Annotated in this window: 54 protein-coding genes (2 of these 54 cut by a window edge); 27 read left to right on the top strand and 27 right to left on the bottom strand. The window is 68.8% G+C overall.

Annotation, left to right across the window (positions count from 1 at the left end):
- Positions 1-54, top strand: partial view of a pyridoxamine 5'-phosphate oxidase family protein gene (locus tag AJAP_RS04540; RefSeq protein ID WP_038508399.1) — the 3' portion only. 396 nt of this gene lie to the left of the window's left edge; only the last 54 of its 450 coding nucleotides appear in the window; its start codon lies beyond the left edge, outside the window; it ends in the stop codon at positions 52-54.
- A gap of 38 nt (positions 55-92) precedes the next feature.
- Positions 93-839, top strand: a complete 747-nt coding sequence (locus AJAP_RS04535; protein WP_038508396.1) for a potassium channel family protein — start codon at positions 93-95, stop codon at positions 837-839.
- Here the strand turns inward: AJAP_RS04535 and AJAP_RS04530 are convergent.
- The 3 genes from AJAP_RS04530 to AJAP_RS04520 all read right to left on the bottom strand — a co-directional run bounded on the left by AJAP_RS04530 (position 796) and on the right by AJAP_RS04520 (position 4739).
- Positions 796-2688 (bottom strand): acyl-CoA dehydrogenase family protein, encoded by a 1893-nt coding sequence (locus AJAP_RS04530; RefSeq protein ID WP_038508394.1) that lies wholly within the window; start codon positions 2686-2688, stop codon positions 796-798. The genes AJAP_RS04535 and AJAP_RS04530 overlap by 44 nt on opposite strands.
- Before the next feature lie 65 nt (positions 2689-2753).
- Positions 2754-4109 (bottom strand): glycoside hydrolase family 28 protein, encoded by a 1356-nt coding sequence (locus tag AJAP_RS04525; protein WP_038508393.1) that lies wholly within the window; start codon positions 4107-4109, stop codon positions 2754-2756.
- A gap of 69 nt (positions 4110-4178) precedes the next feature.
- Complete coding sequence (locus AJAP_RS04520) at positions 4179-4739, bottom strand: hypothetical protein (RefSeq protein ID WP_038508390.1); 561 nt, start codon at positions 4737-4739, stop codon at positions 4179-4181.
- Positions 4740-4895: 156 nt separating this feature from the next.
- Here AJAP_RS04520 and AJAP_RS04515 point away from each other — a divergent pair, with 156 nt between their 5' ends.
- Positions 4896-5372, top strand: coding sequence for a hypothetical protein (locus AJAP_RS04515; protein WP_038508388.1), 477 nt, complete (start codon positions 4896-4898; stop codon positions 5370-5372).
- Here the strand turns inward: AJAP_RS04515 and AJAP_RS04510 are convergent.
- Entirely contained in the window at positions 5353-7371 is a 2019-nt protein-coding gene (locus AJAP_RS04510) for a thioredoxin domain-containing protein (protein ID WP_038508386.1), read from the bottom strand. The two genes, AJAP_RS04515 and AJAP_RS04510, sit on opposite strands and share 20 nt — an antisense overlap.
- Positions 7372-7435: 64 nt before the next feature.
- On the opposite strand from AJAP_RS04510, the gene AJAP_RS04505 reads away from it, so the two are divergent.
- Together AJAP_RS04505 and AJAP_RS04500 are read left to right on the top strand one after the other, a co-directional pair.
- Complete coding sequence (locus AJAP_RS04505; RefSeq protein WP_038508383.1) at positions 7436-8803, top strand: 3' terminal RNA ribose 2'-O-methyltransferase Hen1; 1368 nt, start codon at positions 7436-7438, stop codon at positions 8801-8803.
- Positions 8800-11292 (top strand): polynucleotide kinase-phosphatase, encoded by a 2493-nt coding sequence (locus AJAP_RS04500; protein WP_038508380.1) that lies wholly within the window; start codon positions 8800-8802, stop codon positions 11290-11292. Before AJAP_RS04505 ends, AJAP_RS04500 begins: the two co-directional genes overlap by 4 nt.
- 72 nt (positions 11293-11364) lie before the next feature.
- Here AJAP_RS04500 and AJAP_RS04495 read toward each other — a convergent pair whose 3' ends face one another.
- On the bottom strand, positions 11365-11700 hold the full coding sequence (locus AJAP_RS04495; RefSeq protein WP_038508378.1) for a hypothetical protein: 336 nt from the start codon (positions 11698-11700) through the stop codon (positions 11365-11367).
- Positions 11700-12593, bottom strand: coding sequence for a mycothiol conjugate amidase Mca (gene mca, locus AJAP_RS04490; protein ID WP_038508375.1), 894 nt, complete (start codon positions 12591-12593; stop codon positions 11700-11702). Before mca ends, AJAP_RS04495 begins: the two co-directional genes overlap by 1 nt.
- A 146-nt stretch (positions 12594-12739) precedes the next feature.
- Here mca and AJAP_RS04485 point away from each other — a divergent pair, with 146 nt between their 5' ends.
- The 3 genes from AJAP_RS04485 (at position 12740) to AJAP_RS04475 (ending at position 14779) form a co-directional block, all read left to right on the top strand.
- The gene (locus tag AJAP_RS04485) at positions 12740-13195 is read left to right on the top strand and encodes a DUF4307 domain-containing protein (RefSeq protein WP_038508373.1); all 456 of its coding nucleotides are present in this window, start codon (positions 12740-12742) and stop codon (positions 13193-13195) included.
- Positions 13196-13394: 199 nt separating this feature from the next.
- Positions 13395-13895, top strand: coding sequence for a transcription elongation factor GreA (gene greA, locus AJAP_RS04480; protein ID WP_016337198.1), 501 nt, complete (start codon positions 13395-13397; stop codon positions 13893-13895).
- 80 nt (positions 13896-13975) lie between these two features.
- Entirely contained in the window at positions 13976-14779 is an 804-nt protein-coding gene (locus AJAP_RS04475) for an MBL fold metallo-hydrolase (protein WP_038508370.1), read from the top strand.
- A gap of 260 nt (positions 14780-15039) precedes the next feature.
- Here the strand turns inward: AJAP_RS04475 and AJAP_RS04470 are convergent, their stop codons facing one another.
- Positions 15040-15513, bottom strand: coding sequence for an Lrp/AsnC family transcriptional regulator (locus AJAP_RS04470; protein ID WP_038508367.1), 474 nt, complete (start codon positions 15511-15513; stop codon positions 15040-15042).
- A 122-nt stretch (positions 15514-15635) separates the two neighbouring features.
- On the opposite strand from AJAP_RS04470, the gene hppD reads away from it, so the two are divergent.
- The 8 genes from hppD (at position 15636) to AJAP_RS04430 (ending at position 24275) form a co-directional block, all read left to right on the top strand.
- Positions 15636-16835, top strand: a complete 1200-nt coding sequence (gene hppD / locus AJAP_RS04465; protein WP_038522379.1) for a 4-hydroxyphenylpyruvate dioxygenase — start codon at positions 15636-15638, stop codon at positions 16833-16835.
- Positions 16836-17034: 199 nt separating this feature from the next.
- Complete coding sequence (locus AJAP_RS04460; RefSeq protein WP_038508365.1) at positions 17035-17580, top strand: YbaB/EbfC family nucleoid-associated protein; 546 nt, start codon at positions 17035-17037, stop codon at positions 17578-17580.
- 32 nt (positions 17581-17612) lie between these two features.
- A complete protein-coding gene (locus AJAP_RS04455; protein WP_038508363.1) occupies positions 17613-17927 on the top strand; it encodes a type VII secretion target in 315 nt (104 codons plus the stop codon).
- Positions 17927-22114, top strand: coding sequence for a hypothetical protein (locus tag AJAP_RS44025; RefSeq protein ID WP_158509782.1), 4188 nt, complete (start codon positions 17927-17929; stop codon positions 22112-22114). The genes AJAP_RS04455 and AJAP_RS44025 overlap by 1 nt, the downstream gene beginning before the upstream one ends.
- Positions 22107-22547 (top strand): hypothetical protein, encoded by a 441-nt coding sequence (locus AJAP_RS04445; protein ID WP_038508360.1) that lies wholly within the window; start codon positions 22107-22109, stop codon positions 22545-22547. Before AJAP_RS44025 ends, AJAP_RS04445 begins: the two co-directional genes overlap by 8 nt.
- Positions 22544-22993: a hypothetical protein gene (locus AJAP_RS04440; RefSeq protein ID WP_051972339.1), complete on the top strand. Its 450-nt coding sequence runs from the start codon at positions 22544-22546 to the stop codon at positions 22991-22993. Before AJAP_RS04445 ends, AJAP_RS04440 begins: the two co-directional genes overlap by 4 nt.
- A gap of 17 nt (positions 22994-23010) precedes the next feature.
- Entirely contained in the window at positions 23011-23883 is an 873-nt protein-coding gene (locus AJAP_RS04435) for a hypothetical protein (protein WP_038508357.1), read from the top strand.
- Positions 23884-23996: 113 nt separating this feature from the next.
- Positions 23997-24275 (top strand): hypothetical protein, encoded by a 279-nt coding sequence (locus tag AJAP_RS04430; protein WP_037340809.1) that lies wholly within the window; start codon positions 23997-23999, stop codon positions 24273-24275.
- A gap of 131 nt (positions 24276-24406) precedes the next feature.
- On the opposite strand, the gene AJAP_RS04425 is transcribed toward AJAP_RS04430, so the two are convergent.
- The 6 genes from AJAP_RS04425 to AJAP_RS04400 all read right to left on the bottom strand — a co-directional run bounded on the left by AJAP_RS04425 (position 24407) and on the right by AJAP_RS04400 (position 30490).
- The gene (locus AJAP_RS04425) at positions 24407-25564 is read right to left on the bottom strand and encodes a cystathionine gamma-synthase (protein ID WP_038508355.1); all 1158 of its coding nucleotides are present in this window, start codon (positions 25562-25564) and stop codon (positions 24407-24409) included.
- A gap of 51 nt (positions 25565-25615) precedes the next feature.
- Positions 25616-26209: a hypothetical protein gene (locus tag AJAP_RS04420; protein WP_038508353.1), complete on the bottom strand. Its 594-nt coding sequence runs from the start codon at positions 26207-26209 to the stop codon at positions 25616-25618.
- Positions 26210-26244: 35 nt separating this feature from the next.
- Complete coding sequence (locus tag AJAP_RS04415; protein ID WP_038508352.1) at positions 26245-26715, bottom strand: hypothetical protein; 471 nt, start codon at positions 26713-26715, stop codon at positions 26245-26247.
- Positions 26716-26751: 36 nt separating this feature from the next.
- The gene (locus tag AJAP_RS04410; RefSeq protein WP_228694859.1) at positions 26752-27351 is read right to left on the bottom strand and encodes a hypothetical protein; all 600 of its coding nucleotides are present in this window, start codon (positions 27349-27351) and stop codon (positions 26752-26754) included.
- Positions 27352-27464: 113 nt separating this feature from the next.
- Entirely contained in the window at positions 27465-28886 is a 1422-nt protein-coding gene (locus tag AJAP_RS04405) for a hypothetical protein (protein WP_038508349.1), read from the bottom strand.
- Between the two features lie 233 nt (positions 28887-29119).
- A complete protein-coding gene (locus AJAP_RS04400; protein ID WP_038508348.1) occupies positions 29120-30490 on the bottom strand; it encodes a cystathionine beta-synthase in 1371 nt (456 codons plus the stop codon).
- Positions 30491-30683: 193 nt separating this feature from the next.
- Between AJAP_RS04400 and AJAP_RS04395 the strand changes: the two genes are divergently transcribed.
- Positions 30684-31904 (top strand): acetyl-CoA C-acetyltransferase, encoded by a 1221-nt coding sequence (locus AJAP_RS04395; RefSeq protein WP_038508346.1) that lies wholly within the window; start codon positions 30684-30686, stop codon positions 31902-31904.
- 100 nt (positions 31905-32004) lie between these two features.
- Here the strand turns inward: AJAP_RS04395 and AJAP_RS04390 are convergent, their stop codons facing one another.
- From AJAP_RS04390 to AJAP_RS04370, 5 genes are all read right to left on the bottom strand, one after another.
- On the bottom strand, positions 32005-33540 hold the full coding sequence (locus tag AJAP_RS04390; protein WP_038508344.1) for a DHA2 family efflux MFS transporter permease subunit: 1536 nt from the start codon (positions 33538-33540) through the stop codon (positions 32005-32007).
- Positions 33541-33765: 225 nt separating this feature from the next.
- Positions 33766-35034 carry a YeeE/YedE family protein gene (locus tag AJAP_RS04385; RefSeq protein WP_038508342.1) on the bottom strand — a complete coding sequence of 423 codons (1269 nt, stop codon included), beginning with the start codon at positions 35032-35034 and terminating at the stop codon, positions 33766-33768.
- Positions 35035-35245: 211 nt separating this feature from the next.
- On the bottom strand, positions 35246-35827 hold the full coding sequence (locus tag AJAP_RS04380) for an LppU/SCO3897 family protein (protein ID WP_228694858.1): 582 nt from the start codon (positions 35825-35827) through the stop codon (positions 35246-35248).
- 111 nt (positions 35828-35938) lie between these two features.
- A complete protein-coding gene (locus tag AJAP_RS04375; protein WP_038508338.1) occupies positions 35939-36451 on the bottom strand; it encodes an LppU/SCO3897 family protein in 513 nt (170 codons plus the stop codon).
- 73 nt (positions 36452-36524) lie between these two features.
- Positions 36525-37361, bottom strand: coding sequence for a Bax inhibitor-1/YccA family protein (locus tag AJAP_RS04370; protein ID WP_038508335.1), 837 nt, complete (start codon positions 37359-37361; stop codon positions 36525-36527).
- Positions 37362-37676: 315 nt separating this feature from the next.
- On the opposite strand from AJAP_RS04370, the gene AJAP_RS04365 reads away from it, so the two are divergent.
- The 4 genes from AJAP_RS04365 to AJAP_RS04350 all read left to right on the top strand — a co-directional run bounded on the left by AJAP_RS04365 (position 37677) and on the right by AJAP_RS04350 (position 43173).
- Positions 37677-39146: a SpaA isopeptide-forming pilin-related protein gene (locus AJAP_RS04365; RefSeq protein ID WP_038508334.1), complete on the top strand. Its 1470-nt coding sequence runs from the start codon at positions 37677-37679 to the stop codon at positions 39144-39146.
- 12 nt (positions 39147-39158) lie between these two features.
- On the top strand, positions 39159-39842 hold the full coding sequence (locus AJAP_RS04360; protein ID WP_038508331.1) for a class F sortase: 684 nt from the start codon (positions 39159-39161) through the stop codon (positions 39840-39842).
- A 99-nt stretch (positions 39843-39941) separates the two neighbouring features.
- The gene (locus AJAP_RS04355; protein WP_037340779.1) at positions 39942-41933 is read left to right on the top strand and encodes an SDR family oxidoreductase; all 1992 of its coding nucleotides are present in this window, start codon (positions 39942-39944) and stop codon (positions 41931-41933) included.
- Between the two features lie 118 nt (positions 41934-42051).
- Complete coding sequence (locus tag AJAP_RS04350) at positions 42052-43173, top strand: coiled-coil domain-containing protein (protein ID WP_038508329.1); 1122 nt, start codon at positions 42052-42054, stop codon at positions 43171-43173.
- Between the two features lie 84 nt (positions 43174-43257).
- Here AJAP_RS04350 and AJAP_RS04345 read toward each other — a convergent pair whose 3' ends face one another.
- Together AJAP_RS04345 and AJAP_RS04340 are read right to left on the bottom strand one after the other, a co-directional pair.
- Positions 43258-44583: an amidase gene (locus AJAP_RS04345; RefSeq protein ID WP_038508328.1), complete on the bottom strand. Its 1326-nt coding sequence runs from the start codon at positions 44581-44583 to the stop codon at positions 43258-43260.
- Positions 44584-44611: 28 nt separating this feature from the next.
- Entirely contained in the window at positions 44612-45706 is a 1095-nt protein-coding gene (locus AJAP_RS04340) for an alkene reductase (RefSeq protein WP_038508326.1), read from the bottom strand.
- Here AJAP_RS04340 and AJAP_RS04335 point away from each other — a divergent pair.
- Positions 45705-46187, top strand: coding sequence for a MerR family transcriptional regulator (locus tag AJAP_RS04335; RefSeq protein WP_051972338.1), 483 nt, complete (start codon positions 45705-45707; stop codon positions 46185-46187). The two genes, AJAP_RS04340 and AJAP_RS04335, sit on opposite strands and share 2 nt — an antisense overlap.
- Before the next feature lie 6 nt (positions 46188-46193).
- Here AJAP_RS04335 and AJAP_RS04330 read toward each other — a convergent pair whose 3' ends face one another.
- From AJAP_RS04330 to AJAP_RS04320, 3 genes are read right to left on the bottom strand one after another with little or no spacing between them, the layout of a single operon-like run.
- Positions 46194-46769, bottom strand: a complete 576-nt coding sequence (locus tag AJAP_RS04330; RefSeq protein WP_038508323.1) for a TIGR03086 family metal-binding protein — start codon at positions 46767-46769, stop codon at positions 46194-46196.
- Complete coding sequence (locus tag AJAP_RS04325; protein ID WP_038508320.1) at positions 46766-47257, bottom strand: SRPBCC family protein; 492 nt, start codon at positions 47255-47257, stop codon at positions 46766-46768. The genes AJAP_RS04330 and AJAP_RS04325 overlap by 4 nt, the downstream gene beginning before the upstream one ends.
- Positions 47258-47286: 29 nt before the next feature.
- Positions 47287-47637 carry an ArsR/SmtB family transcription factor gene (locus AJAP_RS04320; protein ID WP_038508318.1) on the bottom strand — a complete coding sequence of 117 codons (351 nt, stop codon included), beginning with the start codon at positions 47635-47637 and terminating at the stop codon, positions 47287-47289.
- A 277-nt stretch (positions 47638-47914) separates the two neighbouring features.
- Here AJAP_RS04320 and AJAP_RS04315 point away from each other — a divergent pair, with 277 nt between their 5' ends.
- The 4 genes from AJAP_RS04315 (at position 47915) to AJAP_RS04300 (ending at position 52300) form a co-directional block, all read left to right on the top strand.
- Positions 47915-49156, top strand: a complete 1242-nt coding sequence (locus AJAP_RS04315) for a glycoside hydrolase family 3 N-terminal domain-containing protein (RefSeq protein WP_038508317.1) — start codon at positions 47915-47917, stop codon at positions 49154-49156.
- 149 nt (positions 49157-49305) lie between these two features.
- A complete protein-coding gene (locus AJAP_RS04310) occupies positions 49306-50244 on the top strand; it encodes an alpha/beta hydrolase family esterase (protein WP_038508315.1) in 939 nt (312 codons plus the stop codon).
- Between the two features lie 108 nt (positions 50245-50352).
- Positions 50353-51057, top strand: coding sequence for a TetR/AcrR family transcriptional regulator (locus tag AJAP_RS04305; RefSeq protein WP_038508313.1), 705 nt, complete (start codon positions 50353-50355; stop codon positions 51055-51057).
- A 37-nt stretch (positions 51058-51094) separates the two neighbouring features.
- A complete protein-coding gene (locus AJAP_RS04300) occupies positions 51095-52300 on the top strand; it encodes a cytochrome P450 (RefSeq protein WP_038508312.1) in 1206 nt (401 codons plus the stop codon).
- On the opposite strand, the gene AJAP_RS04295 is transcribed toward AJAP_RS04300, so the two are convergent.
- Both AJAP_RS04295 and AJAP_RS04290 read right to left on the bottom strand, forming a co-directional pair.
- Complete coding sequence (locus tag AJAP_RS04295) at positions 52297-52938, bottom strand: histidine phosphatase family protein (protein WP_038508311.1); 642 nt, start codon at positions 52936-52938, stop codon at positions 52297-52299. The genes AJAP_RS04300 and AJAP_RS04295 overlap by 4 nt on opposite strands.
- Positions 52939-53035: 97 nt before the next feature.
- On the bottom strand, positions 53036-53833 hold the full coding sequence (locus AJAP_RS04290) for a TIGR03084 family metal-binding protein (RefSeq protein ID WP_038508310.1): 798 nt from the start codon (positions 53831-53833) through the stop codon (positions 53036-53038).
- A 128-nt stretch (positions 53834-53961) separates the two neighbouring features.
- Between AJAP_RS04290 and AJAP_RS04285 the strand changes: the two genes are divergently transcribed.
- Positions 53962-54408, top strand: a complete 447-nt coding sequence (locus tag AJAP_RS04285; RefSeq protein WP_037340753.1) for a heavy metal-responsive transcriptional regulator — start codon at positions 53962-53964, stop codon at positions 54406-54408.
- 109 nt (positions 54409-54517) lie between these two features.
- Here AJAP_RS04285 and AJAP_RS04280 read toward each other — a convergent pair whose 3' ends face one another.
- Both AJAP_RS04280 and AJAP_RS04275 read right to left on the bottom strand, forming a co-directional pair.
- A complete protein-coding gene (locus tag AJAP_RS04280) occupies positions 54518-55645 on the bottom strand; it encodes an acyl-CoA dehydrogenase family protein (RefSeq protein WP_038508308.1) in 1128 nt (375 codons plus the stop codon).
- Positions 55646-55722: 77 nt separating this feature from the next.
- Positions 55723-56079 carry the 3' portion of a DUF4190 domain-containing protein gene (locus AJAP_RS04275; protein ID WP_038522369.1) on the bottom strand. 195 nt of this gene lie beyond the right edge of the window, so the window shows 357 of its 552 coding nt (coding positions 196-552); its start codon lies off the right edge, out of view; its stop codon occupies positions 55723-55725.

The following is a 56079-nucleotide window of genomic DNA, read 5'->3' as shown; positions in this document are numbered from 1 at the left end:
TACATCACCCTCAAAACCGACAAACTCTATGGAACGGCCCTCGACATCGCTTAACGTACGCACCTGGGAAAGGCCAGGTGAGGAGACGTTCGATGTGGGAAAAGCGGATGGAGTGGCCGCTCAACGCCGCCGCCGTACTGTTCCTGGCCGCGTACGCCTGGCCGATCCTCCAGCCCTCGCTCGGGCACACCGGGCGGGTCTGGTGCGAGGTCGTCACCTGGCTCGCGTGGGCGGTCTTCGCCCTCGACTACGCCGTCCGCCTCAAGCACGCCGAGGACAAACGGGTCTTCCTGAAGAACAACGTCTTCGACCTGCTGATCATCGTGCTCCCGCTGATCCGGCAGCTGCGGCTGCTCCGGCTGGTCACGGTGCTCAACGTCCTCAACCGCAACGCCGGCCTGTCGCTGCGCGGGCGCGTCGTGGTCTACACCGTGGGCGCGACGGCGCTCATCGTGTTCTGTTCGGCGCTCGCCGTGCTCGACGCCGAGCGCGCCGTGCCGGACGCGCCGATCACCGACTTCCCGGACGCGGTGTGGTGGTCGATCACGACGATCACCACGGTCGGCTACGGCGACCGCTACCCCGTCAGCGGCACCGGCCGGATCGTCGCGGTCGGGCTCATGGTGGCGGGGATCGCCCTGCTCGGTGTGGTCACCGCGACGCTCGCGTCGTGGCTGATCCGCCGGGTGACCGAAGCCGACGAGAACGCGCAGGCCGTGACCCGCGAGCATCTCGACGAGCTGACCCGCGAGGTCAAGGCGTTGCGGGCCGAGCTCGCCGAGCAGCGCGCCGAGGTCAGTCCCGCAGCATCGGAGCCGCTAGGTACGGCTCGGGGATAGCGAAGGCGTCCACGAGGGTCCGCGCGTGCGGGCGCAGGTCGGCGCACAGCGCGTTCACCGCGGCGGTGACGGCCTTCGAGCGCCCGGACGTCAGGCGTCCGTGTTCGAGGAACCAGCCGCGATCCGCCTCGATGTTCGCGAGCGCGTAGAGGTCGCAGACCCGCTCCAGCAGCTCGCGGGCCTCCGCGTCGGCACAGCGTTCGATGGCGTCGACGAACGCTTCCAGCACCACCCGATCGACGTGCGCTCGTCCGGCGCGCAGCACGTGGTCCTGCGCGTCGTTAAAGACGCCGAAGGGGTCCGAACCCGCCTTACGCAGACGCTGCGCGACGCCGCCGAGGACGTGCTCTTCGCGGTCTTCGAACAGCTTCAGGTGCCATTCGCGGGAGTAGAGGACGTCGCCGTCGTCGGCTTCGGTGAGCCGCTCAACGACCTTGCGCGCGGACGTCCGTTCGATCACGGCCTCGACGAGCTGCTCCGCCACGAACCGCGCGGTCGCGAGCGGGCTGAGGTCCTGGAAGTGGTCCTTGTAGCTGGTCAGCAAACCCTTCGCGACCAGCTGCAGCAGCACGGTGTTGTCACCCTCGAAGGTGGTGAAGACGTCCGTGTCGGCCTTCAGCCCGGCGAGCAGGTTCTCCGAGAGATAGCCGGAGCCGCCACATGCCTCCCGGGCCGCCTGGATGGTCGCCGTCGCGTGCCAGGTCGAGACCGCCTTGATGCCGGCGGCGCGCGATTCCAGCTCTCGCTGCTCCTCCTCCGGCGCGTCCTCGGCGATGTCGTGCAGCTTCGAGACGAGCCCTTCCTGCGCGAAGTGCAGGGCGTACGACGTCGCCAGCGCGGGCAGCAGTTTCCGCTGGTGGGCGCGGTAGTCGAGGATCACGACCTCCTCGCCGTCGGGCCGCGCGAACTGCCGCCGCTGCTCGCCGTAGCGGATGGCCAGCGCCAGCGCGCGTTTCGTCGCGCTGCCGGCGCTGCCCGCGACGCTGACGCGGCCGCGGCCGCGGATGAGCGTGCCGAGCATCGTGAAGAACCGGCGGCCGTCGCTTTCGATCGGGCTCGTGTACGTCCCGTCCTCGGCGACGTCACCGAAGCGGTCGAGCAGCGCCTCGCGCGGAATCCGCACTTGGTCGAACGTGAGCCGTCCGTTGTCGACGCCGTTGAGGCCCGCCTTGCGGCCGCAGTCCTCGATCTCGACGCCGCGCGCCTTCTCGCCGCGGATCGGCACCAGGAACGCGTGCACCCCGCGTGACTCGCCACCGGTGATCAGCTGCGCGAACACCACGGCGAGTTCGCCGTCGCGGGCGGCGTTGCCGATGTACTCCTTCATCGCGCCGCGGTCCGGCGTGTGCACGACGAACTCGCGCGTCGCCGGGTCGTAGGTCGCGGTGGTGCGCAGATGCTGGACGTCCGAGCCGTGCCCGTGCTCGGTCATCGCGAAACAGCCCAGCAAGTCCAGATCCTTGATGTCGCGCAGATACCGCTCGTGGTGGCGTTCGGTGCCGAGCAGCTGCACGGCGCCGCCGAACAGACCCCATTGGACACCGGCCTTCACCATCAGCGAGAGATCGCCGAAGCCCAGCATCTCGAACGACGTCAACGCGCCGCCGACATCTCCGCCACCGCCGTACGCCGGGTCGAAGCCGAGCCCCGGCCGGTCGGTGCGGGCGAGCAGCCGCAGCCATTCGAGCACCTGGACGCGATGCGTTTCGGTGTCGACGTCGACAGGGTCTTCGAAGACCTCCGCGGCCATCTGCGCGCGCACCGCGCGGCGGAGCTCGGCCCACCGTCCATCGAGGACGGTGGTCAGCACGTCCGGGTCGATCTTCGCGGGAAGTCCTGGTGTGTCCACGATTCCTCCGATGCGGTGCGGTCTGCGTTCAGCCTGCCGCACCGCATCGGGAAGCGCAGGACGAATCAGACCGGTTCCCCGTTGATCGTCGTGTTCTCGAACCGCAGGTCGTCGACGTGTTTCAGGGTGTTCTCCGTGTTCGCGACGCCGTCGAAGCGGCAATCGCCCACCCGCAGCCCCCGAACGTGTGAGTTGGGCAACCCTCGGACATTGAACGCCGCCAGCCCGCATTTCGTGCTGCTGGAACGACTGAGGGTGAACGGTCCGAACCGGGGGACGTACGCGCCCGTCTGTCCGTTGTAGTCCGGCAGCACGTACACGACCGAGCGGACGAACGTGCCGGAGACGCTGTCAAGGTTGACGTTCTCGGTGAATCCGCCGCGCAACGTGTTCGACTTGACGTACAGCCCGTACTTCGTCTCGCCGGTGACGGTGAGCTTGTGCGCGTAGACGTTCCGGATGCCGCCGGTCTGTTCGCTGCCGCAGGTGATCGCGCCCCAGTTGCCGTCCATCACGCAGTTCGCGACGACGATGTTCTGGCACGGCACGCCGATCCTGCGGCCGTCGGCGTCCCGGCCCGATTTGAGCGCGATGTTGTCGTCGTGCGCGCCGAGGTGGGAGTTCACGATCACGACGTGGTCGCAGGACTCCGGATCGCAGGCGTCGGTGTTGGAATGCGCGGTGCTCGCGTCCGTGCGGACGCCGTCGATCGTGACGTTCCGGCAGAGCGTGGGATGCAGCTGCCAGAACATCGGGTTCTTCAGCGTGATCCCTTCGATGAGCACGGTGTCGCACGAATACGGTTCGACGAACGTGGAGCGCATGGCGTGCCCGGAGCCGGGGACGATCCGCCGCTCGGGCGGAATTCCCTTGGCCACCAACGATTCCAGGTACTCGCGATCCTTGCCCTTGTTCCAGGACGCCGTGCCCGCCGCGTCGAGGGTGCCCTTCCCGGTCAGCGCGATGTTGGATTCCCGGTACGCGTAGATCATCGGCGACCGGTTCACGCACTCGATGCCCTCGTAGCGGGTGAGCACGTTCGGGAACTTCGAGGCGTCGGAACCGAAAGCGAGCACGGCGCCCGCCGCGAGATGCAGGTCGACGTTGCTCTTGAGGTACACCGCACCGGTGACGAAGGTGCCCTTCGGCACGACGACGCGTCCGCCGCCGCGCGCGTTGGCCGTCTCGATCGCCTTCCTGATCGCTGCGGTGTTGTCGGTCTTCCCGTCACCCTTGGCGCCGAAGCCGAGCACCGAGAACGTCCGGTCCGGGAAGACCGGCCGTTTCGTCCGCGCGACGATGTCTTCGGCCGCGGGCCAGGGAAGGGCCGGGGCCGCCGAGGCCGTGGGCGCGAGCAGTGGGCTCGCGGCCACCACGAGACCGCCCTTGATCAGCCAACGCCGGGAGAATCTGCCGTCCATGACGCCTTCTTTCGCAAGAGGACTTCGGTGAAGACGGCGGAATCCCGACTCTACGGGCGGACCCCGGCCTCAGGAAAGATCCGGTCCCTGTGAGCGGAGATCGTCGACCTTGGTCATCGCCTCCCGAAGCTCGGCGAGCCAGGCGTCCGCGTGCTCCCCGACCAGCCGGACGGCCCAGGCGAGCGCCTCCGACCGCGACCGGGCGACGCCCGCGTCGACGAGGGTGTCGAGCACCAGGCGTTCCGGCTGCCGCAGCCTGGTCATGACCGGCGCCGAATGCGTGGTGAACAGATGCCGTGTGCCGCCGAGGCTCGCGCCCCACGCGACCTTGCGCTGATAGCGGTGCTCCGCCTGGCGCGCGATCTCGATCCGCTCGTCGCGGGTCTCCTCGCGGAACCGGCTGATCCGGCCGTCCTCGGCCGCCGCGCGGGCCGCGTCGTCGGCGTACTCGCCGGTGAGCGGCTGGAGTTCGCCGACGATGACGATCTCTTCGCGATCCACCGTGACTTCGGGGTCGCCGGTGAACCAGCCTTCGGGGAGTCTGCCGCCGAACCACGCGGCCGCGTCGTCCGCCGCCGGGATGTCCGCCTGCTGCCAGCCGCCCCGGCCTTTCCAGCTTCCGCGTCCCATCTGACCCGCCTCCTCGATTACATGATTACAACGCTACCGACGCTACGCCCGCAGCGACAGAAACTCACGCGTGTTCTCCCCCGGCGAAAACCCGGGGCAACCTGATGACCTGCGCGGACGTGTTCCCACCAGCAGCCGACGAGGAAGGGGAACCTCATGCTGAAGAAGGTCATGATCGGCGCGCTCGTGCTCGGAGCCGCGCAGCTGGCGGTGGTCGCGCCGGCCGCCGCGACCACCGATCCCAGCTGGTATCTCGGCCCGACCCCGCTCGGGCCGGGCGAGCAGATCTACGCCGAAACCAGGGCGGGCGCGGGCGGGTGTGTCCCGAAAGGCCCGGTGACGTCTCCGGGGCTCGCCGAGCCGATCGGCTGGACCATCGGCGGGAACTTCGGGAAATACGGCGGGTACGGGCGCGTGGTGAAGAAGCCCGGCAAATACGTCGCGACGCTCAACTGCACCGACGGACGCAAGTCGACCCGGACGTTCACGGTGACGGGAGTCCCGCCGTCCAGCACCACGAAGCCGCCGAAACCCACTCCGAAACCGAAGCCGAAGCCACAGGTCACCGTGAAACCGGCAGGCGCACCGCAGACGGGCGGCGGTGCCTTCGCCCCTATGTCGTGGGACTGGTGAGCTGAGACCGCAGTTCCTCGGCGGTGGTGACGGGCCGCTCGCACACGTACCCGCGGCACACGTACGCGGCGGCGGTGCCGTCGACCAGCGGCCGATCGGCCAGCAGCGGCACCCCTTCGGCATCCGGGGTCCCGCTCACGACGACGGCTCCGTCCGGCAACGACGCGACGGCCGCGGCCAGCAGATCCGCGCGTGAAGCGGCATCCGGGCCGACGACGGCGACCTGCACCGGTCCGGCGGCGGCCGCTTCGGCCACGGTGAGCCAGTGCCCGGCGAACCGCGGCGCGTGGGCGGCGAGCCGTCCCGCCCGGGCGAGCGCCTGCTCGGCCGCCTCGCGATAGCGGCCCACCCGGTCGTGCCCGGCCAGCACGGACGCGGTCAGCAAGGCGTTCGCCAAGGCCGAGGCTCCCGACGGGCTCGCGTTGTCGGTCGGGTCGGAAGGCCGCTGCACCAGGACTTCCGCGTCGTCGGCGGTGTCGTAATAGGCACCCGTCGAGTCGGGGACGCCGAAATGGGTCAACGCGAGGTCCAGCAAGGTGATGGCGTCGGCGAGCCACCGCGGCTCGCCCGTCGACTGGTGGAGTTCGAGCAGTCCTTCGGCGAGGCACGCGTAGTCCTCCAGCACCCCCGCCGTCGTGCCGACGACGCCGTCGCGGGAGGTCCGGCGCAGGCGTCCGGCCACGAAATGGGTGTCCATCAGGAATGCCGCCGCGCGAGCCGCCGCTTCGATCCACTGTGGACGATCGAGCCGCGAGCCCGCTTTGGCGAGCGCGCCGATCGCCAGCCCGTTCCAGGCGGCGATCACCTTGTCGTCGCGGGCGGGCTGGGGGCGCTCGTTCCGCGCGGCCAGCAACGCGCGGCGGACTCGCTCATAACGCGTTTCGTCCTCTGGATGCGGTTCGCGCAGCCGCAGCGTCGAGGCGCCATGCTCGAAATTGCCCCGCTCGGTCACCTGGAACAGCTCGGCCGCCCAAGCACCGTCCTCCTCGCCGAGCACTTCGGCGAGCTGCGCGGGCGTCCAGACGTAGGTGAGCCCTTCGACGCCATCGGTGTCCGCGTCGAGCGACGCGGCGAAACCGCCCTCGGTCGTCCCGAGGTCGCGCAGCAAGAACTCCGCCGTCTCTTCGACCGCCCGCCGTGCGTACTCGTGCCCGGTCACGCCGTGGAACTGCGCGTAGAACCGCAGGAGCAAACCGTTGTCGTACAGCATCTTCTCGAAATGCGGCACTTCCCAGCCCGCGTCGACCGAGTACCGCGCGAACCCACCCGCGAGCTGGTCGTTCAGGCCGCCCAGCGCCATCGCCTCGGCGGTGTGCTCGACCATGGCGAGGTCGGCACCGGTGCGCTCGTGGTGACGGAGCAGGAAGTTCAACGCCATGGTCGGCGGGAACTTCGGCGCTCCCCCGAATCCGCCGTTCCCGGTGTCGAACTCCTTGCGCAGCGTGGCGACCGCGGCGTCCAGCGCCGCACCGTCCACAACGGACTCGGGCAGCGGCCCGCTCTTCTCCGTGAGGTGGGCGATGATCTGCCGGGCGCCGGAACGCAGCTCGTCCGGCCGCTCGCCCCAGGCCTCGGCGACCGCGACGAGCAGCTGCGAGAACGACGGCATCCCGGGCCGCGGCGACGGCGGATAGTAGGTGCCGCAATGGAACGGCTCCCCTTCCGGCGTCAGGAAGCACGTCATCGGCCAGCCGCCCTGACCGGTCATCGCCTGCGTGGCCGCCATGTACACCGAGTCGATGTCCGGGCGCTCCTCGCGGTCCACCTTGATGTTGACGAAGTTCGCGTTCATCAGCGTCGCGGTGGCTTCGTCCTCGAAGGACTCGTGCGCCATGACATGGCACCAGTGGCAGGCCGCGTAGCCGACCGAAAGCAGGATCGGCACGTTCCGCCGTTTCGCCTCGGCCAGCGCCTCCTCGCCCCATGGCCACCAGTCCACCGGGTTGTCGGCGTGCTGCAGCAGGTACGGACTGGTCGCGGCCTTCAGGCGGTTCGACATGTCACCAGGGTCGCATGCGGGAAAAGCGGGGGCGCGGAGCGGCGGTCTGCGCGACACTCGTCCGGTGCTCCTGACCATGACCACCACCCGGAACCCGGCCACCGACCTCGGCTTTCTCCTGCACAAGCATCCGGAGAAGGCGCAATCGCTCACGCTCTCGGCCGGGACGGCGCACGTCTTCTACCCGGAGGCGGCCGACGAGCGCTGCACCGTTTCCCTGCTGGTCGAGATCGACCCGGTCGACCTCGTGCGCGGCGGCGGCACGTCGCTGACCCAGTACGTCAACGACCGCCCGTACGCGGGCGGCTCGTATCTGGCGGTGGCGCTGCGGGCCGCCTTCACCACGGCGCTGGCCGGCCGGTGCGCGAACCGGCCGGAGCTGGTCGACGAGCGTTTCCCGCTGGAGATCCGGGTCCCGTCGCTGACCGCGCGCGGCGGCGCAGAGGTCGTCCACAAGCTCTTCGAACCGCTCGGCTGGCAGGTCGAGGCGAAGGTCGTCCCGCTCGATCCCGAATTCCCGCAGTGGGGCGATTCCCGCTACGTCGATCTCCGGCTGACCGGCACGCAGCGTGTCGTCGACGCGTTGCGGCACCTGTACGTGCTGCTGCCCGCGCTCGACGGCGACAAGCATTACTGGATCGGCCAGGACGAAGCGGACAAGCTGCTGCGCGTCGGTGAAGGCTGGCTCGCCGGGCATCCGGAACGCGACCTGATCACCAACCGGTACCTCGAACGACGTCGCCCGATCGTCTCGTACGCGCTCGACCGGCTCGCCGAGGCGGACGACGTGCCGGCCGAAGCCGAGGCCAGGGTCACCGAGCAGCCGGACCGGCCCGAACCGCTGGCCGTCCAGCGTCAGGGCAGTGTGCTCGCGGCGCTCCGGGCGGCGGGCGCACGGCGTGTGCTCGACCTCGGCTGCGGTGGTGGCGCGTTGCTGCGCGTGTTGCAGAAGGAGCCGTCGTTCACCGAGATCGTCGGTGTCGACGTTTCCGCGAGCGCACTCGACATCGCCGAAAAGCGACTGAAGGACAAGTCGCGAATCACCCTGAAGCAGTCCGCGCTGACCTACGCGGATCCGTCGCTGGCCGGCTACGACGCGGCCGTGCTGATGGAGGTGATCGAGCACGTCGACGAGGAGCGCCTGCCCGCGCTGGAGCACGCCGTGTTCGGGGTCGCCGCGCCGCGCACGGTGCTCGTCACGACGCCGAACGCCGAGTACAACCGGCACTTCGAATTCCTCGAAGAAGGCCGGTTCCGGCACGCCGACCACCGTTTCGAGTGGACACGCGAGCAGTTCCGTACGTGGGCCGAAGGAGTCGCGGCACGGCGCGGCTACGACGTCCGCCACCTGCCGGTGGGACAGGAGTCCCAGGAATCAGGACCGCCGACCCAAATGGCGGTCTTCACGTCTCGAAAGGAGGCCGTGGCATGAAACTGACCATTCCCGACATGTCCCTCGTCGTGCTCGTCGGCGCCTCCGGCTCCGGCAAGTCGACCTTCGCGCGGACGCATTTCGCGCCGACGCAGGTGCTGTCCAGCGACTACTTCCGCGGCCTGGTGGCCGACGACGAGAACGACCAGAGCGCCTCGGGCGCCGCTTTCGACGTGCTCCACTACGTCGCGGCGAAGCGGCTCGAAGCGGGACGGATCACCGTCATCGACGCGACGAACGTCCAGCGCGCATCGCGGGCGAGCCTGCTGAAGCTGGCGAAGGAGTACGACGTCCTGCCGACGGCGATCGTGCTGGATCTGCCCGTGAAGGTCTGCCAGGAACGCAACGAGGCCCGGCCGGACCGCGATTTCGGCGAGCACGTCGTCCGGCGTCAGCGCGGTGAACTGCACCGCTCGCTGAAGTCGTTGGAGCGCGAGGGTTTCCGTCGTGTGCACGTGTTGCGGAGCGAGGCCGAGATCGCCGAAGCGGAGATCGTCGTCGAGCCGCTGCGCAACGACCGTCGCGACCTCACCGGACCGTTCGACGTCATCGGCGACGTCCACGGCTGCCGCGAGGAACTGGACGAACTGCTCGTCGAACTGGGCTACGTCGACGGCGTGCACCCGGAGGGACGGACCGCGGTGTTCGTCGGCGACCTCGTCGACCGCGGCCCCGACACCCCGGGCGTACTGCGCCGCGTGATGGCGATGGCCGAGGCGGGCAGTGCGCTGGTCGTCTGCGGGAACCACGAACAGAAACTGGTCCGCGCGCTCAACGGGCGCAAGGTCAAGACCACGCACGGCCTCGCGGAGTCGCTGGAGCAGCTTTCCGCGCAGGACGAGGACTTTCGCGCGAAGGCGCACGCCTTCTGCGAAGGGCTCATCGCGCACTATGTCCTCGACGGCGGCAAGCTCGTCGTGGCGCACGCAGGCCTGCCCGAGAAGTTCCACGGACGCGCGTCCGGCCGGGTGCGGAGCACCGCGCTCTACGGCGACACGACCGGCGAGACCGACGAGTACGGCCTGCCGGTCCGGTTGCCCTGGGCGCGCGACTACCGCGGCAAGGCGATGGTCCTCTATGGACACACGCCGACGTTGGAGCCGGAGTGGATCAACGGGACCATGTGTCTCGACACGGGCTGCGTGTTCGGCGGCAAGCTGACCGCTTTACGTTATCCGGAGCGGGAAGTCGTCTCGGTGAAGGCGAAGAAGGTCTGGTACGAGCCCGCCCGGCCGCTCGAACCGGCGCGGCCGTTGGGTGGACGCGAACCCGCGGTGCTGGAACTGGGCGACGTCACCGGGAAGCGGATCGTCGAGACCCGGCACCACGGCCGGGTCGGGGTCTCCGCCGAGCAATCGGCGGCGGCACTCGAGGTGATGAGCCGTTTCGCCGTCGACCCGCGCTGGCTGCCGTACCTTCCGCCGACCATGGCGCCGTGTTCGACGTCCGCCACGGACGGCTACCTGGAACATCCCGAGGAGGCTTTCGCCGAGTTCCGCGCGGCGGGTGTCGATCACGTCCTGTGCGAGGAGAAGCACATGGGTTCGCGGGCCGTCGTGCTCGTGTGCCGTGACGACGACGTGGCTCCCGCGCGGTTCGGGATCCCGGGACCCGGCGCGGTCTACACCCGCACCGGCCGTCCGTTCTTCAGTCCGGACCAGAACGCGCGGCTGCTCGCCGATGTGCGGGAAGCGGCGTCGGAACTGTTCGAGGAGCTGGACACCGGCTGGCTGCTGCTCGACACGGAGTTGCTGCCGTGGAGCGCGAAGGCCGGTTCGCTGATCTCGGGCCAGTACGCGGCCGTCGGGGCGGCGGCGCAGTCCGTGCTGCCCGCCGCCGTCGCTTCACTGGACGCGGCCGCGGCTCGCGGGATCGACGTGTCGGAACTGTTGGCGCGCACCAGGACTCGCGAGTCCACTGTGGACGCGTACCGGCAGGCGTACCGGCGTTACTGCTGGCCGACCGACGGCCTCGACGGTGTCCGGCTGGCGCCGTTCCAGATCCTGGCGTCGGAGGGACACGCGTACCACGACCGGCCGCACGAGTGGCACCTTGCGCTGCTGGACCGGCTCACCGGCGACCGGTTCACCCGCACGCGGACGCTGGCCGTCGACACCACCGACCCGGCGTCGGTGACACGCGGCGTCGCATGGTGGCTGGAGCTGACCGGCGCGGGCGGCGAGGGCATGGTCGTCAAACCGGCGGCGAACCTGACGCGCGGCGCGCGCGGGTTGGTTCAGCCGGGGGTGAAGGTGCGCGGACGCGAGTACCTGCGGATCATCTACGGGCCGGACTACACGCTGCCGGAGAACCTCTCGCGCCTTCGCAAGCGGGGTCTCAACCGGAAGCGGGCGCTGGCGTCGCGCGAGTACGCGCTGGGGCTCGAGGCGCTGGAGCGGCTGGCGCGCGGGGAACCGCTGTGGCGGGTGCACGAGTGCGTGTTCGCCGTGCTGGCGCTGGAGTCGGATCCGGTCGACCCGCGCCTCTGACGCGCTTCGGAAATGCTATGAAAGGTCCTTTCCTTGCGAAATTTGCAAGGAAAGGACCTTTCATGGCAGCGCTCAGTCGGACTTGGCGGTCGGCTTCTCGGCCTTCGCGACCGGCTCGCTCTCGGCCTTCGGGGCTTCGGGAGCCTCCTCGGCCGAAGCGGGAACCTCCTCCGCGGGAGCGGCGGGCTCGTCGAAGCTCTCCGGCAGCCGCTTCAGGTGCTTGGTCATCGACCGCACCAGCAGCGCGACGGCGATCAGGAACAGGATCAGGATCAGGAAACCCACCGGCGACGACTTGCCGAAGTCCTCACCTTGGCCGCCGTTGTCGCCGTTGCCGGGCTGCTGCGCCAGGAACTGCGACGACACCGTCACCGGAACGACGGCGAACGCCGGCACCACGAAACTCATTAGCCCTCCTTCAAGCCGGCGAACAGATCGTCCTCCGGCAGGGTGCTGTCCACCAGTGAGCGGACCAGCTCGTACTCCTCGGTCGGCCAGACCTCGCGCTGCAGGTCGCGCGGGACGGCGAACCAGCGGCTGTTCGGGTCGATCTGGGTGGCGTGCGCCTTGAGCGCCTCGTCACGCTGCTCGAAGTACTCGCCGCATTCGACGCGCGTGGTCACCCGCTCCATGACGTCGGCCTTGTCCGGGTCCCACGACTTGAGCCACTCCTCGTACGGCGACTCCAGGCCGCGCGCGAGCAGGCCCTCGTGGAACACGGTCATCCTGGCGCGCGAGAACCCGTGCACGTAGTACAGCTTCATCGGCTGCCACGGCTCACCGGCGTCCGGGTACCGCTCCGCCTCGCCCGCGGCGTCGAAGGCCGCGACCGAGATCTCGTGCGTGCGGATGTGGTCGGGGTGCGGATAGCCGCCGTTCTCGTCGTAGGTGACGATCACGTGCGGGCGGAACTCGCGGATGACCTTCACGAGCGCACCGGTGGACTCTTCGAGCGGGATGACCGCGAACGAGCCCTCGGGGACCGGGGGAAGCGGGTCGCCTTCAGGCAGACCCGAGTCGATGAACCCGAGCCAGGTGTGGCTCACGCCGAGGATCTTGGCCGCGCGGGCCATCTCCTCCCGGCGGATCTCGGTCATGTTGGTCAGTACTTCGGGACGGTCCATGGCCGGGTTCAGCACACTGCCCGCTTCGCCACCGGTGCAGGTCACGACCATGACCTCGTGCCCCTCGGCGGCGTACTTGGCCATGGTGGCGGCACCCTTGCTCGACTCGTCGTCGGGGTGCGCGTGCACCGCCATCAGGCGGAGGCGTGACTTCGGCGGTTCATCGGCAGACACCATGCTCCGAACGTCCCCTTCTCGTTCCCTATTCCCCTCCAGACCCTGCCTGACGGCTCGCCCGGCCGGGCGCGGATACTCGAGGGGAACCACTCGCATACGACCCCATTGTCCCTGCGAGCACGACGACACCAACCGGGAGGCCCGGGTTGAGCACGGGACAGGACGCTCCCACCGCGGAAAGCACCCGGATGGACGTGCCGGGAGACCGGTACGGCAAGACCCGCTCCGCGAAGCCCGCCCGCTGGCGGCGCCTGGTGTTCGCCCTGGTCGCGCTGCTGGTCAGCGGCGGGATCGCCTATGTCGCGTACACGAACTTCGGCAGCGCGCCCATCGAGGGCGAACGCGTCTCGTTTGACGAGAAGCCGGGCGACGCGATGGAGATCACCATCAACGTGACCAGGGACGATGTGAACCGTCCCGGTGTGTGCGTCGTCCGGGTCCGTGACAAGGCGGGCGCGGAAAGCGGCCGTAAAGAGGTCCTCGTTCAGCCTGGTTCGAAGAACAGCCGGGTGACGACCACCATCAAGAGCATCGGAAAGCCGGTCACGGCTGATATCTTCGGATGCTCATACGACGTACCACGGTACCTGTCAAGGCCATAGCGGCCAACGGGGTGAAACAGGCGCCCAACGCCGAGGCGCGACCGAATTCCACCGGCGGCGATACCTCGCGCCGTGTTACTCTGATCTACCGGCACGGCCCAAGACGGGCCGTGTTTTTCCTTTATCTCAGCCAGGCCGGCGCGCCATGCCGGTCCGGTGGCCGGCTTGTACACCCAAGCCTGGCAGGCCCTACTAGGAGATGGTGACCGTGAGCGACACAAAGGTGACCTGGCTGACCCAGGATGCCTACGACAGGCTCAAGCAGGAACTCGACCACTACATCGAGCTCCGCCCGGTCATCGCTGCGAAGATCAACGACAGCCGGGAAGAGGGCGACCTCAAGGAGAACGGCGGCTACCACGCCGCCCGTGAGGAGCAGGGCCAGCACGAGGCCCGCATCCGCCACCTCCAGGAGCTCCTCCGCTCGGCCAAGGTGGGCGAGCCGCCCGCCAACGACGGCAGCGCCGGACCGGGCAAGGTCCTCACCGTGCGTTACGACGGCGACGACGAGGACGAGAACTTCCTCTTGGCGACCCGTGAAGAGGGCACCGAGGGCGACCTGGACGTCTACTCGCCGGAGTCCCCGCTCGGCAAGGCGCTGCTCGGCGCCAAAGAGGGCGAGACCCGCGAGTACGAGCTGCCCAACGGCAGCATCCAGAAGGTGACGCTCGTCAAGGCCGTGCCGTACACCGGCAAGTAGCCTCCCGCGCGCCCGGCTCCCATGGCCGGGCGCGCATATGAGCCGTTAGCGTGACCTCCGGAGAATTCTGGAGGGAAACGATGAGCGAACTACCCATCTGCGTCGCCTGCGGCATGCAGTACGCGGAACCCCGGTCGGACTGCCCGATCTGCGAGGACGAACGTCAGTACATCCCGCAGGCCGGACAGCGCTGGACCGATCTGGACACCGTCCGCGCGAGCGGGACGTACCAGGCACGCATCGAGGAGCAGGGCCCCGGCCTCATCGGGGTCGGGTCCACTCCCAACTTCGCCATCGGCGAGCGCGCACTGCTGGTCAAGGCCGAATCCGGCAACTTCCTGTGGGACTGCGCGGGCTTCATCGACGACGACCTCGTCGCCAAGGTCCGTGACCTCGGCGGCCTCACCGGCATCGCGATCAGCCACCCGCACTACTACACCACCATGGTCGAATGGGCCCACGCCTTCGACGTGCCGGTCTACCTGCACGAGGGCGACCAGCAGTGGATCGGCAGGCCGGATCCGGCGATCAAGCTGTGGAGCGGGACGACCCTCGACGTCGCCCCCGACCTGCGGCTCATCAACCTCGGCGTGCATTTCGCCGGCGGGACCGTGCTGCACTGGCCGGGCGGGGAGAACGGCCGCGGCGCGGTGCTCTCGGGCGACATCCTGCAGGTCATCCCGGACCGCCGCTTCGTCGGCATGATGTACAGCTACCCGAATCTGATCCCGGAGCGCCCCGAGGTCGTCCGCCGCGCGGCCGAACTGCTCGAACCGTACGCGTTCGAGGCGATCTACGGCGCCTGGTGGGACGCGATCATCCGCACCGACGGGCACGAGGCGGTCCAGCGGTCGGCGAAGCGGTACCTGAGCCAGGTGGGCTAGCTCCTCGCCGGCTTCGTGGTCCATGTGGCGACGCCGCGAAAGCCACTTTCGCAACGTTGAAAGTTGCGAAAGTGGCTTTCGCAACGCGCCCCGGCGGATCGCCCCGCCCAGCCGACGACGCTGTGCCCTTTGGGCTGACCAGCGCCCCAGCCGTCGACGGGGCACGTCGCGAAAGCCACTTTCGGGACATCAGATGTCCCGAAAGTGGCTTTCGCAACACAGCGCCGACCGTTCAGGAACGCGCCGGGATCCGTCACCGCCTAGCTCCTCGCCAGCCGTTCCAGCAGCGGCCGTACGCGCGGCGGAACCGGCGTCGACAACGCGATCGACGTCGACGTCCGCCGCACGTACGGCGCGCCGACCACCTCGTCCACCACCCGCTGCAGGTCGTCGTTGTTGCGCGCGACCATCCGCACGAAAAGGTCGCCCTGCCCGGTCGTCGCGTGGACCTCGCAGACTTCGTCGATGGCGGACAGCGCCTCCGCGACCTCGGCCCGGCGGCCCTGCGCGATCTCCAGGACGGCGAACGCGGTGAGGCCGTATCCCATCGCCGCGAGGTCTAGTTCGGGCGGGAACCCGCCGAGGATCCCGCGTTCGGTCAACCGGTCCAGCCGCGCCTGCACGGTGCCCCGCGCGACGCCGAGACGGCGGGCGCATTCGAGCACGCCGAGCCGGGGCGAGTCGGTGAGCAACAGCAGCAGCCGCGCGTCCAGTGCGTCGAGCGCTTCCGACATCGAGCCTTCCTCCTGAACAGGTTGTCCACTTTGACTGCGCGCACCCTGCTTCGACTGGTCATAGTGCGCAGTGAAATCTTTGACCGTTGCACATTTTGTCACGTGCTCCGATGCTTCAGGGCATGACGCACACAGTGGAACCCCAGGGTGCTCTTGACGACGTGAGCTACGACCAGCTGCGTCAGCTCGTCGGCCTCGTCGACCACGACTCTTCGACCGACCCCTTCCCGGTGAAGTCGATGGACGCGGTGGTGTTCATCGCGGGCAACGCCACGCAGACCGCGTGGTTCTACCAGGTCGCGTTCGGCATGCAGCTCGTCGCGTACTCCGGCCCGGAGACCGGCCACTTCGACCGTAAGTCGTTCGTGCTGAAGTCCGGCTCGGCCCGCTTCGTGATCACCGGCGGTGTCCAGCGCGACTCTTCGCTGCTCGACCACCACCGCCGCCACGGCGACGGCGTGATCGACCTCGCGCTCGAGGTCGCCGACGTCGACCGGTGCATCGAACACGCCCGCTCGCAGGGCGCCACCATCCTCGAAGAACCGCACGACGTCTCAGACGAGCACGGCACCGTGCGCGTCGCCGCGATCGCGACCTACGGCGAGACCCGCCACACGCTGGTCGACCGGTCGAAGTACACCGGCGTCTACCTGCCGGGCTACGAGCCGCGCGAGAGCAGCGTCGTCCGTCCGGAAGGCGCGCCGAAGCGGCTGTTCCAGGCCGTCGACCACTGCGTCGGCAACGTCGAGCTCGGCAAGATGGACTACTGGGTCGACTGGTACCACCGCGTCATGGGCTTCGTGAACATGGCGGAGTTCGTCGGCGACGACATCGCGACCGAGTACTCGGCGCTGATGAGCAAGGTGGTCTCCAACGGCAACCACCGCGTCAAGTTCCCGCTCAACGAGCCGGCGATCGCGAAGAAGCGGTCGCAGATCGACGAGTACCTCGAGTTCTACGGCGGCGCCGGCTGCCAGCACATCGCGCTGGCCACCAACGACATCGTCGCGACGGTGACCGCGATGCGCGCCGCGGGCGTCGAGTTCCTCGACACCCCGGACTCCTACTACGACGACCCGGAGCTGCGCGCGCGGATCGGCGAGGTGCGGGTGCCGATCGAGAAGCTCAAGGAGCACCGCATCCTGGTCGACCGCGACGAGGACGGCTACCTGCTGCAGATCTTCACCAAGCCGATCGGCGACCGCCCGACGGTGTTCTACGAGCTCATCGAGCGGCACGGTTCGCTCGGCTTCGGCAAGGGCAACTTCAAGGCCCTGTTCGAGGCCATCGAGCGTGAGCAGGAGCGTCGAGGCAACCTCTGACCCCGGCAGTTCGCAGGGCGTGAAAGGGCTCTTCATCGCACTTTGTGCGGTGGAGGGCCCTTTCGCTACGTGACGGGGCCGACTTTGTCGGCGGTGGGTGGTACACCGGACGGGAACTAAACTTCGAGCGCACCCGGAACCGGAGACCTCTCCGGACCGTCAGTGTGAAGACGTCAGCACGCAGCTTGGAAGGGTCCCGATGCCGGACAACGTCGACGCCAGCGAACGCATGGTGGACAACTGGACGAAGCAGATCCAGGAGACCGCCGCGCGCTATCAGGCGATGGCCGCCCGCATGCAGGGTCAGACCGTGACCGAGCGGTCGAAGGACAACACCATCGAGGTCACCATCGACTCGAAGGGCCTCCTCACGAACCTCGTCATCTCCGAAGCCGCGAGCGGCAAACGGATGGCGGAGGTCTCGTCGCAGGTCATGCGCCTCGTCCAGCTCGCGCAGTCGCGGATCCCGGAACTGCTGCAGGCGGCGATGGCCGAGACCGTCGGCACAAGCGACGAGACGGCGAACAGGGTGATCGCGGAAGCGCAGAGCACCTTCCCGGAGGCTCCGCCCGAGGAGAACCTCGCACCGCCGGAACCCGAGCGGCACCACCGCTTCGGCCCGGAGGACGACGAGCCCTCGCAGGCGAACCCGCCCCAGAACCCACCTCAGCCGAAGCCGATCCCGCGCCGCCGCCGCACGCAGGACGACGATGACGACGACTTCGGCGGCAGCATCCTTTCGTAGACGTCCATCCGGCCTGGTAGAGGGGAGAAACCATGGCAGGCAAGGGTTTTGAGCTCGGCGCCGACCTCGACGCACACGCCAAGCAGATCGACGGCATCGCCGACGGCCTGCGCACGGCGGTCGACGCCGCGCAGCAGGTGAGCATGCCGACCGACGCGTACGGCATCATCTGCCAGCCGTTCCGGATGATGCTCGACCCGGTCGAGGAGTTCGGCATCAACGCGCTGACCAAGGCCGTCGAGGCCGCGACGACGGTGGCGAACAACGTGCGGTCCGCGTCCAACGCCTACCAGACGCAGGACGAGAACTTCGCCGCCGAGTTCAAGAACGCGCAGGTGCCTGACTGATGCCCGAGGGAAACCCGCTCGTCGCGAACGCGCCGACGGATGGCGACGGCCCGGGTCCGCTGACGGCCGGGAACAGCGAATACGGCTACGGGGCGGGCATCGGCGTCGCCGAGTCGGCCATGGACGCCTTCAACGGCATCTCGAACGGCGACTGGATCGGCGGCGGGCTCGGCGTGCTGAGCCTCGCGGGCGAGCTCGCCAGCGCGGCGATCGACCCGTTCGGCTACCTGATGTCGTCGGTGGCCTCGTTCCTGATGGAACACATGCAGCCGCTGAAGGACATGCTGGACGCCGTCGCCGGCGATCCGCCGGTCATCCAGTCGTACTCCGAAACCTGGGGCAACGTCGCCAAGAAGCTGGAAGACACCCAGGTCGAGTTCTCGAACGCGGTCAAGAACGGCACGACCGGCTGGACGGGCGAGGCGGCCGACCAGTACCGCAAGCAGGCCGCGGAACAGGCCGAGGCGATCAGCGGCGCGGCGACGGTCGCGGGCGCGATCAGCACCGTCGTGATGATCTTCGGCGAGATCGTCACGTTCGTCCGTGAGTTCATCCGCCAGCTGATCGCGGACGCGGTCGGCAAGCTCATCGCGTGGGTCATGGAGACGGTGTTCTCCCTCGGCTTCGGCACGCCCGTGGTGGTCGCGCAGGCCGTCACCGCGATCGCCAAGTGGGCCGCGAAGATCGCCGACAAGCTCAAGGAACTGTGCGACGCGATGCGGCGGGTCTCGCCGCTGCTCGGCAAGCTGGCCGACGTCTTCGAGAAGATCATCAAGATCTTCGGCAAGATCGCGGGCAAGGTCACCGGCCTGGACGTGATCAACACCAAGAACATCAAGCCGGGCGGGTTCATCCAGCGCGGCGGCAGCGGCGGCGGATCCGGTGGGTCCGGCGGCGGATCCGGCTCGGGGTCCGGGGACGGTCCGGACGGCGACGGTTCGGGCAGCGGCTCTGGTGACGGCAGCGGCTCCGGCGACGGATCCGGAAGCGGCGACGGTTCCGGCAGCGGTAGCGGCGACGGTTCGGGCAGCGGCTCCAACGGAGACAACTCCGGCGGCAACTCGGGCGACACCGACAGCGGCCCGAACGACGGCTCCGGAGGCAACTCCGGCGACACCAACAGCGGCACTGGCGGCAACTCCGGCGACACCAACAGTGGTCCGAACGACGGCGGGTCCAGCGGAGACACCCCGTCCAACACCACCCGCGGTGGTGACGGTGGCGGCTCGTCCACCCGCTCCGACAGCGGCTCCCCGAACCGCGCCGGCGACGGACCGTCCACTTCGGACGGAAACTCCGCCGGTGGCGATGGTTCCTCCAGTGCCGCCCGTTCCGACGCGCCGACGCCGCATACCCGGTCCGACGGTGGTTCCCCCGGCGATTCCGCCACCCCGAACCGCGCGTCCGACGGCGGCTCGCCGAGCCCGAACCGCGCGGACACCGGAGGTTCGCCCAGCCACACACCCGACGGCGGCTCTCCCGCCCCGCACACGCGGACGGACACCGGCGGCTCCCCGAGCCACACGCCGGACAGCGGCTCCTCCACCCCGCACACCCGTGCCGACAGCGGTTCCCCCGCTCCGCACACGCGGGCCGACAGCGGCGGTTCCCCCAGCCACACCCCGGACGGGGGCTCGCCCGCACCGCACACCCGCACCGACAGCGGCGGCTCCCCCAGCCACACCGGTGACGGCGGCTCGCCCCGGACGCACGGCGGCGACGGCGGCGGTTCACCCACCCCTCGTTCCGACCCGTCGCCCGGCCACCACGGCGGCAACGACGGCGGCAGCCCCACCAGGCCGACCGACAGCGGCACGACGACCAGCGGTACCGCACCCACGGCGCCGCGTCTCGGCGACGCAGGACCGTCGCACATGCCTTCGCAGCGTGGCGGTTCCGGCGGCGACGGTTCGCCCGGTGTCCCGCCGCAGGGCCAGCCGATGGCGGGCGGCATGCCGCCTCAAGGCGCTCCGGGCGGCACCTCCGGCGGCACTCCGGGTTCGCCCGGCGGCAGGCCCCAAAGCGGCGGCTGGACGGGTACGCCCGGTTCGCCGCGCACCCCGGACCCGCACGCCCCGCGCACACCCGACACCCACACCGGCCCCAGCCGCGGTCCCGGCCAGACCGGCCCCGGCGGACGGCCGAACCAGCCGCATCAGCCGCAGCCGGTCGCCCGTGGCAACGACTTCGGCCCCGGCGCCCAGCCGCACACCGGCACCCCCGGTTCGCCGGGTACGCACGGCCCGGGCAACCGGCCGGGCGGCACGGGGCCCGGCAACACCGGCCCGGGCGGCCGCGGTCCCGGGGGCCACTCCGGGCCGCCGCACTCGCCGGACGGCCACGGCCCCGACGGGCACGGCCCGCGCCAGGACCCGGACGGTCACCCGCACGACCGCGGCCCCGACGCCGAGCCGGATCGCCCGCTGACGCCGGACGAGGTCAACCAGCGGCATTCCGAAGGCACGCCCGCGGGCAGCTCGTACCACCGTGGCGACTCGGACATGGGCGACCTGCCGCACCGCGTCCAGCCGGATCCGGACGGCCGCTACACCGTCGACGTGCACGTCACGCCGGACGGCCACGCCCGTATCGGCAACCGCACCTACACCCCGGAAGAGTTCGCGGACATCCTGCGACGCAACGGGGATTACGACGGCCGCCCGATCCGCCTGATCGGCTGCGACGCCGGCTCGAACGACTTCGCGCGCCGTCTGTCGCGGGAGCTCGACACCGAGGTGATGGCGCCGAGCAAGCCGGCGTGGACCGACTCGAACGGGCGCGTCTTCTCGTCCGATTACGAGATCGGCCCCGACGGCCGCCCTCGGCCCAAGATCCCGCCGAACGGCGAATGGGACGTCCACAGCCCCGACGGCACCGCCCGCCGGGCGAGCGACGACGGCTTCACCCCGGACACCTCGCACGCGGACAAGCACGACGTGGACGCCGACAGCGCCCGCGACCGCGGCAGGGACTTCCCTTCACAGCACGAGATCGAGGGCGGCTGGAAGGAGCCGGACTACACCCCGCCTCGCCGGGACGTCACGTTGCAGCCGGGCGAGCGGTTCTACGATCCCAGCAACCCGAGGCCGCTGGATCCGAACACGAAGTACGAGGTCACCGATGGCTCCGGCCGACGGTCGACCATCTACACCGATGACTCCGTGCCGCCCAAGATCACGCATGTCGACGCCGACGTCCCGAACACCCGGATCGGGTCCGATCCGTCCAACTCACTGGCGAACCCGGACACGGACCACCTCCTCCCCGACGTCGACTACCGGGTGCACACCGGCGAGGGCCGGTTCGAGTTCAGTACCGATGGCAACGGCAACCCGCGGCTGGACCTGGACGACTTCGATCCCCCCGCCAACGCCAGGCCGGAAACCGTGCCGAACTGGGATCCCAGTGCGAATGGTGACGGCCCGTTCAGCAACAAGCCCCGGTCGGAACTCACTCCCAACACCGCGTACAAGGTGTACTCGACGGACGCCAACGGCAACAAGGTCCTGCACGGGACCTTCTACACCAACAACGAAGTGCCGCCGCGCTTCACCCATATCGAGACCCGGCCGGACGATCCCAAGAACCGCTGGATCAACCCCGAAACCGGTGACAAGCAGACGATGCACGACGCGCAGGCGCACAGGCCCGACGGCCTTCCGCTCAAGGGCGTCAAGTACAAGATCGGCGACTTCAATTACCACGCCGATCAGTACGGCAACAGCCCGGTCTCGTTCGAGCCCGACTACTCCACTAAGGCGGGACCGCGCGGGAACACGAGCGTCATGACCCGGATCGGCGCGATCGGCGTCACGGACACCGGCCTGCCCGCACGAGGCGGCCACACCGGGGACCACGCCTCCGGCGCGGGTGGCGGCCGTATCGCCGGCGCCCCCCAAGCGCATACACAGAACAACCACACCGCCGGGAGCGACGAGAACAACTGGGCGTACTCGGAAACCGACCGCCGGACAGCCGAAAGCCGCGGTGGCGACCACGGCAGGGTGCGGACCTGGCTCGAGAAACCGTCCGTCGGGGAGACCCCGGACCGGTGGCACACCATGTCCGAGAGAATCGCACCGGACGGAACCCGCACTTACAACTTCAGGAGCTTCGTGAATGTCCCCAACCCCGCCCCCGTCGCCCCCCACACCCCCCTCCGGCCAGAGCCCCCGGCAAATGTCTGACCAGGAGCGGGCCGATCAGCTGGTCCAGCAGATCGGTGCGGCCGTGCTGCAGGAGGCGCCGCCGGGGTGGCGGCGGATCGACCTCAAGGCCACCATGGCCACGATGGTCGAGGAGCTGGCGATCACCGTGATCATGGAGGACGGGAGCAGCGCGCAGATGCAGCCGCCCGACATCCGGGCGGCCCTCCAGGAATCGCGTCAGGCCCTTTACGAACCGGGGAAGGGCACCTGGCTGGCGATGCGGCTCATCCTCGACCCTCCGGGCTCGTTCGCCGTCCACTACAACTTCACCTTCGATCCGCTGTGGGATCCCCCTGTCCCGGCGGTGGTCTACCAACGCGACCTCGAGGCGTTCCCGCGCGACGAGGAGAACATTCCGGCCTGGTACCGGGCACGGCTCGAAGAGCAGCAGGAAGGAGCTGAGCAGGCGTGACGATTCCGGCCAAGTTCGGTGACGTCGACCAGGAACGGATCCTGACCGAGATCGCCGACCAGCTGAAGTTCCTGCTCCCTCCCGGCTGGGACTACGTCCAGATCAAGTACAACGCCATCGGCGACTACCGGGAAACGGCCGCCATCGTGCGGTCGGTGGCGGAAACCCTCACCCCGTGGACCCCGCCGGAGGTCATCGCGGACCTGTTCGCCGAGCTGCGGGCGGGAGCCGCGAATCCCGTCGGGGGCACCTGGCTGGGCGCCGTGTTCGAAATGCGCCATCCGGGTTCGTTCAGGGTCAACTTCAACGGAACGGCGGAGCCGGAGTTCCGGAACCCGCCGCCCGCCGAGGCCTTCGCGGAGGAACTTCGGCGCTTCCCGCGTGCGGACGAGAACATCCCGGACTGGCTGCGGCTGCGGGCCGACGAAGCCGGCGACGCCTCCTGACGCCTGAAAGAGGGAACATGACCCAGCCACCGGCGTCCTTGAACCAGCAGCAGCAACAGCAGCTCGTCTGGCAGATCGGCCACGCCCTCGCGACGCCGCTGCCGCCCGGCTGGCGGCAGATGCGCGTCGAGTTCCGGGCGGCGGGCAGGCATGTCGAGGTCGACCTTCTCGTCACCGGCCAGGATGGGCTGCCGCGTCCGGTGCAGGCGAGCCAGGAAGCCGTGCAGTTGCTCGGCAACCTGCGGGCGGGGATGTACCAGCCCGGCCGCGGGACCTGGCTGAACGCGATCCTGGTCTACGGTCCGGCGACCGTGCTCAGCACGGACTTCCTCGCGGACGTGGAGCCGCCGTGGCGGCAGGCGCCGCCGCAGATCGGCTTCCAGGACGAACTGCGGTTCTTCCCGCGCGCCGAGCAGTCCATCCCGCCCTGGCTACGGCAGCGAGCCGGGCTCGACACCGAGCCGCCCGCCGAACCCGCGGTGGCGACTCCACTCGCCGAAACCCCGGAGGCGCTGCGCGTCCCGCGGGTCCACGACGGTCTCGACGAGTCGGGCCGCCCGATGGTGAACCGTGAGCCGCTGTCCCCTGCCGAGCGGGACCGGGTGCTGCAGTACCTCGACGGCGCGCCGGTCGTGCTGGCGTCGCGGACCTACGACGCCGACGCCTTCGACCCCGACAGGGAACCGTTGGTGCCGTTGAACTTCCGCACGGACGGCCGGTGGTATTGGCCGGGCGCGGTCGCCTACTACCTGCGCGAGCACGACGTCGCCCCCGATCCCGAACTCCTCGGTCACATCAGGGCGTTGCGGTTCACCCTGCCCGAGGTCGGCGAGCCGGAACGGGAACTCGCGGTCGCCGCGATCACCGGTCAGCCGTCCACTGAGGACTGAGGTGTTCGAGGCCGATCCGCGGCCGGAAGATGCCACCTGACGGATACGTCACGTGACAAGTTCGCGGTCCGGGTACTCTTGACGGCGTCGGCGAAGGCGACCAGGGAGCTCACATGGCACGGGGGAACATCGGCAGGGTCCGGGCGACCCGCTCCGCCGGGATGCTCCCGGTCGTGCTGGCACTCACCTCGGCCGCACTGCTGACCGGCGCCGCCGTCTACACGGTCGACCGCGCCGGCTGCGTGGACCCGGGCCAGTACATCCGGCACGACAACCACATCGAGCTCGTCGGCGGCTGCGTCGACGGCTCGGAGCTGCCCGCCGCGCCGCAGGGGACTTCGCACGAGGCGGACGCGAAGACCGGCGTCACGCCCAGCAACTTCCGCCCGTAACCGGGCGCTTCCTCCCACCACACCGCGCTGACCAGCGCGAAAGGAGCAAGGGACCTTTGCTGTCATTTGCTTAGCATGGCTACGCGAACGACACCAAAGGTCCCTTGCTCACTCTCCGGGCTCGGCGGCGGTCAGCCCAGGGCGTTGGCCAGATCGGCGATCAGGTCGCTGCCGTCCTCGATGCCGACCGACAGGCGCAGCAGGTTGTCCGGCACTTCCAGGGTGGACCCGGCGGTGCTCGCGTGGGTCATCCGGCCAGGATGCTCGATGAGCGACTCGATCCCGCCCAGCGACTCGGCGAGGATGAACAGCTTCGTCTTCGACGCGGCTTCGAGAGCGGCCTGCTCGCCGTCGACATGGGTGAACGAGATCATCCCGCCGAAGCGCCGCATCTGCTTCGAAGCGATCTCGTGGCCGGGGTGCTCCGGCAGGCCCGGGTAGTAGACCCGCTCGACCTTCGGGTGCTTCAGCAGCATCCGGGCGATCAGTTCGGCGTTGTCGCTGTGCCGCTCCATCCGCAACGCGAGCGTCTTGATCCCGCGCAGGGTCAGCCAGGCGTCGAACGGACCGGGCACCGCGCCCGCGGCGTTGCGCAGGTAGAACAGCTGCTCGCGCAGTTCGTCCTCGTTCGTCAGGATCGCGCCGCCGACGACGTCGGAGTGCCCGCCGAGGTACTTGGTCGTCGAGTGCAGGACGACGTCGGCACCCAGAGAAAGCGGGTTCTGCAGGTACGGGGTGGCGAAGGTGTTGTCGACGACCAGGCGGGCGCCGGCGCCGTGCGCGACCTCGGCCAGCGCGGCGATGTCGGCGATCCCCAGCATCGGGTTCGTCGGCGACTCGCACCAGATCAGCTTCGTCTCCGGCCGGATCGCGGCGCGAACCTCGGCGATGTTCCCCAGGTCGGCGACCGTGTGCTCGACGCCCCACAGGCTGAGCACCTTGTCGATCAGCCGGAAAGTGCCGCCGTACGCGTCGTTGCCGAGCACGAGGTGGTCTCCGGGCCGCAGGGTCGCCCGCAGCAGGACGTCACTTGCCGCCATCCCCGACGCGTACGCCAGACCGTGCCGCGCGCCTTCGAGCGCCGCGAGCGCGACCTCCAGCGCGGTGCGCGTGGGGTTCGCGGTGCGGGAGTACTCGTAGTCGCCTTCGCGCGTGCCGCCGACGCCGTCCTGCGCGTAGGTCGAGGTCTGATAGATCGGCACGATGACCGCGCCGGTACGGGGATCAGGGGTCTGCCCGGCGTGGATCGCGCGCGTCTCGAAGCCCAGCAGAGAGTAATCGTCGGCCATACCCCCAAGGGTACGGCCACCCACCCGGGATCCCATCGTCTGGGATTGAACTCACCACTGCGCGGGTGGTTGTCCCTGCTGCTGGGCACCGGGAGCCGGCGGGTAGCCGGGCTGTGGCGGGTAGCCGAAGTTGGGCGGCTGCGTGGGAGTGTTCTTGGCCGCCAGCCAGCGCCCCGTCGGCGGGATCAGCGCGAGCACGAGGGTCACGATCGCCGGGATCAGGACCACGAAGAGAAGCCAGCCGAAGCCGAAATGCAGCATCACCCCGCCGTACGAGAAGTAGAAACTCGAGCCGATCGCCCGGAACAGGAAGGTCAGCGCCACGAACCCGATCGCGCCCGCGGAACCGATCACGGTGAGCACCCGTCCGGCGCGTTTGCGCACGAGCAGCAGGATCCCGCCGCCCAGCAGCAGAGCCGCGCTGACGAAGTCCAGCACCGCCCCGACGACGAGGAACGAAATGACGTAATGGGAGAGCTCGATGACGTGGGACACGGTCCCGGCGAGGAACCAGAGCCCGCCGAGGATCGCCAAGATCCCGGCGATGATCCCGGTCGCCCCGCTCGGTTGCCGCGCCATTCCCGGCGGCGGGTAGGCACCGGGTGCCGGGTAGCCGCCCTGCGGCGGGTAGTGCTGGTAAGTCATTTCTCCCCTTTGCCGAATCCTTGTCCCATCCCCGGCTACCAGCCGGGAAGCCGATCCTGCTTCGACGGCTCTTCCTCGTCGGGCCGTCGTCCCTCCAGCCAGTCCGAGGTCGGCCTGATCACCGACAGCACCAGCGCGGCGAAGGTCATCACGAACAGGACGAACGCGACCACCTCTCCTGTCACCAGTGGCTCTCCGTCCACTTCGGCGAAGAAGTACGCGCGGGCCGCTCCGTTCGCGAGCAACGTCGCCACCATCGCGAGCGCCGTCCCGGCGACGACGAGGGTGCGGCCGAGGGTCCGGCGCAGCAGCAACAGGATGCCGCCGACGAACAAGGCCGCCGTCAGTACCCCGTTCCACGCGGTTCCGGCGAAGTACTGGGGAGCCGGCCCGAGAAAGGCGAGCTGCCCGACGAAGGCGCCCGCCTCGGACAAGTACCGCATGCCGCACAGGATGGCGAGGACGGCCGCGCCGATCGCGGTCCCCGAAGACTGGTTCTGCCCCATCGAACTCCCCCAAGCCGAGCCGGACGGCTCAGGATCTCACCATCCACCCTGCTGGGGAAACTGATTCTGCGGCCGATACGGCTGCACCGGGGCGGGCCGCCAGCGCAGGTACCTGAACGTCGGCGGGAGCACCGCCAGCAGCAGCGACACCAGACCGAACACGACCATGGCCAGCCGGAGGACACCGTCGAAGGTCGCGAACCGGAGCAGGATGTCGAGATGGATCCGGTACGGCACGCGGAACGCGATCGGCTCCAGCACGACGGCCAGGATGGCGAGCAGCGAGCCGAGGATCAGCAGGATGGCGCCGATCAGCGAACGGAAGAACGTCGTCAGCGCGCCCATCAGCAGGAACAGCGCGGCGACCAAGTACAGCACCAGTTCGACGAGCGCGAAGCCGGGCAGGTTCGAAAGGCTGAACCCCGACGGGAGCTCGATGAAGTAGCGGATCGGGATGAAACCGGACGCGAGCGCCCCGACGAGGCCGAGCACCGCCGCGATGATCGCCGTCGCCCCGGACGGCTTGGCCTGCGGTGCGGGGTACCCGAAACCTGGCGGTCCGGGCTGCTGGGCGGGATATCCGTACGGACCGGTCACGTCGCTCCCGTCGGGCCAGGTGTGGTCAACGGCGCTCACCCTAGTCCGCGGGTACCGGCCGTGGCAGGCGAATCGGCATACCCCGGCCAAAACGGAACACCCCCGGCCACGGGCCGGGGGTGTTCCGAACGAAACCGTTCAGCGGCGGCGAATCACCACTGCTGCGGGGGCTGACCGGGCTGCTGGCCCGGCTGGCCGAAACCGCCGCTGGGCGGCCCCTGCTGTCCGGGCTGCTGCCCGAAACCGCCGGGCTGCTGCGGGGCCTGGCCGAAACCACCCTGCGGCGGCTGGCCCGGCTGGGCGAACCCGCCACTGGGCGGGCCCTGCTGACCCGGCTGCTGCCCGAAACCACCGGGCTGACCCTGCTGCGGGAAACCACCCGAAGACGGGCCGGGCTGTCCGGGCTGGCCGAAGCCACCCGGCTGCGGCTGGCCGAACTGTCCGGGCTGGCCCGGCTGACCGGGCTGCCCCGGCTGGCCGAAACCACCCTGCGGCGGGCCACCGAAACCACCGGGCTGACCGCCCTGCGGGGCGCCCAGCACCGAACCGCCGCCACCGAGGCCGACGAACTGCGCGGTCGCCGGGATCAGGCCCAGCACACCGACGATCAGGATCACGATGCCGAGGAGCAGGTGCAGCAGGCCACCGCCGATACCGGCGCCTTCCCGAGCGGACGGCGGCAGCTTGTCCAGGAAGTCCGACGACGGGGTCGAACCGCTGAGCAGGAGGACGCCGAACAGCACCAGCAACGCGCCGCCCGCGGCGACGACGATCGGCGCGATCTTCTTCACCGTGCCGGGGAGCTTGCCCGCGAGGGCGAGCCCCACACCACCGGCGATCGAGACGAGCGATCCGACCAGAAGCATGATCACGTAGAACCAGGTGGCGCCCGGACCGGCCACACCGGCCTCGTCGAGGAACTTGTCGATCTGCTCCTGGTTCGGAGCGCTGTCGAAGATCTTCGAGTAGTCGCTGGCGTCACCGAAGTAGACGAACGAGACGATCAAGGCGATCAGGCCGAGCAGCGCCACGACGCCGCCGGCGATGAACCCGAACATCTGGTTGCCACCGCCGCCGCCTGCTGCCGCGGGGCTGTAACCCGGGGGCGGCCCGCCGAAACCGGGCTGCTGGCCGAAGCCGCCCTGCGGCGGTCCGCCGAAGCCCTGCTGCGGCTGGCCGAAACCGGGCTGCTGCTGGCCCTGCGCCGGGTCGAACCCGCCCTGCTGGGGCTGGCCGAAGCCCTGCTGCTGACCGAAGCCGCCACCCTGGGCGCCGTAGGCACCGGCGGCCGGGTTGTCGGCCGCGCTCGGCGGCGGGGCGTACGGGATGGCGGGCGGCTGCGAACCCGGCGGCACGAGCTGGGTGGACTCGGCGGTGGGGCTCTCCCCGCCACCGCTCACCGGCTGCACGACCTGGGTCGCGTTCGCGTCGCCGGAACCCGGCTGGACCGGCTGCACGACCTGTGTGGGCTCCGGCGTGTCGCCGAACCCGCCGCCCTGCTGCTCAGGGGAAGGCTGCTGCCCGTACTGCGGCTGCCCGTAGTCGGGCTGGGCCGGCTGCCCGGGCTGCACCACCTGCGTCGGTTCCGGGGAACCGAACGGGTTGTCTTGCTGCGGCTGAGGGCCACTCGGGGGTCCCTGCGGTGGCTGGGCGCCACCCCAAGGCTGATTCGGTGGCTGCGGAGCACTCATTTGGGTCTTGAACCCCCTTGACGAGGACATAAAAGTTCAACTCATCCGACACGCTATCGGATAGCCGGGTGGGCCGCTCGTAACGCCCCGGCCCGACCATCCGATGAAATGCCTCTTTACCGTCCCGCGAGAAACGCGAGCAGGTCGTGCCGGGTGACGACACCCGCCGGTTTGCCGTCGACCAGCACCAGCGCGCCGTCGGCACCCGAGAGCGCCTCCATCGCCGCGCTCACCTGTTCACCGGCGCCGATGGTCGGCAGCGGGGGCGACATGTGCTGCTCGAGCCGGTCGGCCAGCTGGGCCTTGCCGGTGAAGAGCGCTTCGAGCAGATCGCGCTCGTTGACCGCGCCCACGACCTCGGCCGCCATGACCGGCGGCTCCGCGCTGACCACGGGCATCTGGCTGACGCCGAACTCCGAAAGGATCGCCACCGCTTCGGCGACGGTCTCGTTCGGGTGACTGTGCACGAGGCTCGGCAGCGAGCCGCTCTTCTTCATCAGGACGTCGCCGACGGTCGCGCCGCTGGAGTCCGGCGGCAGGAAGCCGTAGGACGACATCCAGCTGTCGTTGAACACCTTGGTGAGGTAGCCGCGGCCGCCGTCGGGCAGGAGCACGACGACGACGTCGTCCGGGCCGAGCCCCTCGGCGAGCTTGAGCGCGGCGGCGACGGCCATACCGCACGAACCGCCGACGAGCAGCCCCTCTTCGAGCGCGAGGCGGCGGGTGATGTCGAAGGAGTCCGCGTCCGACACGGCGATGATCCGGTCGGCGATGTCACGGTCGTAGGTGTCCGGCCAGAAGTCCTCGCCGACGCCCTCGACCAGGTACGGCCGCCCGGTCCCGCCGGAGTACACCGAACCTTCGGGGTCGGCGCCGATGACCTGGACGCGTCCGTCGCTGACCTCCTTGAGGTACTTGCCGGTGCCCGAGATCGTGCCGCCCGTGCCGACGCCCGCGACGAAATGCGTGATCTTGCCCTCGGTCTGGCTCCAGAGCTCCGGGCCGGTCGAGTGGTAGTGGCTGGCGGGGTTCTCGGGGTTGGCGTACTGGTTCGGCTTCCAGGCGCCTTCGATCTCGCGGACGAGACGATCGGAGACGTTGTAGTAGGAGTCCGGGTGCTCCGGCGCCACCGCGGTCGGGCAGACCACGACGCGGGCACCGTAGGCCTTGAGCACGTTGCGCTTGTCCTCGCTGACCTTGTCCGGGCAGACGAACACGCACTTGTATCCCTTGCGCTGCGCCACCATGGCCAGCCCGACGCCGGTGTTGCCGGACGTCGGCTCGACGATGGTGCCGCCGGGCTTCAGTTCGCCGGAACGCTCCGCGGCTTCGATCATCCGCAGCGCGATGCGGTCCTTGACGCTGCCGCCGGGGTTGACGTACTCGACCTTGGCCAGGATGAGCGGCTGCAGCCCCTCGGCCAGTGCGTTCAGCTTGACCAGAGGGGTGTTGCCCACGAGGTCCACGATGTGCTCGACGTATTCCACTCCCACAGCCTAAACGCCGCAGGTCGCGATGTGTCCACTCAACTCCGGCGGCGTGAGAACCGGGATCAGACGGGGCCGACTGAAAGAGTGGCGTGGGTCGCGTTCGCCTTTGACCCGCACCTCCCTCCGGTGGAGGATGCGAGGTGAGCAACCGCTTAGCGCGTCTGGATCGAGAACAAGGGAGTGTCGTTCCATGCCCGAAGCCGTCATCGTCTCCACCGCCCGATCCCCGATCGGCCGCGCCGGCAAGGGATCGCTGGTGAGCATCCGCCCGGACGACCTCACCGCGCAGATGGTCCGTGCCGCGCTCGACAAGGTCCCCGAACTCGACCCGACGCAGATCGAAGACCTCATGCTGGGCTGTGGTCTCCCCGGCGGCGAGCAGGGCTTCAACATGGGCCGGGCCGTCGCCGTCGAACTCGGCTACGACCACCTGCCCGGCTGCACGATCACGCGGTACTGCTCGTCGAGCCTCCAGACCACCCGCATGGCGCTGCACGCGATCAAGGCCGGCGAAGGCGACGTGTTCATCTCCGCCGGCGTCGAGACGGTTTCCCGCTTCGCCAACGGCAGCTCGGACTCCTGGCCGAACACGCACAACCCGCTGTTCGCCGACGCCGAGGCCCGCACCGCGCAGGTGGCGGCCGAGGGCGCCGACAGCTGGACGGACCCGCGCGAGAACGGTGTCCTGCCGGACGTCTACATCGCGATGGGCCAGACCGCCGAAAACCTGGCGCGGCTGAAGAACGTTTCGCGTGAGGAGATGGACGAGTTCGGCGTCCGCTCGCAGAACCTCGCCGAGAAGGCCATCGCCGACGGCTTCTGGGCCAACGACATCACCCCGGTGACCCTGCCCGACGGCACGGTGGTCTCGAAGGACGACGGCCCGCGCGCCGGCGTCACCCTCGAAGGCGTCTCCGGCCTCAAGCCGGTCTTCCGCCCCGACGGCCGGATCACCGCGGGCAACTGCTGCGCGCTCAACGACGGCGCCGCCGCGGTGATCATCATGTCCGACACCAAGGCGAAGGAACTCGGCCTCACGCCGCTCGCCCGCGTCGTTTCGACCGGCGTCTCGGGGCTGTCGCCGGAGATCATGGGCTATGGCCCGGTCGAAGCGTCGAAGCGGGCGCTCGCGCGCGCCGGGATGTCCATCGGCGACATCGACCTCGTCGAGATCAACGAGGCGTTCGCCGCGCAGGTCATCCCGTCGTACAAGGACCTCGGGATCGACCTCGACCGGCTGAACGTCAACGGCGGCGCGATCGCCGTCGGCCACCCGTTCGGCATGACCGGCGCGCGGATCACCTCGACGCTGATCAACTCGCTGCGGCACCACGACAAGCAGTTCGGTCTCGAGACGATGTGCGTCGGTGGCGGCCAGGGCATGGCGATGGTGCTGGAGCGCCTCTCCTGACCCGCTGACCTGCGGAAAGGGAGCAAGGGACCTTTGCTACCACTCGCTTAGCGTGGCTAAGCAGGCGGTAGCAAAGGTCCCTTGCTCCCTTTTTCGTGCCCTAGTGGGTCATGACCGGCGGTGCCGCGGCGACCTCACCGTCGGCCGCGCCCTCCGGCGGCGCGGGCTTGGTCTTCGGCAGGAACGCCGCCGGGATCAGGCACAGCGCGAGCAGGATCATCGACCACAGGAACGTCGTCGAGAACGCGTCCGCGGTCAGCCCCGAAGCCGCTTCGCGCGTCGCCGGGTTCATCACCGCGGCCGTCGCGGCCAGCTGCCCCTGCGCGGTCGGCACGCCGAACTTCCCGGCAAGCAGGGCCGCCAGGATGATCGACAGCACGGCCGAACCGATCGCCCCGGCGGTCTGCTGCAGGATGTTCGTGGCCGTCGAAGCCTTCGCCATGTCCTGCGACTTGAGCGTCTGCAACGCGGCCGAGGTGATCGGCATCATCGTCGCGCCCATGCCGAGCCCCATCACGAACAGCGCCGAAAGCAGCAGCCAGTACGGCGTCGCGGCGGTGATCTGGGTGAAGGCGATCAACCCGGCGAGCATCAGCACGAGACCGGGCAGCACGATCTTCCGCGCGCCGATCTTGTCCGCGAACCGGCCCGCGATCGGCATGGTCAGCATCGCGCCGACACCCTGCGGAGCGAGCAGCAGACCGGCGTTCATCGCCGATTCGCCGCGCGCCAGCACGAAATACGTCGGCAGGAGCAGCATCGCGCCGAAGAACGCGACACAGAAGAAGGTCATCGTCACCATGGCGACGGAGAACGACCGGTTCTTGAACAGCTTCAGGTCGAGCAGCGGGTTCGTGACCCGGTTCGCCCGGAACACGAACGCCACCAGCAACGCGACCCCGGCCAGCGCGGGCAGCCAGACGTCCACCGCGCCGACACCGCCCGCCGCCGGGATGTTCGAGACGCCGAAGATCAGCGCCGCCAGACCCGGCGAGACCATCAGCATGCCGACGAAGTCGAACCGCTCACTGGGCTCCGGCCGGTCCTTCGGCAGCAGGCGCCAGGCCATCGCCATGGTGATCAGGCCGATCGGCACGTTGATGTAGAAGATCCAGCGCCAGCTCACCGCGTCGACCAGCCAGCCGCCGAGGATCGGGCCGCCGATCGGGCCGAGCAGCATCGGCACCCCGAGCACGCCCATCACCCGCCCGATCCGGTGCGGACCGGCGGCCCTGGTCAGGATCGTCATTCCGGCGGGCATCAGCATGCCGCCGCCGAAGCCCTGCAGGACCCGGAAGATGATCAGCGATTCGACGTCCCAGGCCATCCCGGCGAGCATCGAGCCGATCAGGAACAGCCCGATCGCGGTCATGTAGAGCCGCTTGGTGCCGAAGCGGTCCGAAGCCCAGCCGGTGATCGGGATGACCGTCGCCAGGGCGAGCATGTAGCCGGTCGCGATCCACTGGATGGTGTCGAACGAGGTCTGGAACTCGATGGTCAGTTTCTGGAGCGCGACGTTGACGACCGTCGTGTCGAGGATCGCCATGATCGCGCCGAGGATGACGACGCCGGCGACCTTGAGCACGCCGGCGTCGAGTTTGTCTCCGCCCGGTGCGGCCGGGCTTTGCGTTGACATGAAAGGTCCGTCCCCTGGTACTGAGTGGACGCGACAACCCCCGTGGTCGCGACTACGAGATCGACGCCCGGCGAAGCGCCGGGCCTTCCCCAACCGAGCTTGTGCATGAGGGCACAAACTCAGGTATGTAGCCGAGGGTAGCCGAACACGGGTTTTACCTGCCAACTTTTTCCCTGTATGCGGGCCGAAAGGGCAGACCCGCGTACAGGGTGTCACGAAGAGTGATCAGCAGACGCTGTCGGTCGGGGCCGGATTGCCGAGCCCGAACAGCGGCCGCAGCTTGAGCCCGATCCAGGTGCCGCCGAGCGCGAAGACGCCCCACAGCCAGCCGTGGAGGCTGCCGACCGAGATACCGCCGAGGTAGGCGCCGATGTTGCAGCCGCCGGCCATCCGCGCGCCGACGCCCATCAGGATGCCGCCGAGCACTGCGGCCACCGCGGACCGCCACGGGATCGAGCTGTGGATCTTCCACGCGCCCGCCGCCGCGGCCGCCACCCCGGCGCCGATCATGATGCCGATGTCGGTGAGGCTGTTCTTGTCCTTCCAGATCGGCCCCGCCAGCGAAGCCGCGTTCGCCTTGATCCGCCAGAACTCCCAGGTCTCGGGGTGCAGGCCGAACACCTGCAGGATCTTGGCGCCCCACAGGCTGAACGCGCTCGTGACACCCCAGATCCCGCCGGAGACCAGGAAGACCGCGCCCGCCAGCACCCCGAGGACGACGGCGCCGACGAGGATCGGCCAGGAGCCGCGGTAGATCCGGGCGAATCCGCGCGCGGTCGGGACGACGTCGACCGGCGGCGGGTTGCGGCGCTTCTGCACGAACCGGGTCCCCAGCACGATCGCGGCGAGGACGGCGACGGTGATCACCCACGAACCGAACCAGCCGACGTGGTCGGCGAGCAGGACACCCTTGAACTCGGGCCAGCCCGACAGCAGCGGATACGCCCACGTGTAGAGGACCGATCCGGTGATGAACCCGCCGAGGGTGAGCACGATCGTCGACTGCCCGGAGCCGACGGCGAACAACGTTCCCGACGCGCACGCACCGCCCAGCTGCATGCCGATGGCGAAGATCGTCGCGCCGACGAACAGCGCGAGCCCCAGCCCGCCCGCGGTCGGCTTCGGAGTGCTGCCGAAGAGCCCGGAGCCGGTGCCGACGATCAGCGCGATCAACGTCGCGGCCGTGCCGAGCAGCAGCGTATGCGCGCGCAGGCCCTGGCCGTTCCCGACCGCGATCAGCTGACGCCAGGCCGAAGTGAATCCGAACCGGGAGTGGAAGAGCGCGAGGCCGAGCAGCAGGCCGAGGATGAGCAGCACCCCGAACTTCGCGCCGTGCGCGGCCCAGACGTACCAGGTCAGCCCGACCGCGAGGGCTCCCGCGACCGCCAGCGGCACGACCTTGACCGGTTCCTCCGGTCGCGGGACCGGGGCGGCGCAAGAGGTCGGGAAGTCGAGGAGTTTCTTCTCACCGGCTTGGGTTTCCGTCGTCGCCACCAGGACTCCTGATCGATCGGCGGGGTGGGGGACGAGCAACGTTAGGACCGGTGACCACCCGATCGCAGCCCGTCCCACACTGTGCGACGAACGGCGGCTCCGACGCGGCCGGATGGCGGGGTGGTAGCAAAGGTCCCTTGCTCCCCCGGCACGCGTGAAGGCCCCCTTTCCTCCGCTGAGCCGAGGAAAGGGGGCCTTCACGCGCTTAGGTCTACTCCGCCGTCTTGATGCAGATCGTGGTCGGCGGCGTCGAGTACGTCGCCACTCGCTTGGCTTCGGTGCCCTCGCAGGTCGCCTCGTCCGAAACGTTGGCGATCTTCACCAGTTCCGCGTCCTTGGCGGGGTCGGTGCAGGACACCTTCTGGTAGCCGGCGGTCTTCGAGGTGTAGCCCTTGAGGCAGTCACCCTGTTTGACGTTGGGCATGAGGCACAGCGTGTACGAGATCCGGCCGGACATCGAGATGCTGTCGTAGCCGCCCTCCGGGCAGGACTCGCCGCCGCCCACGCGGGCGGCGATCTTGACGTTCGCCTCCTGCGCGCCGCAATCGGCCTTCTTCGGCTCGTCGGCCGTCCGGGAGAACTCGGTCACGCTCAGGCATTCACCGGCCTGGGCACTGCCCGTCCCGGTGAAGTGATTGAAAAGGAACAAACCGCCGCCGATCACGACGACGAGCACCGGGATGGCGAATCTCAGCCAACGGAGCTTGGACTTCTTGGGTGCAGACGGCTGACCGAAAACGTCGGGCTGTCCCACCGGCATTTGGCCCCCAGGGGCCGGCTGGGAAGTGGTCACCGAGAAACCTCACAGGTGTGAAGAGGAATGAGAACCTCGGTATCAAACACTTACCGTGATCAGGGCCACCACCCAGCCCCCCGAAAGAGTGAAAGCCCCTGGTGGAGGTCGCTATTTGAGGCTCTTCACGCAGACCGTCGACGGTGGCGTCGAGTAGCTCTTGAGATGGGTGGCCTCCGTGTCGTCACAGGTCGCGACACCGTCGACCACCTTCAGGACTTCGGCGTCCTTCGCGCGGTCCGAACAAGGAACCTTCTGATAGGCCACGCTGTCGGCGAGGAAGTTCTCGAGACAGTCGCCCTGCTTCGCGTTGATCATCATGCAAAGCCGGTACGAGGCGAACGTCTTGTCGACGGTGAGCTGATCGTATTCGCCCGCCGGGCACGCGCCGCCGGCGTCGGTCTTCGCCCCGGCCTTCGCGTTGGCCTCGACGGAGCCGCAGTCCGCCTTGGCCGGATCCTCGTCGACGTCGCCGAAGGTGGTGACCGCGTAGCAGTCGCCCACCCGGACGTCGTCCGTACTGGAGAGATAACCGATGATCCACGAAGACGCACTGAGCACCACGATCGCGACCGGCAGCAGGATGCCCAGCCAGAACCACTTGGAACGCCTGTGTTCGGTCATGCCAGCAGGGTATTCGCCGCCACGAAAAAGGGCGCCCCGATCGCTCGGAGCGCCCTTTCGCGGAGAATCGGCGTCAGTCGTTTTGGAAGTACGACAGCAGCCGCAGGATCTCGAGGTACAGCCAGACCAGCGTGGTCATGAGACCGAAGGCGGCGAACCACGCCCACTTCGACGGCATGCCTTCGCGGATCATCCGGTCGGCCTGGTCGAAGTCGAGCAGGAAGCTGAACGCCGCGACACCGATCACCACGAGGCTGAAGATGATCGCGATCGGCCCGCCGTCACGCAGCGGGTTGAAGCCGAAGAAGCTGGTGATGAGGTTGACCAGCATCAGGATCGCGACACCGACGACGGCGCCGATGATCCACTTCGTCAGCTTTGGGGTGACCTTGACCGCGCCGGTCTTGTAGACGACCAGCATCGCGACGAAGACACCCGCGGTACCGATGATCGCCTGCAGCGCGATACCGGGGTACAGCGCCTCGAAAAGGCCGCTGATCGCACCGAGGAAGACACCCTCGGCCGCCGAGTACGCCAGCGTGAGCGGGCCGCTCGGCTTCTGCTTGAAGATGATCACGAGCGAGATCACGAGGCCGACGATCATGCCGCCGACGAGGGCGCCGATCACGCCGCCGCTGATACCGGTGATCCGGCCCGCGGCGTCCGTGGGCAGCTGGCTGAGCGCCCAGATCGCGGTGAGCACACCGGTCACCAGCGCGGTGCCGAGGCTCAGCGCCGTCTTGATGACGACGTCGTCGACGGTCATCGGACGGTCGTCGGCGCCGGCGGAGGTCTGCGGAGGGCCGTAGCCGGGCACGCCGCCCTGGGGTTGGTTGAAGCCTACGTTGGGTCCGTACTGAGCCGCGCCACGCGGCAGGTTCCGGAACGCCGGGTTGCTACTGGATCGCACCTGATCCTCCTGGATCTACTGGCACCTGCATCGGGTTCAACGACCACGAGGGCCGCCCGGTTCCCGTCGAAGTAAAGACGACTTTACTCACAATCGGCGCGACGCCCATCCCCCACACCGTATGCGGCGGAGATCACCGACCGTTCACCGATACCCCACCTGATGCCCTATTGCCAAAAGCGCTGCTCACAGGACACCCTCCACGGTGCGTGTTCGGATAATCACCGAAGGCGTGTCGGGGAACCTATCGATCGTGTGACCTGCGTCGACGTACAGGCGTCGACGGCAGAGCACGGCCAAAGGAGTCAACACACCATGGGGTGGACCACACGCCCGAGCGTGCGTTCGCGCGCCTTGACCAGCCTGATCGCGACGTGCCTGCTAGGCGCTTTGTCCGCCACCGTCGCGGCGACACCGGCTTCGGCCGTCGACAACGAAGGCGTCGGCTACAAGGTCACGCCCGGCCAGACGGTCGACGGCGAGCCCAGAGAACGCGACTGGCTGGGCTCCTACGTCGTCAACGGCAAGCACGTGTTCTGCGTCTCCTTCCAGCTGAAGGCGCCGGACACCAACGAGAAGTACAAGCCCGGCGACGAACTCCTCGACAAATGGGGCGCGAAGCTCCCGGAGGACACCGCGGCCAACATCTCCTACCTGCTGCTGCGCTACGGCGGCACCAAGGACAACGCCGAGGCCGCCGCGCTCGCGCACCTGCTGCACTCGTGGACGTCGAAGCCTCGTTCCCCCGAAGACCTCAAGCCGGACCTTCCCCCGGAGAAGGTCGGCTACGACGTCCAGAGCCACCTCGACAAGCTGAAGGCGCAGCACGCCGACGCCGCCTCGGCCGTCGAGAAGCTGACCAAGGACGCCGAAGCCAACCGCGGTCCGTGGACCACCGCGATCACGCCGCCGAAGGAAGACCAGCACATCGGCACCGCGGGCGAGTGGACGATCAGCGTCAAGAACTCCAAGGGCAAGGGCATCTCCGGGGTGCCCGTGCAGCTCACTCCGTCGAACGCGACCATCGGCGGCGGCGAGAGCACGAAGCCCGCGTCGACCTCGAACGCCAAGGCCGAGAAGGCCACCACGGTGAAGACCGGCGAGGACGGCACCGTCACGGTCAAGGTGACGCCGACCGGTGACCAGCCGAAGCTGGCCAGCTCGCTGTCCGCCCCCGCGGACCGGCCGTACGTGCAGTTCCCCGTCGAGACCGGCGTGCAGAAGGTCGTGTCGACCGGCGGCGAGAAGGAACTGAAGGCCCAGGGGGTCGCGGTCGTCGCGAAGCCGGGCAAGGTCCAGGTGACCAAGGTCGACGCGAAGACCGGCAAGGGCATCGCGGGCGCCGCGCTGCGGATCACCGCCAAGGACAAGGCCACCGCCGCCGTGGGCCACGACGGCAAGCCGCTCAACGGCGCCGACGGCAAACCCGCCGTCGTCACCACCGAAGGCGAGAACGGCACGGTCACCGTGGAGAACCTGCGGACCCCGCAGGAGATCTGCGTGGTCGAGGTCAGCGCGCCGCCGGGCTACACCAACGCGTTCGACCCGAAGAATCCGCCGTCCGCCTGCGGCGAGCTCAAGCCGGGTGAGACGCTGGCCCTCAAGGTCGCCAACACGCCCAACGAGGTACCGCGCACCATCCCCGCCGGTGACCGGCCGGTGGCGATGATGCAGGGCACCGTCGAGCACTCGGCGTCGACAGCCGGCATCCTCGGCGTCGGCGCGCTCGCGCTGCTCGGTTCGGTGATGGTGGGCGTGGCCGCGCGGCGGTCTTCGCGACGCTAAGAGGGTTCAGGAATGTCAGTACGACGCGGGTTCGCGCTGGGAGCGGTCACGGTCCTGTGCGCGGACCTCGTCGCGGCCCTGCTCATCTGGCCGCCGACGACCGTGGTGACGGGGACGGCTCAGCCCGTCTCCGTCACTGTCGCGGGTGGAGCCCCCGCCGCACCCGCACAGCAGGAGGTCCCGCCTCCGCCGGACATCGTCCCCACGACCCCGACGTCCGCTCCGCCGCCGCCGAAGGAGCCTGAAGCTCCGAAGCCGCAGGGTCCGGGGACGATCCGGCTGCCCGCGGGCGGCGCGGCGAAACTCGTGCGCAAGGAACTCGGGCCGGGCGCGGAGCTTCCGGTGCCGGAGAACCTCGGCGAAGTGACCTGGTGGGGCGCCGAGCTGAGCTCGGCCACCGGGGCGAGCGTGTTCGCCGGGCACGTGAACTGGAAGGGCGCGACGGGTCCGTTCGCGGAACTGTGGACCGAGCGGATCGGCGGCGCCGTCACCGTGGTCGACAAGGCCGGGAAGTCCTGGCAGTACAAGGTCTCCCAGCTGATCACGCTGAAGAAGAACGAGCTGCCGCAGCGGGCGGACGAGTTGTTCGGCCAGTCCGGTCCGCATCGGATAGTGCTCGTCACCTGCGGCGGCCGCTGGGTCGGCGGGGAGACCGGCTATGCCGAGAACCGGGTCGTCATCGCCGACCCGGCCTAGTTACCCGTGAGTAACTTCACCGGCGCCGTGGTGGTCCTCGCCGTCCCGATGCAGCAGAATGCCGGGGGACGCGGGCGAGCACGGTGAAGGGTGAGGCAGATGGCGACTTTTCTGGTGACCGGGGCGACCGGACTGATCGGGCGCCAGTTCACCCGGCTACTGCTCACCAGGGACGACGTCGACAAGGTCGCGCTCGTCGTCCGAGCGTCCTCACGGGACAAACTCGCGAAACTCGTGAACGCCTGGCCGCATCCCGAACGCGTCACCCTCGTCACCGGTGACCTCGGCGAGCCGCTGCTCGGCGTCGGCGAAGAGGATCGAGAGAAGCTTCGCGGCGTCGACCACGTCGTGCACCTCGCCGCCCTTTACGACCTCACCGCCGACGACGAAGCCAGCATCAAGGCCAACGTCGAAGGCACCGCGCAGGTGATCGCGCTCGCCGCCGAGCTGAACGCCGGCTGCTTGCACCACGTGTCCTCGGTCGCCGTCGCCGGGGACCACGAGGGCATGTTCACCGAGGAGATGTTCGACGTCGGCCAGCGGCTCCTCACGCCGTACCACCGCACGAAGTTCGAGGCGGAGCGCCTCGTTCGCGAGCAGCAGGACGTGCCGTGGCGGGTGTACCGGCCCGCGGTCGTCGTCGGGAACTCCGAGACCGGCGAGATGGACAAGATCGACGGCCCGTACTACCTGTTCCCCGCGATCAGCAGGCTGGCCGGGCTGCCCGACGTGCCGATCGTCGGCCCCGACCTCGGCGACACCAACGTCGTCCCGGTCGACTACGTCGCCGAGTCGCTGAACGCCCTGGTCACCACGAAGGGCCTCGACGGGCGCGCGTTCCACCTGGTCAACCCGGAGCCACAGCCGGTCGTCTCGGTCTACAACGCCTTCGCGAAGGCCGCGGGCGCGCCGACCATCTCCGTGCAGCTCAACGAACGCGTGTCCAAGGGCATCGTCAACCTGGTGAAGCTGAGCGAGCACATCCCCGGCTTCACGATCGCGCGCGACGCCGTCATGGAGCGGCTCGGCATCCCGCCGGTACTGCTGGAGACCATGGCCTTCCCGTCGGTGTTCTCGTCGGCGTCGACGCGCAAGGCACTCATCGGCTCGGGTGTCGAGGTACCCCGGATCGAGGAGTACGCGCCCACCCTGTGGCGCTACTGGCGAGAGCACCTGGACCCGTTCCGCGCGCGCAAGCACGGCCCTCGCGGCGAACTGGACGGCCGTCGCGTGATCATCACCGGCGCGTCCTCGGGGATCGGCCGCGCGACCGCGATCAAGGTCGCGGCCGCGGGCGGGGTGCCGCTGCTCGTCGCGCGGCGCCGTCACGAACTCGAAGAAGTGCGGGACGAGATCATCGCCGCCGGCGGCACGGCGTCGGTGTACCCGGCCGACCTGACCGACGAGGAATCGGTGCACAAGGCCGTCGACGCGATGCTCGCCGAGCACGGCCGGATCGACATGCTCGTGAACAACGCCGGGCGCTCGATCCGGCGGTCGATCAAACTGTCGTACGACCGGTTCCACGATTACGAACGCGCGATGGCCATCAACTACTTCGGCGCGGTGCGGCTGATCCTCGCGGTGCTGCCGCATATGTCCGAGCGGAAATTCGGGCATATCGTCAACGTCTCGTCGATCGGTGTGCAGGGAATCGCGCCGCGCTTTTCGGCGTACGCGGCGTCGAAGGCCGCTTTGGACTATTTCTCCCGGATCGCCGCGACCGAGACCCACGGCGACGGAATCACCTTCACGACCATCCACATGCCACTCGTGCGGACGCCGATGATCCGGCCGACGAAGATCTATGACGCGTTTCCGACCAAATCCCCGGATCAGGCCGCGGACATGGTGATGAAGGCGCTGCGGGAACGTCCGAAGCACATCGGCACACCCGCCGGGCAGGCGATCGGGCTCGCGTACACGCTCACGCCGGGGCTCACGGATGCCGTGGCCTACCAAGGATTCCGCGTGTTCCCGGACTCCGCGGCCGCGGGCGGCGAAGGCGGACTCAAAATCGGGAAGGGCGAGCAGCATCTGTCCCGCGCGGCGATGGCGCTCGCCCGGCTCAGCCGCGGCTTCCATTGGTGACACTGCGCACACGGGTGGCGGCCGTTCAGGTGAGGGATCGCAGCTGAGAGACGACACACGTCGGTGAATCACCAAGCCTGACAACGGCGACCCCGCGTACGCAGGTACCGTCGTGGCCATGGTTCCCGAGCGAGACAACGGCCTGTTGCCCCTGCGGCGCGAGTACACCCAGGCCTGGCACGGCTTCGACCGGAACGAAGTGCGCCAGTATCTGGATCATCTCGAAGCCCAGCTGCATCGCGTGATCACCGACCGCGACGCCGCGATCGCGCAGGCGACCTCGGCCACGCGCGAACTCGAAACCGTTCGCCACGAGGTGGCGAAGCTGAACGCCAGGATCGAGGAACTGAAGAAGCCGCCGGAACGGCTCGAAGACCTCGACGAGCGGATGCAGCGCACCGTCACGCTCGCGCAGGCGCGCGCGGAAGAGATCACGAAGCGTGCCGAAGTCGCCGCCGAGAAGCACTGGGCTTCTTCGAGTGAAGCCTCGAAGAAGCTCCGCGAGCGCTACACGCGGCTCGTCGCCGAGCTGGACAAGCAGGCGGACGCGCTGCACTCCGAGCACGAATCCGCGCTCGCCGAGACGCGCGCCGAGGTCCAGCGGCTGACCGTCGAGGCCGCCCAGCGCCGGGAACTGCTGGACAACGAGGCCGAGCGCAAGCGCCGGAAGATCGAGCGCGAGTTCGAGCAGACGATCTCGGCGCAGAAGGCGGCGCACGAGAAGCACATCGCCGACCAGCAGACGGCCAGCAAGAACCAGGCCGAACGCCGGATCGCGGAGGCCACCGCGGAGGCGAAGCGCCGCATCGACGAGGCGACGAGCGAGGCCAAGCGCCGGCTCGACGAGGCCACGACGACGGCCGCCCAGCGCACGACGGCCGCCCAGCGGAAGGTCGAGCGGCTGGCCGAGATCCGCGAACAGGCCCGCAAGAGTCTCATGCAGGCCGACGAGGTCCTGAAGGGCAGCGAGGCGATGCTCGCCGCGCTGCCCGAGGAGTCGGTGATCCCGCACGCCTCGAAGCTCGTCGGCGGAGACAAGAAGGCCGAGGAAACGAAGCCGGCGGGTAAGCCTGCCGAGCCGCCCGCCTCGAAGGCGACGGCTCCGGCCGCCGCCAAACCCTCTCCCGCCAAGCCCGCTTCTTCGGCGCCTGCCGCCGCTGCGCCGAAGAACGGACAGAGCGAGCAGAACGGCCCGAAGGCGAACGGGCAGAAGCCGTCACCGGCCAAAACCGGCTCCTGACCAGCGCGAAGTAGCAAGGGACCTTTGCTACCACTCCCTTGTGGAGAGTGGTAGCAAAGGTCCCTTGCTCTCTTTCGGGCTCGGTCAGGAGGCGGTCGTGCGTGGCCAGGGATTGGCCGCTTCGAGCTGGGCGGCGAGGCCCAGTAGGAGCGCTTCCCCGCCGGGCGCGGCGACGAGCTGGACGCAGGCCGGGATGCCCGAAGGATGCGCGCCGATCGGCACCGACATCGCCGGATAGCCCGCGAGATTCCACAGCCCGGCGAAACCCGCCACACGCAGGGACGGCAGCACGTTGGCGATCCATCGGCTGTCGTGCCACGGGCGTGCCTTGAGCGGGAGGGTCGCGATCATGGGCGTGACCAGGACATCGTGGTCGGCGAAGAACTCTTCGGCACGCTCCAGCCAGCGCTCCCGGGTGGTCTCCCGGACGCGCTTGGCCATCAGCCGACCGAGCCGGACGTGGGTACGGGTCCGGGGCTGGAGTGCGCCGAGATCGAACTCGGCCGCTTGCTCCGCCGGGCCCGCGACCCAGCGCACGAGGAGGCCACCGATCGCTCCGGCGTTGTACCGCGGTGTTCCGGGCGCGACGGTGTGCCCAGCCTCGCGGAACAGCTCTCCGGCCCGGGTGACGGCCCGGCTGAACGCGCGCGGCAGCGGCGCCCTCGTCAACGGGACCTGGGTCGACAGGGCGATACGGGACCGCTTCGGCTCGGCGAGATCCGCCAGGCCGGGCCGTTCTGCGAGGACCGACATCAGCACGGCGGCGTCTGCCACCGTGGTCGTCATCGGACCGTGCGTGGACAGGCCGAACCAGCCGTTCTCCCCCGGTACGCGGACCACGCCTTTACCCGGTTTGAGACCGACGATCCCGCACATCGCGGACGGCAGCCGGATCGAGCCCAGACCGTCGGTGCCGTGCGCGATGGGCACGAGTCCGGCCGCGACGGCCGCGGCACTCCCGCCCGACGAACCGCCGGCGGCGTACGACGGGTTGCGCGGATTACGCGCCGTCCCGTCCGGATCGTCGCTCGACGGCCAGATGCACAGCTCCGGCACCCGGGTCAGGCCGACGATCACCGCACCGGCGGCGCGTAGCCGCCGCGCTATCTCACCGTCCTCAGTGGACAGCGTCGACGAGCCCGCTCGTGAACCCCACGAGGCGTATTCACCCTCGATCGGCGCGACGTCCTTGACCGCGACCGGCACCCCGGCCAGGGGCAGATCGGCCAGATCCGCGCGTTCGGCGACGGCGGCGGCCTCAGCGAGTGCTTCGTCGACCCGCACCCGGCGAAACGCGCCGACCACCCCGTCCGCCGCCGCGATCCGGGCCAACGCCTCACGCGTCACCTCGACCGGGTCGAGTTCCTTGGCGCGCACAGCCGCCGCGATTTCCACTGCCGTCTTGACCATCCCCGCACTGTAGAACGGGCGGCCAAGATCAGCTGCGCGCCGAACAGGCGAACTTCGCCGAGTCCGGTTCGAACGCCGGGAAATCGGTGTAGCCGTCGAGCCGGGCGCCGTAGTAGACGTCGTGATCCGCCTCGGCGAGCGGGGCGTGGAGAGCGAATCGGGCGGGCAGATCCGGGTTTGCGATGAACAACCTGCCGAAGGCGACCACGTCGGCCAGGCCGGCTCCGATCAAGGACTCCCCCTCGGCGCGGCTGGTCGGCTTCTCGGATCGCAGATTCGCGACGAGCGTTCCCGGCCACAAAGGCCGCAGGTGCGACAGCACTTCGACGTCAGGGGTATCGATGACGTGCAGGTACGCGAGCTCGTACCGGCGGAGTTCCGCGAGCAGTCGTGAGTACACCTCCTTCCAATCGTCTTCCACGATGTCGTTCTCCGGGTTGCCCGGCGAAATACGCAGAGCGACCCTGGCCGCACCGATCCGCTCGGTCACGGCCGCCACCACCTCGAGCGGGAAGGTGAGCCGGGCGGCGATCGAGCCGCCGTAACGGTCCCCCCGGAGGTTGGTGTTGCCGGCGAGGAACTCCTGGATGAGATAGCCGTTGGCGCCATGGAGTTCCACACCGTCGAATCCCGCCTCGACGGCCCGGCGAGCCGCGTCGGCGAAGTCCTGGACGACCTCGCCGATCTCCTCCTCGCCGAGCGCGCGGGGTTCGACGGTGTCCGTCCAGCCGCCGGCCGAGAAGATCCGTCCGGCCTGCCGGACCGCCGACGGTGCCACCGGTGTCCGGCCCGTCACGCCGGGGTGGCTGACCCGTCCCGCGTGCCATAGCTGCGCGTAGATCCGACCGCCTTCCTCGTGCACGGCCGCCGTCACCTCACGCCATGCCTCGGCCTGCTGCTCTGTCACCAGTCCTGGGATTCCCGGGCCGCTCTTGCCGGTCTTGTTCACCCAGATGCCTTCGCTCACGATCAACCCGGCGCTCGCACGTTGCGAGTAGTACTCGGCCGTCAGCGGATGTGGCACGCCGGTGAGATCGTCGGCGCGACCCCTGGTCATCGGAGCCATCGCCACGCGGTTCGGCAGCTGGATCGCGGTACTGCGGAACGCTTCTAGCAACCTCATGAACGCGAAGCTAAACCCTGACACCGGCGTCACGGTCAACCTCGGTTTCCGCGGCTACTGTGGACTCATGCGGATCGGCGAACTGGCGAAGCGAACCGGGGTGAGCGTCCGCTCGTTGCGGTACTACGAAACGGAAGGCCTGCTGCGACCCGACCGATGCGGCAACGGCTACCGGACCTTCACCGAAGACGACATCGCCAGGGTGCTGCAGATCCAGCTCTTCTATTCGGCCGGGTTGTGCAGTGGCAAGATCGCGGAACTCCTTCCTGGTGTTTCCGGGGACCATACGCATTTGGTGCCCTCGCCGGAGATGACCGGCGAACTGGAGATCGCCAAGACCCGCATCCAGAACCAGATTTCCTTGCTCACCACCTCTCTGTCGGTTCTGGAACGTGTCCTGGCCGCGGCCAAGGGGACCGATACCGCCGCGGTACCGGTTCCCGCCCGGCCCGTCCGGCGACATCGCGGGATCCATGTCTGACCCGTATCAGGCGTTCGGGTTTCGGCCCATCAGTCCGAGCAGCCTGTCCTGCAAGGGCGCGTCTTCGGGCACCTTCACTTCAGGGCCGAAGACGACGATCCCGGGCCCGAACGCGCCCGGGATCCTCATCTGTTCGGGGATCGCCTGCGCTTCCGGCCACATCCGCGCGACCTCCTCCGGATCGATCGTGTCGTCCTGACCGGTGGCCCTGGCCAGGTCCCAGCCGTGGATGATCATGTCGGCACTGGCGACTTGATCGATGTGCTGTTCGGCGGTCAACTTCCCCGACGGCGTCTCCTGCTCCGTGGCCGCGAGCACGGGATCGCCGAGGATGGCTTCGACGTCGGCGCGAGCCGCCCGGAAGGCCCCCAGCGGGTCGTCCAGGAGCGAGGGCGCCGGCCCAAGGGCGCGTCCGAAGGGCCTCAGCATGGCGCCGTGCATGTCGATGATGTGCTCGACGACATCTCTGGCGTTCCACTCCTCACAAGGAGACTGGTTCTCCCATTGCCCGGCCTCGACGGCGGCGATCTTGCGCTCGAAGGCGTCGGCCCTGACGCGGTAACGGTCGGCGATGGCGTTCATCGTGCTCCCACCTTCACCGGAGCGGCCACGAGCTCGGCCAGCTTGTCGAAGCCTTCGCCGACGCCACGCTCCATCCCTGATTCGAGTACGGCGTCCCGGATCCGCTTCGAGCCGTACCGCACCACCTGGGTCAGCGTGGTGACCCCGTCGTGTTCGACCAACGTCAGAGTCGCCAAGGCCTGACCTTCCGCTGCCTCGCAGTCCTCGTTCGTCTCGAGGGAGATGAGCCGTCCCGGACGGTCGATCTCCTGGTAGACGCCCTGCAGCAGCATCTCCATCCCGCCGTGGCGCAGCCGGTAGCGCCATCCGCCGCCGACCCGCAGGTCGATTTCGCATTCGACGACCTCGCAGTCACGGGGACCGAACCAACGGCGTACCAGCTCGGGTTTCGTCCACGCGTCGAACACCAACGCCCTCGGTGCGTCGAAGGACCTCGTCATGACGATCTCGTGATCGCCGGATTTCGTCACGCTGAGAGTTCGTCCCATCGTGCTGTTCCTTTCCGGTCGTGCGGTGGTCAGTCGGTCTCGCCCCGGCGTTCCGAGTGCTGGATCTCCCCTTCCAGAACGAGATCCAGCTCCGTGAAGGCCTCGTCCCAGTAGCGACGGTAGCCGCCGATCCATTCATTCGCGTTCTTCAACGGCTGGGCCACCAGCCGGCAGGGGCGGCGCTGAGCATCGCGCCCCCTCGCCACCAGTCCCGCCCGCTCCAGCACCTTCAAATGTTTGGAGATGGCGGGCTGGCTCATCGCGAACGGCTCGGCCAGTTCCGTCACCGTGGCCTCCCCACGCGCGAGCCGGGCGAGGATCGCGCGGCGGGTGGGGTCGGCGAGCGCCGCGAAGGTGACATCGAGCAGATCTTGTGCCACGGTCGCCCGCCTTCCATTTCGGCCGTTCTAGCCGTTCTCACGAGTTTCGACTTCTCACGATCGTTCGTTTCGATGGCCACTGGATAACCTTGCGGTTCCATAACCATTTGGTAATCTACGGCGGAGCAGATCGAACTGTCAAGTCCGGACATCCGCTTGACGAGGGAGAACACGGAAGAGGAAGGAGGTGGGACCGAAGGTCCAGCAGTCGCGCTCACGCACCAAAGGGCACGCAAGCGCGTACGAAAGGGCAAGTCGGGTTACCGTCGATACCGGCATGGACGACGAACGAAACGAGCCGATGAACTCCGGGCGACCGAAGACGACGAAGCGATGGACGACCGTCATCCTGGGAGCCGCGACCGTTCTGCTCACCAGCGTGCAGTGCGGTACGGCGAACGACGAGGCCGGATCCGCGCAGCCGGCGGGGACGGTACCTCCGCCGCGCAGCAGCGTCGCCTCAGCCCCACCCAGCTCCAGCAAGCCTTCACCCTCGCCGTCACCGAGGGCGGAGCAGGCGCCCGTTCCAGGCTGTGAAGCCGTCATCGCCGGGATGAGCCCCCGGCAGCGGCTGGCCCAGCTGGTGGTGGTCGGCGTGAACGCCGGTGACCCGCAGGCGGCGGTGAAGCTGGTACGCGATCAGCAGATCGGCGGGATCTTCCTCGGTGGCAACGAGACCGCCCTCTTGCGGAACCGCGCGTTGGACGAGGTCCAGCGTGCGGCGAAGGTCCCGGTATCGGTGGCGATCGACGAGGAAGGCGGCCGCGTCCAGCGGATCGACGCCCTCGACGGCGACATGCCGAGCGCACGGAAGATGGCCTCGACCCTGACACCGGCACAGGTGCGAGCGAAGGCGGCCGAGCGAGGGCGGCAGATGCTGGCCCGTGGCGTCACCGTCGACTACGCGCCCGACGCCGACATCACCGATCAGCCGGACCGCGACATCGTCGGCGACCGGTCGTTCGGCGCGAACCCGGAAGTCGCGCGCAAGCACATCCTGGCGTTCGCGCAGGGTTTGCGGGACGCCGGAGTGCAGCCGGTACTGAAGCATTTCCCCGGGCACGGGCACGCCAGCGGGGATTCCCACAAGGGATTGGTGCGGACGCCGCCGCTGGCCTCGTTGCGGAAGGTCGACCTGGTTCCGTACCGAGACATCGGCGAGTACGGCGAAGTCGGCGTCATGGTCGGACATCTGGACGTGCCCGACCTGACCGGCGGTACTCCGTCGACCCTGTCGGCGGCGGCGTACCGGCTGCTGCGGAAGGACTACGCGTTCGACGGTCCGGTGATCACCGACGATCTCGGGGCGATGAAGGCGATCACGTCGCAGTACCCGCTGCAAACGGCTGTGCTCAAGGCATTGCAGGCGGGGGCGGATCAGGCGTTGTGGTCCTCTGGTGGCAACGTCGGCACGGTGCTCTCCACGCTGGAGCAAGCGCTGGCGTCCGGCGATCTCCCGGCCGCCCGGGTCGACGAGGCCTTGACCCGCGTGCTCACGGCGAAACGCGCCTGCGGCTGACCGACCGCGGCCCAGGCCGGTCGATCAGACGGACCACCCGGCAGGGTGACGTGAAAAGCGGTCCGAAAACTCAATGAACACAATGCTGACCAGGCCCGCGTCAGGAGTGACCCTGATCACCGCCCTGCCGCCCGATCAAGGAGGATCGCGTGCCTGGTCCCACGAAATACCTGCGCCGTCTCGCGCTGATGGCCGCCGCCGCTGCCGGACTGAGCCTGCTCGCCGCTCCGACGGCGTCGGCCACGCCGTCGCCGGTCGACCATCCGGTGCCGACGACCGGCTGCCGGCTGCCGTCCCCGGTCCCCGCCGGGGCGACGACGCTGCGGACGTTGACGTCCGGCGGCCTGGTCCGCGAGTACACGGTGCACGTGCCGGCGCAGTACCGGTCTTCACGGCCGTACCCGCTGGTGTTGTCGTTCCATGGACACAAACGGACGTCGAAGTATCAGGAGGAGCTGTCCGGATTTTCCGCGTATGACGCGATTTCCGTCTACCCGCAAGGACTTCCGGGTACGGACGGGGAGTCGGCGTGGACCGGCGCGCCGTACTCGGCGGCCGCGGACGACGTGCTCTTCACCAGTGATCTGCTGAACACACTCCAACGTGAACTGTGCGTCGACCCCCGCCGGATCTACGCGACAGGCAAGTCGAACGGCGGCGGGTTCGTCGGCGTCCTCGCTTGCCGGATGCCGGGCCGGATCGCGGCGTTCGCCCCGGTCGCCGGCGCGTTCTACCCGCAAGGCGGCGAGTGCCACCCGTCGCGCCCCGCGCCGATTCTCGATTTCCACGGCACGGCCGACGCGACGATCCCCTACACCGGAAACCCCGCGAAGGGCCTGCCGACACTGCCGGACTGGCTCGCGGCATGGGCAGACCGGAACGGCTGCTTCCCGCGGCCGATCCAGTACTCGCCGAAAGCCGACGTGACCGTTCAGCGATGGCTTGGTTGCTCGCTCCAGCACTACCGGGTCGAAGGTGCCGGGCACGTTTGGCCGAGCACCACACCGAACAACGACTCCGCCACTCCGACCGTCATCGACGCGACCCCGGTCATCTGGAAGTTCCTGCTCGCCCACCGTCTGCGTTAAGAACTCGTCGATTTCCTTGCCGGAACCCGCCGCCCGGCGCTACCGTCGAACCTGACCGGATGACCAGATGAGCAAATCTGGTCACGAAGTCAGACTCTGGGAGCGCACGTGGCAGAACGTCCGGACCGCACCGCCGGTCGCGCCGATCGCATCCTCGACGCGGCCGGCGTCCTGCTGTCGCGGCTGGGCTATCGCAAGGTGACCATCGAGGACATCGCGAGCCAGGCGGGCATCGGGAAGGGCACGATCTACCTGCACTGGCCCACCAAGGAAACCCTCTTCCACGCGCTGCTCCTGCGTGAATCCCTCCTTGCCGCCGAGAACCTTCTCGAAGGGCTGGAAGAAGACCCGGCGGAAGTCGTCCCGCATCGGTTCCAGCGGGCCGCTTTCCTGTACACCCAGCGAAACCCGTTGCTCTGCGCGCTCATCACCGGCAACACCGAACTGCTGGGCCGGTTGAAGAAACATCCCTTGCAGGATCAGGACACGGTCGTGACCGAGCGGTACCTGAAGACGATGACCGACCGGGGCCTGCTGCGCGACGACATCCCGAACCTGCTGTTTTCCCTGCGTGCTTCGGCACTGGGGTTCTACCTGATGGACAGCTTCACCGGCGACGGCGCCGACCTCACCATCGAAGAGAAGGCCGACGCTCTCGCGCACATCATCCGGACGGCGTTCGAGCCGCCGGAGCCACCGTCCACCGCGAATCTGGCCGCCACCGCTGCCGAAGTGATCCAGGCGTTCCAGGATCTGATCTCGTCCTATCGCGCCTGGATCTACCGGAAGGACGGCCCCGAGGAGCCCGCTTGATCCGCGCTCCTCCACCACGAGAAGAAGGGGGCAAGCCATGACCACGATCGCCGAAACCTGGGGCGTCCACGAAGCCCAGTTCTGGCTTCGGGACGAATTCCCGGCCGATCCGGTCCGTTTCGACGCCGAGACGGGCATGTGGAACGTCTACGGCCACGCCGAGGCGTTGAAGACCCTGAGTGATCCCAAGGTGTTCTCTTCCGACACCACCCGGCTGATCCCCAAGGAGATCTCGCCGGACAAGGACCTGTTCGTCGAAGGCAACCTGCTCCAGATGGATCCTCCGGATCACAAGAAACTGCGCACGCTGGTGAGCCACGCCTTCACGCCGAAGGTCGTGGCGGATCTCGAACCGCGCATCGCCGCTTTGACGAACGAACTCCTCGACGCGGTCGACGGCGCGGACTCGATGGAACTGGTGACCCATCTGGCCTATCCGCTGCCGGTGATCGTCATCGCCGAACTTCTCGGCATCCCGGCGAGCGATCGCGACCTGTTCAAGGAATGGGTCGACACGTTGCTGCGGAACAGCCAGCAACGGTCGTTGATCAAGCAGACCGAAGAGGACAAGAAAGCCGCGGAGGAAACGTCCGCGCAGGTGAAGAACCTGGTGAACTACCTTTCCGAGCACGTCGACGATCGACGGCGGAATCCGCGCGAGGACCTGCTGACCAAACTCGTCGAAGCCGAGGTCGACGGCACGAAACTCACGCAGAACGAAGTCGTCAACTTCGCGAACGTGCTGCTGCTCGCCGGGCACATCACCACCACGATGCTGCTCGGGAACACGGTGCTGTGCCTGGATTCCCATCCGGACGAGTACCGGCGTGTCCGTGCGGACCGTACGTTGTTGCCCGCCACCATCGAGGAATCCCTGCGGTTCCTCAGCCCGTTCGCGCTCGTCGCCCGCGCCACGACGACCGAAGTCGAATTGGGTGGCCAGACGATCCCGGCGGACAGCATGCTCGGTATCTGGGTCGCGGCGGCGAACCGGGATCCGCGCACCTTCACGGATCCGGGCGTCTTCGATCCGGCGCGGGCGCACAACCCGCATCTGGCCTTCGGACGCGGGATCCATTTCTGCATCGGCGCCCCGCTCGCCAGGCTCGAAGGCAAGACGGCGCTCAACATCCTGCTGGACCGTTTCCCGGATCTGCGCACCGACCCGGCCGTTCCGCCGTCGTTCATCCCCAGCCCGCACATGACCGGGGTGAACGAGCTCCGGCTGCTGTTGAAGCCCTAGAGGTCGGCGAACCGGGACGCGAGCGGGACCACCATGCGCGGAATCCGCTTCCCGGGTGTGTACCGCAGTTCGGTGATGTTGCCGTTCGGCACGACGTAGGTGTCGGCGAAGGTGCGGAATCCGCGCATGGCCGCGCTGTCCGGGGTGGTGGTCCCGGTCAGCAGTGACCACATGACCGCGCGGATGAAGAGCCCGTGCGTGAAGACGGCGATCGGCCCGGGTTCCCGTTCTCCCAGCCGTGCCAGGAATTCCTGGGTCCGGCCGAAGAGGGCCGCGAACGATTCCGCGCCGTTCACCGCGTGGTGCGGATCGGCACGGGACCAGTAGGCCTCCGTGTACGGCTTGCGGGTGGCGGTGGTGGTGACCTGTCCATGGAGTTCGCCGAGGAAGGTGAACTCCTGGACAGGCCACTCCTCACGTTCCGCCTGGGGGAACCGCTCCATCGTCGGCTCGGCGGTCTGCCGCGCCCGTAAGAACGGCGACGTCACGATCAAACGAGGCGGTTCGGCCAGCGAATCCGCGATTTCGACGGCCTGCCGCCTGCCGAGTTCGGTCAACGCCGAAGCACCCGGTTCGCCGCCGGGAAGCCCCGCGTTGGATTCGCTTTCGCCATGTCGGATCAGCCACACCCGTGCCACGATCGCCTCCTAGACCCCGTGTGCCATCGACGATCGCACCGAGCGGAGCCGACCGCGACTTCCAGGATGCCCGATCACCGCGAAGGTGGCGGGATCTTCACCGGCCGAACTGTCCCGGTGAGCGTCCCTCGCCCGCCGGACCGCGGTACGCCTGCGCGATGTCGAGCCAATGGTCCGCCAGCGCGCCCTCGGCCCGGACGTCGAGGTCGTCGCGGTGACGGCGCCGCGTGACCAGCAGACAGAAGTCCTCCGCGCTCCCGGTGACGCGCTGCCGGGAGTCCTCGGGCCCGAACGTCCACAGCTGCCCGGACGGCGCGGTGATCTCGAACCGGAACTCCTGCTCCGGCGGGGTCAGGCCCCGGGCCTCGTAGCCGAAGTCCCGGACCCGGACGGCGAAACCGACGAGGTACGCGAGCCGGTCCGTCCGCTCCGGCCGCACTCCCAGCGCGTCCGCGATGTCCTGGCCGTGGGCGAACAGCTCCATCATCCCGGCGCAGGCGAGGATGGCCGGCGGCAGCGGGTTGACCAGCCACGGGACGACCTGGTCCGCCGGGACCGCGGCGAGCGCCTTGATCCCGGCGTCGCGTTCGGCACGCCAGCGGCTGAGCACGACCTCGTTGGGGTCTCCGAGGTAGTCGTCGAGGGCCGCGTTGACCGCGGCGTCGAAACCGCGCGCCATCGAACTCTTCATGACTTCGGCGAACCTCTGCGGCTCGCTCGCGGACAACCCGGCGATCTTGAAGATGAAGGAGAGATGCGCGATCTGATGTTTGACCGACCAGCCCGCCGCGGGTGTCGGCAGCTCCCACCCCGTGTCGTCCAGGCCGGCCACCAGGGCATCGACCTGTTCGCCCTCCGTGGTGAGGTCCCTGATCACGTACCGGAAGTCAGTCACCGTGCCGTCCTCTCGCCGTTTCCACCCTTTCGAATGATGCGGACGCGCCGGGCCGTCGTCTTCTCTTCGTGAGCCCCGTCGAATTCGGACTTGATTCTGGAGCCGGGTCCAGGTTCTACCCTCGGATCATGCGAACCGAAGCGGCGAAGGCGCTGACGGCGTTGACCATGTCCCAAGTGACCTCTCGCGCCGGAGTCCGGCCGGACACCGTGCGCTACTACGAGCGCATCGGTCTTCTGCCCGCGCCCGCGCGGACGACCGGGGCACACCGGCGCTACGACGAGGACGTCATCGACAGGCTGCGGTTCATCCGCGGCACCCAGCGGCTCGGGCTGACGCTGACGGAGATCGGTGACCTGCTGAGCGTGCGCGACACCGGGGTGTGCCCGTGCGAACCCGCCGAAACCATGCTGGAACGCCATCTCGCCGAAATCGAAGCGGAGATGGCGCGCCTCGGCGAGCTGCGCGCCGAGCTCACTTCCCTGCTGTCCGGGATGTCCGGCGACGAATGCGCCGATCCGCTTCCCGGCGCCTGGTGCCCGCCCGAATGCGGACCCGAGGGAGGAGGTGGATGACCATGCGGAACGACGACTGGTGCGATTGCGACTGCTGCGGCAGCGGCTGCTGCTGACCCGCTCCGGCGGGACCGGCCGGGCTTGACGTCACCCGGCCGGCCATCCGAGGTCAGTCCTGCGGCAGAAGCACGGTCTTCCCGATCCGGTCCTTGCTGACTTCGGCCGAATAGGCCATCAGCCCGCCCGCCTGCGCGTCCCGGAACAGCCGCTGGATCGGCGAAGTGCGCAGGAAGCCCGAACCTCCGCCCGCTTTCAGCGCGACTTGGGCGACGTCGCGGGCGATGTCGTTCGCGAGCACCTTCGCCGTCATGGTCGTGGGCAGGAACTCCGGCGAGTTCTGATCCGCCAGCCACGCCATGTTCCGGGCGTACATGAGCGACGCTTCGAGACGGGCGTGAACGTCCGCGACTTCGAACTGCAGCCATTGCATTTCGGCGAGCGGCTCCCCGGTCGCCGGGATGACGCGGCTCCGGGCGTGCGAGATCAGCGCCTGCTCCGCCGCGTCGGCGATCCCCAGTGACAGGAAGGCGAGGCCGGCCGCGATGTGGTTCGGCCGCTGCACGGTCGGTGGCGGGCACCGGCGGTCCTCCCGCAGGACGGTGCCTTCGAACGAGACGAGCTGGCTTCGGCTGGCGCGCAAACCCATCGTGTCCCAGATGGGCACGAAGGTCATCGTGTCGTCCGGCGCCACGCCGAAGAACGTGGGCACGCCGCCGACGAGCGCGTTGACCAGGAAGTGGTCGGCGACCTCGCAACCGGAGACGAATCGCTTGGCACCGGTGAGCCGGTACCCGCCGTCGACGGGCTCGGCGACCTGTTGCGGCATCAGGAACATGTTGCCGCTGCTCGGTTCCGACAGCGCGTTGGCGAAGCGCTTGCCGCCGATCAGCTCGTCGGCGTAGAAGCGACCCACATCGGGGGCGGACAACTGGGCGAGCCCGACGGCGGCGCCGATGTGCATCACCCAGATACACGCCGTCGAAGAACAGGCCGCGCTGAGGATCCGGACGATCTCGCCGTAGGTCCGATAACTGAGGTCCTCACCGCCGAACTCCGCGGGCAAGGTCGCCCCGTCGAGTCCGGTCGCGTGCAAGGCACGGAGGTTGTCGATGGGAAGCTCGGCCGTTTCGTCGAACTCGGCGGCGCTCGCGGCGAAGTCCTTCGCCAGTTCGGTGACGGTTTCGATCCAGTGACGTTCGTCGGCGGGTGGGGCGAACGGATGGACGGGCTCGGTCATGACCGCATCATGCCGGAAACGCGAAGGCCTCCCCGCCACCCCGAGAATGGCGAAGGAGGCCTTTCACGGTCCGACCGTCACACTCCGGTGCAGGCGGCCATCGCGAATTCGCCGGAAGCGGTCTTGGTGGAAACCACCGCGCCGTCGACGGTGATCTTGCAGGTGACGGATCCACCGGTCTCGCCGGTCGTGACGGTGAGCGTCCCGCCCTTGTAGACGCCCTTGTTCTCGACTTCCTTGTTCCACGGCAGCGCCGGGACGGTCTCCGTGACGGGGTTGAGGACCTCGCCGTAGATGACCTCGACGTTCGTGGCGTCGCCGGTGATCTCGTAGGACACCTTCGCGGTGCGGTTGATTTCGTTGTTGACCTCGTCGACCGCCGCGTTGAACACGAAGATCCACACCACGCAGACCACGAGGCCGAGCGCGGACAA

The organism is Amycolatopsis japonica (assembly GCF_000732925.1).
In the GTDB taxonomy this organism is placed as follows: domain Bacteria; phylum Actinomycetota; class Actinomycetes; order Mycobacteriales; family Pseudonocardiaceae; genus Amycolatopsis; species Amycolatopsis japonica.
This window is presented reverse-complemented; position numbering and strand designations above follow the sequence as displayed.

What these genes read in the sequence shown, in the direction of transcription:
- AJAP_RS04455 (WP_038508363.1), top strand. Translation starts at nt 17,613, where the DNA reads ATGGCAGGCAAGGGTTTTGAGCTCGGCGCCGACCTCGACGCACACGCC.
- AJAP_RS04515 (WP_038508388.1), top strand. Translation starts at nt 4,896, where the DNA reads ATGCTGAAGAAGGTCATGATCGGCGCGCTCGTGCTCGGAGCCGCGCAG.
- AJAP_RS04395 (WP_038508346.1), top strand. Translation starts at nt 30,684, where the DNA reads ATGCCCGAAGCCGTCATCGTCTCCACCGCCCGATCCCCGATCGGCCGC.
- AJAP_RS04375 (WP_038508338.1), bottom strand. Translation starts at nt 36,451, where the DNA reads ATGACCGAACACAGGCGTTCCAAGTGGTTCTGGCTGGGCATCCTGCTG.
- mca (WP_038508375.1), bottom strand. Translation starts at nt 12,593, where the DNA reads ATGGTGTCTGCCGATGAACCGCCGAAGTCACGCCTCCGCCTGATGGCG.
- AJAP_RS04365 (WP_038508334.1), top strand. Translation starts at nt 37,677, where the DNA reads ATGGGGTGGACCACACGCCCGAGCGTGCGTTCGCGCGCCTTGACCAGC.
- AJAP_RS04330 (WP_038508323.1), bottom strand. Translation starts at nt 46,769, where the DNA reads ATGAACGCCATCGCCGACCGTTACCGCGTCAGGGCCGACGCCTTCGAG.
- AJAP_RS04475 (WP_038508370.1), top strand. Translation starts at nt 13,976, where the DNA reads ATGAGCGAACTACCCATCTGCGTCGCCTGCGGCATGCAGTACGCGGAA.
- AJAP_RS04355 (WP_037340779.1), top strand. Translation starts at nt 39,942, where the DNA reads ATGGCGACTTTTCTGGTGACCGGGGCGACCGGACTGATCGGGCGCCAG.
- AJAP_RS04335 (WP_051972338.1), top strand. Translation starts at nt 45,705, where the DNA reads ATGAACGCGAAGCTAAACCCTGACACCGGCGTCACGGTCAACCTCGGT.
- AJAP_RS04510 (WP_038508386.1), bottom strand. Translation starts at nt 7,371, where the DNA reads ATGTCGAACCGCCTGAAGGCCGCGACCAGTCCGTACCTGCTGCAGCAC.
- greA (WP_016337198.1), top strand. Translation starts at nt 13,395, where the DNA reads ATGGTGACCGTGAGCGACACAAAGGTGACCTGGCTGACCCAGGATGCC.
- AJAP_RS04420 (WP_038508353.1), bottom strand. Translation starts at nt 26,209, where the DNA reads ATGACTTACCAGCACTACCCGCCGCAGGGCGGCTACCCGGCACCCGGT.
- AJAP_RS04280 (WP_038508308.1), bottom strand. Translation starts at nt 55,645, where the DNA reads ATGACCGAGCCCGTCCATCCGTTCGCCCCACCCGCCGACGAACGTCAC.
- AJAP_RS04495 (WP_038508378.1), bottom strand. Translation starts at nt 11,700, where the DNA reads ATGAGTTTCGTGGTGCCGGCGTTCGCCGTCGTTCCGGTGACGGTGTCG.
- AJAP_RS04415 (WP_038508352.1), bottom strand. Translation starts at nt 26,715, where the DNA reads ATGGGGCAGAACCAGTCTTCGGGGACCGCGATCGGCGCGGCCGTCCTC.
- AJAP_RS04315 (WP_038508317.1), top strand. Translation starts at nt 47,915, where the DNA reads ATGGACGACGAACGAAACGAGCCGATGAACTCCGGGCGACCGAAGACG.
- AJAP_RS04325 (WP_038508320.1), bottom strand. Translation starts at nt 47,257, where the DNA reads ATGGGACGAACTCTCAGCGTGACGAAATCCGGCGATCACGAGATCGTC.
- AJAP_RS04360 (WP_038508331.1), top strand. Translation starts at nt 39,159, where the DNA reads ATGTCAGTACGACGCGGGTTCGCGCTGGGAGCGGTCACGGTCCTGTGC.
- AJAP_RS04520 (WP_038508390.1), bottom strand. Translation starts at nt 4,739, where the DNA reads ATGGGACGCGGAAGCTGGAAAGGCCGGGGCGGCTGGCAGCAGGCGGAC.
- AJAP_RS04300 (WP_038508312.1), top strand. Translation starts at nt 51,095, where the DNA reads ATGACCACGATCGCCGAAACCTGGGGCGTCCACGAAGCCCAGTTCTGG.
- AJAP_RS04535 (WP_038508396.1), top strand. Translation starts at nt 93, where the DNA reads ATGTGGGAAAAGCGGATGGAGTGGCCGCTCAACGCCGCCGCCGTACTG.
- AJAP_RS04390 (WP_038508344.1), bottom strand. Translation starts at nt 33,540, where the DNA reads ATGTCAACGCAAAGCCCGGCCGCACCGGGCGGAGACAAACTCGACGCC.
- AJAP_RS04525 (WP_038508393.1), bottom strand. Translation starts at nt 4,109, where the DNA reads ATGGACGGCAGATTCTCCCGGCGTTGGCTGATCAAGGGCGGTCTCGTG.
- AJAP_RS04425 (WP_038508355.1), bottom strand. Translation starts at nt 25,564, where the DNA reads ATGGCCGACGATTACTCTCTGCTGGGCTTCGAGACGCGCGCGATCCAC.
- AJAP_RS04500 (WP_038508380.1), top strand. Translation starts at nt 8,800, where the DNA reads ATGAAACTGACCATTCCCGACATGTCCCTCGTCGTGCTCGTCGGCGCC.
- AJAP_RS04345 (WP_038508328.1), bottom strand. Translation starts at nt 44,583, where the DNA reads ATGGTCAAGACGGCAGTGGAAATCGCGGCGGCTGTGCGCGCCAAGGAA.
- AJAP_RS04460 (WP_038508365.1), top strand. Translation starts at nt 17,035, where the DNA reads ATGCCGGACAACGTCGACGCCAGCGAACGCATGGTGGACAACTGGACG.
- AJAP_RS04445 (WP_038508360.1), top strand. Translation starts at nt 22,107, where the DNA reads ATGTCTGACCAGGAGCGGGCCGATCAGCTGGTCCAGCAGATCGGTGCG.
- AJAP_RS04435 (WP_038508357.1), top strand. Translation starts at nt 23,011, where the DNA reads ATGACCCAGCCACCGGCGTCCTTGAACCAGCAGCAGCAACAGCAGCTC.
- AJAP_RS04430 (WP_037340809.1), top strand. Translation starts at nt 23,997, where the DNA reads ATGGCACGGGGGAACATCGGCAGGGTCCGGGCGACCCGCTCCGCCGGG.
- AJAP_RS04470 (WP_038508367.1), bottom strand. Translation starts at nt 15,513, where the DNA reads ATGTCGGAAGCGCTCGACGCACTGGACGCGCGGCTGCTGCTGTTGCTC.
- AJAP_RS44025 (WP_158509782.1), top strand. Translation starts at nt 17,927, where the DNA reads ATGCCCGAGGGAAACCCGCTCGTCGCGAACGCGCCGACGGATGGCGAC.
- AJAP_RS04340 (WP_038508326.1), bottom strand. Translation starts at nt 45,706, where the DNA reads ATGAGGTTGCTAGAAGCGTTCCGCAGTACCGCGATCCAGCTGCCGAAC.
- AJAP_RS04350 (WP_038508329.1), top strand. Translation starts at nt 42,052, where the DNA reads ATGGTTCCCGAGCGAGACAACGGCCTGTTGCCCCTGCGGCGCGAGTAC.
- hppD (WP_038522379.1), top strand. Translation starts at nt 15,636, where the DNA reads ATGACGCACACAGTGGAACCCCAGGGTGCTCTTGACGACGTGAGCTAC.
- AJAP_RS04285 (WP_037340753.1), top strand. Translation starts at nt 53,962, where the DNA reads ATGCGAACCGAAGCGGCGAAGGCGCTGACGGCGTTGACCATGTCCCAA.